The organism is Pantanalinema rosaneae CENA516, from assembly GCF_050753385.1.
Classification (GTDB): domain Bacteria; phylum Cyanobacteriota; class Cyanobacteriia; order Leptolyngbyales; family Leptolyngbyaceae; genus Pantanalinema; species Pantanalinema rosaneae.
In genome coordinates, this window is the sequence record NZ_JBLZFZ010000001.1 from 1 (window position 1) to 57671 (window position 57671).

Sequence of the window (57671 nt, forward strand, 5' to 3'; positions counted from 1 at the left end):
AGATGTGTATAAGAGACAGCCCCACCTCCCACCACCCGTTCAAACGCCGCCAGTAAAGTGGCGACCTCTTGCTCCCGTCCATACAGCTTCTCCGGAATCAGGAGGCGATCGCTAACATCCCGTTGCCCCAATTTAAACTCAGTAATTGTCCCGGTTTCCTGCCATTGGCTCAGACAGAGTTCTAAATCATGCTTGAGTCCTAGCGCACTTTGATAGCGATCTTCCGCGTTTTTTGCCATCAATTTGCTGACAATAGCGCTCACCCTGTTGGGTATTTCCGGCTTGAAAGCAGCCATAGAGGGAATGGGCTGAGCAATGTGACAGTGAATTAATTCCATCGGATCAGTAGATTGAAATGGTAACTGGCCGGTGAATAATTCAAACAGAGTGATTCCCAAAGAATAGAAATCGCTGCGGTAATCAATACCCCGATTCATCCGTCCGGTTTGTTCAGGCGAGAGATAGGCGAGTGTTCCCTCTAAACCTTCGGGTGGTTGTAATTCCTGCGTTTCCTGAAGTAACTGCGAAGCTACCCCAAAATCAGTTAACTTCACTTGCCCCGTTCTGGGGTGAATTAAGATGTTGCTGGGTTGAATATCCTTATGGATCACCCGTTGGCAATACAGCCCTTCAAGAATATCCGCAAGCTGAATCGCAATTGTCAGAATCGTTGGTAAAATTTGGGTTGAGTTACACTCAATTAAATTGGCATAATAATTGGATAGGGAGATTAATTCTTCATCTGGCATCACCAGGGCAAGTCCATTCCGATCGCGCTCCAGCGCCAAGGGACGCACAATCCCAGGCAAGTCGAGATAGGTGGCGATCGTATAATGATTGCGGAGACGGATTAAGTCTGACAGACTGGGATAGTCAGGCTTCAGCACTTTGAGAATGACTGGAATGTGGTCGGACTGCCGCTCTCCACGATAGATTAAACTTCTGGAACTCTCGTGGAGTTGTGCCCTGATCTGATAGCCTGGAAGTATGAACATAATGAGCGACGATGCAATCAATCCGGATAAACGTGACCGATCTGGACATTCCCCTTGATCCTAACTAGCCCTACAGGCTGGTACTGAGTAGACCAGCAGAACCAAGAAGATCGGTTAAGGGTCAGCCATTATTCTCTAACCCTAAAAAATAGGGCTTCTCTCAAGATAACGTAATGTGGTCAAACAGATTGATCCGCTGTTTACTATCGCCGCCGATCTATAGGGTGTGATCAAGCTCGCTGTTTGCCTCCCCTAATTCCAGTGTCACCGCTTCTACAATCTTCTCAATGTCAGGATGCCGCCGATTATGCCTGGAGCCAATCTGATGTTTGTCGTGGTGTTGCTCTAATTCAGCTTGCATCTGCTCAAACACGATCGCAACGGTTTTTTGATTCGCTGACAGCCCATTGGATCGCAACAGGGTTTGCAGAACGGGAAATGAAATGTACCACATATCATCAAAGGCTCTGCCCTCCTGGTCATTAAACCGCATAATTGCCTGGATTGCTGTGCGGATATGCTGCAAGGCTTCCTCTTCGGGCATCCGCTTGCGGCTAGGTTTAGGTTTAGCTGGGTCTGGTTGGGGTATTGCCAGTGGCATCGGGGACAACGTGACAATGGGCTGAGGGCTGAGTTGACTTTCTGGAATGACTGCGTCCTTCTCCTCTGGCATACCTGTTTCCATCAAGAGTTGTTTGAAGGTCTGTAACTTAGCCGTAGCCTGATCACGTTCGCGTTTAAGCTGTTGATTCTCCTGCCGCAGTTGCTCCAACTCACTAGAATCTACCTGTGAGTTCACCTGGGCGAGTGCTCGATCGCGCTCCTGGGTGAGAGTCTTGACCTGTTGCTCCAGGATTTCTAATTGTCCGGTAAACCATGCCAGAGTTTTTGCCTGGTCTTTCAAAGCAGCGATCGTGCCTGCATCTTCAGGTGGCATAGTGATCGGTTGAGCCGTCGGTACAGGCTGACCTTGAGCCAGTTGCCCCAAAATCTGGGTGAGTGCTGCCTCATAACTCAGACCCCCTGCCCCGCCTTTGCCCCGGATCGTGATGCCAAAAGTAGCCGCAACGGTTCTCAGGAGATCAGCATCAACCGACAGCGTTTTGCGGCGATGCCGTGACTTGGCTTGGGGGTTTGGCTGGGGAGCGATCGCATCTGCAAACTCCTCTGACATATCGGCATCCTCCACAACTGCGTTCAACAACTCCAACCGATCAATCTGACGTTGCCCTAACTTGATCCCGCGATCGGGATTCACTGTGGCGAATCCGGCTGGCTCTACGGCGGCGATGGTTTGCAAAAACACTGTTTCCTCCACGTCAGGGGGACAGAACCAGTGCAGCGCGATCGCGGCATACACCTCCCGCAATGCTTGGAGCGATCGCACTGGAGCCAAATCCTGAAAGGTTAGATCACAGATTTCCCGTACAGCAGTTTCAAGTTGGGATAGAGGCAATGGTGACAATTGCGCCAACCGCTTCCAGCCAGCAACGACCTGAGAAGCGGTGGTCAACGTCGGTACTTCCCGCCCATCAAGCAGAATGGAGAATGATGATTTTTCCTTAGGATCTGTCTTCAGCAGTGCTTTGACGGGTTGACCTGTCACCAATACCAGCCCAGTGATCACCTCTGCCCATTGCTTGGAAAACAGCAGGCGATCGACAGCTCGATATAGCAGTGCATTAATGGTTCCGGGCTCTAACGACTGGTGAGCAATGGTTGCATCAGCTTCAACGTCAGCCCCTACCTTTCTTTGAAACACTGCCAAAATCTCCACTCCTGGTGTCCCTAGTTTTATCCCTGGTTGTCCTGGCGAACGATCGCAAATCAGGTAATCATCATAGTTTTGCCGTGCCGAGTAATTCGGAATTTTTTGACCATCGTCGGTCAGCTTAAAGTGTCCCTGAATCTCCGCCTTAAAGCGATGATCGGGCACCCAATCCGGTTTGTAATAGTAGGTGGCAATTTCGGCATAAACCGCCCGAAACAGGTGAGTATAGAGCCGATTGCCGGTATCGGTCTCTGCCTCACGCCCCGGCACCAAGTCAAAGAAATGCTGCCGACAGGCATCGGGTACTCCAGAGTACCTGGCATTAATGCGCCGTTTCAGATGGTTATCTGCCAAATTCAGTGCCTTAAGATCCTGAATATTCCAGATCTGTTTGAGATCTTCGATCGCGACTAATACGCGATCAGCAGGAGCTAAGGTGGGAATTTCAAACTCCAGTCCTACCGATCCGCGCCGCTTCACAGCTTCTGAGAACAACAAACTATATGCCGTTTTAGGTCGAAACCGCGAGATCAAAATTTCGCCAATCCGCCGACCTACCAATACTGCCAATCCTGCCGCCATGTCATTGGGAACAGAACTGTCTAACAGGGCGATCGCCCGCCGCACTAATTCATTTGCCTGTTGACTGGAAAAGAACTTATTTTCCCGCGCATTCAGCCGATTTGCCTGTTGATTATTGAGCGCGGTATAGACCTCAGACGACAGCAAGATATAAGGAATTACCGGATGCTGTGGGTCAATGGTTCTGAGGGCATTGGCGATATCTGTCCGTCGATTTTTCTGCTGAGTCGGGGTAATGAGTTTCTTCTCCTCAAACAGGCGATCAATCTGGGCTGCCCACGCTGAGGCCGTTTCCTGCCATTGGGGCATAGCTGTCTGCAAATCCCAAATCTCCGGCAACAAAGTGATCAGTGCCTCTGCCAACCAACCCGTTTTTGCCTGAGCGGCGGCGTGATGAAGGAGAACCGCATCCATAAGCAACTGTAGAAACCATAGATTATTATATTATTGAAGCAATAAACGAACAATAAGAATAAGTTTAGGGTGATAGCGATCGGCGAACTGATCCCGATTTTACTGGTGGATACTGCCGATCAAATTCCTGTGAAGGTGAATGGTGGTTCGCCCCTACCCGATCTGTCGCAATGTACATTTACAGCGATTTTCATTTGGTTAAGCCCCACGATTCCCCACTCCCTACTCCCCACTCCCTACTCCCCATCTTCACTGTGGTCTACGCATTCAAAGGCTGCTGTAATTCAGTATAGGATTAGAACTTCACCCTGTTAGCCAGGGAACTTCTGTCTAGAGCGTGATTTAGCCACTTAGTTAAATGCAGTACAACATAGGATGTTAAATCTTACTGAGACTGTATTTTATGAAGCTAACTTATTGTATTGAACAACTCTCAGTTGTTGGACGTTGGTTGACGAAGGCGCTGCTGGGTTTGGTGGCGATCGCGCTGGTCTGGCAAAGCTCCTTTGGCGTGAATTCGGCAGCAATGGCAGCTCCTGCCCCCTTACTGGCAGCTAACGCCGCGAATCAAGCGCAAGATGCAGCCGACGAGGTGCGTAACCGTTCCAAGGATTTCATCCGCGATACCAAGCATCAGGTTGAAAAAACGGCAAACAGAAATGCCTCCAAGGTTGATCAAGCCGACGATGGCAGCTTCGTTGAGCGTAAAGCCCGCCGCGATCAGGCTCGCATTGAGCGACGGGCAGAGGAAGATGCCTCTCGGACTGAAAAGGCTGTGGATGACTCCATGAATGCAGTTCAGGGGTTCGTTGAAAACATTAAGGATGCTTTTGGCGGCTAAACCGAATTGAATTGGGTTTTCTAGTCAGTTCTTTGCTCCAGGATAGATCTGTTGGTCTGTCCTGGATTTCTATTAGCCGTAGTGACTGGTTTAACAGGACAGGATGCGACGATCGCCCGTATTTTGCGGATCTCTTGGCTCCTATAGGACGGTATCATTTTGGAAAGGTGGCTTAACTCCAGCTTCCTGGTAGATGGTAGGTGAGTCACTTTTGACAGTAGATGTTGTAGAGACGTTACCGAAACATTGAGTTACTTATCCCATACTGAATCCGCCGATCGCGCTATTCGCTTAAAGCAGCATAAACAGCTATTCTCCTTACTCTCGATCGCCGCAGGATTAATTTTTCTTCAGGGATACATGATTGCACCCCTGATCCCCCGTCTGGCAGAAGTATTTAATGTTCCCGTACAGGAAATTGGCTTTATTGTGCCAGCCTATATGCTGTCCTATGCTCTGATGGCATTATTCTACGGTGTCCTATCCGATCGATTTGGTCGCTGGTCAATTATTCGGATTTCGCTAGTGGTGTTTGTGATTTGTACCGCTTTAACAGCTACGGCACAAACGGCGGCACAGATGGCAATGTGGCGGCTGCTAACTGGATTGGGAGCGAGTGGAGTCATTCCCTTAACCTTTGCCTTAATTGGTGATTTATTTCCGTTCGATCAGCGAGGTGGCAAGTTGGGGCTAGTCTTTGCCGCTATGGAAGGAGGCATGGCAGCAGGATCGGCTGGTGGAGCTATGCTAGAGCCATTTGTGGGTTGGCGATCGCTATTTATTGGTACGGCTGGGCTGGCGGCGATCGTGCTTTGGCGGCTGCATCGGTATGGAGCCTTATTTGATACACCTAAAGTGAATAAATTACCCGGTCTGCGCCAGATCTTTAGGGGATACAGCCAAATTTTGGCGACGGTGCGGGGGCTGCGAACCTATGCCTATGTGTTGTGGAATGGCATTTACCATTCTGGAGTCTATACCTGGCTAGGGTTATATTTATCCCAACGCTATAACATGGATGCATTCAGCATTGGGTTGAATATTTTGGGATATGGTATTCCCGGACTGTTGCTCAGTTCCCTGATTGGTAAAGCAGTGGATCGGTGGGGACGGCGTTGGCTCATCCCCGCAGGCTTAGTCATGGCTGCACTAGCTGGAATCGGCATGATTTTCGAGATTCCGGCAATCGGTACGACGATCGCAGTGCTGATTTTGTCGTTGGGGTATGACCTGACTCAACCATTGTTTGTCGGCATTGTTACTGATCTGGGCGATGACAACAGCTTAGGGCAAACGATGGGTCTGAAGGTATTTACTCTGTTTACCGGGTTTGGGGTTGGTAGCCTGGTATTTGGCGAAATTCTCCACTTTGGGTTTGTACCAGCTTTAGCGATTTTTGGCGGCATTCAGCTCATCACAGGGTTACTTGCCGTTCCCCTATTCTGGCAGGAAGTGCCCGCCCAATTGCGTCGGGAGTAACGATTATTCTCTGAATCAGTCAATCAGGCAACGCCATCATCGATCGCTCCGTAGCCAAAGCCCAGTGTGCCTTCATGGTGATATTCCATACACCACCCTGCCTCAGGTTCTAAAATCCAGGTATCCCAATCATAGGTAAATAGGGCGAGGGCGTTCTGCTGCACCACGGATAGTGGCATCTGCAAAATGGGATTGCGGGCATTAAACCAAACCAGCGTAATCACTGGATCACCTAATTCAAACTGCTGACAAAGCTGCTCGAATAACATGACTAACTGAAGATTCTTAGGACACTGCACACAAATACTACCGGGAACGGCTGCCCAGTCAATTTGTGACCATTGCCAGGGAAAAGCGTGTTTTAACCACTCTACGCAGTCGATCGCCTGTGAATCGTCCGGCAGCAGCCAGGTACAGCGTTCGATCGCAATCCCTAATTGGGCGATCGTTTGTTTAGCCAGTTGGTGATCTTGCTGTTGTTTGAGCTGCCGAAGTTTTTGCCGCAGTTGTGCTTGTCGGGTTGTTCTATCCATTCATTGTTTGACCTGGAATGCACTCGCCTCCTCCTGATTACGGTAGCATTTCTTCTGTGCAGATACTATTCCCCATCGAACTACCCCCAATCCCTACTTCTGGTAATCCATTGGTGCAGGGGGACAGGGTTATCTCTCTGTCTTTCTTTATACAAAAAAACAGTAATTCAAAATTTTCTACAAAAAATAATGAGTTATCCCTTGACTCTCCAGCCGTCTGGAGCCTTCAAGATGACATTAAGCCATTGAGATAATTCAGGAGTTGAACAATGCTTCTCCGTACCACCTTGAAACTCAGAGGCATGAGTTGTGCATCCTGTGCTAATAATATCGAAGCCACAATTCGCTCTATTCCTGGTGTTTCAACCTGTAGCGTCAACTTTGGCACTGAACAGGCATCTGTCAGCTATGATCCTGGTAGAACAGACATTACCACGATTCAAGCTGCGGTTGATGCTGCTGGATATGCGGCTTATCCGCTGCCAGATGATGTCCTGGCTACCGAAGATGATGCCGAACGACGAGAACGTCAGGCGGAACATCAACGGTTAACCCAGCGAGTCTGGGTGAGTGGCATTCTGAGTGCTATTTTGGTGATCGGTTCGTTACCTGCCATGACGGGATTAGCGATTCCGGGTTTTCCCCTGTGGTTGCATGATCCCTGGCTGCAATTGGTGCTAACGGCTCCCATTCTCTTCTGGGCAGGTAGGGAATTCTTTATCAATGCCTGGAAAGCTTTGAAGCGGCACACCGCCACCATGGATACGCTAGTTGCAGTGGGCACAGGCACAGCCTATCTGTACTCTCTCTTTCCTACCCTATTGCCCCAATGGTTTGTAGCGCAGGGACTCCGACCCGATGTGTATTTTGAAGCGGCAGCCGTGATTATTGCCTTGCTGTTGTTAGGCAGACTGTTGGAACACCGAGCCAAAGGGCAGACCTCAGAAGCGATCCGGAAACTAATAGGTTTGCAAGCCAAGACAGCCCGAGTCATTCGTGATGGTCAAGCAGTAGATATTCCGATCGCAAACGTGGTTTTAGGCGATATCATTCTGGTTCGTCCGGGTGAGAAAATTCCCGTAGATGGCGAAATTGTTGAAGGTGGCTCAACGATCGACGAAGCGATGGTAACGGGGGAAAGTCTGCCCGTCAAAAAGCAACCGGGGGATGAGGTGATTGGTGCCACCATGAATAAAACAGGTAGCTTTCAATTTCGGGCGACCCGCGTTGGTCAGGATACGTTCCTCGCCCAAATCGTCAAACTGGTGCAGCAAGCCCAAGGTTCCAAAGCGCCGATTCAACGGCTTGCCGATCAGGTCACGGGATGGTTTGTGCCTGCTGTAATTGCGATCGCGATTCTCACCTTCATTCTGTGGTTTAACCTCATGGGTAACGTGACAATAGCATTGATTACGACTGTAGGAGTGCTGATTATTGCCTGTCCGTGTGCGCTCGGGTTAGCCACGCCAACCTCGATCATGGTCGGTACAGGGAAAGGAGCAGAGCATGGCATTTTAATCAAAGGCGCTGAAAGTCTGGAATTAGCTCACAAGTTGCACACGATCGTATTGGATAAAACGGGCACGATTACCCAAGGCAAACCGACTGTAACGGATTACCTCACGGTAAATGGCACAGCCCATCAAAATGAACTGAAACTATTGCGATTAGTCGCGTCCGTCGAACAGAATTCAGAACATCCGTTAGCCGAAGCCGTCGTGCAGTATGCTCAGTCTCAAGAGGTGGAGTTCACCAGCCCGCAGGAGTTTGCCGCGATCGCTGGCAGTGGGGTGCAAGGCTATGTCTCCGATCGCCTGGTGCAAATAGGTACCCATCGCTGGATACATGAGTTAAATATTGATACCAGCCGTTTGCAACCCCAATGGGATCACCTGGAATCCCTCGGTAAAACCGTGATTTGGATCGCTGTGGATGGCAAAGTTGAAGGCATTATGGGAATTGCCGATGCCGTCAAACCCTCGTCTGTACAGGTGATTCGCACTTTGCAAAAGTTGGGGTTAGAAGTGGTGATGTTGACCGGGGATAACCAGCGCACTGCCAATGTGATTGCCCAGGAAGTGGGGATTCAGCGCGTCTTAGCGGAAGTTCGTCCGGAGCAAAAGGCAACCACCATTGCGGCGATTCAGGCTGAAGGGAAGGTGGTTGCGATGGTCGGAGATGGCATTAACGATGCCCCTGCCCTGGCTCAAGCGGATGTCGGGATCGCGATCGGAACGGGCACCGATGTTGCGATCGCAGCCAGTGATATCACATTGATCTCTGGAGATCTTCAGGGCATTGTCACCGCCATTCAACTCAGTCGCGCCACCATTCGCAACATCAAACAAAATCTCTTTTTCGCCTTCATTTACAACATTGCCGGAATTCCGATCGCCGCTGGGATTCTCTACCCAGTGTTTGGTTGGTTACTCAACCCAATTATTGCTGGGGCAGCAATGGCATTTAGTTCAGTGTCAGTTGTGACGAATGCCCTAAGATTACAAAATTTCAAACCCGTTGGTAGTTAGTCATCGGTATGAGGTCATCACCATATCCAAACTAGTTGTAGATCTTGTGATTTCGGCTAGTATTGCCAAAACTATTGAGGAGAAATGCCAATGATCAAGTCATCAGCCGTATGCGGTAGCATTGCTACAGTGAGTGTATTGTTAGGAATCACCTCTAGCGGAGCGATCGCCCAAATGTCCCATGAAATGCCGTCCACTGAGCCAACCGGAGAATTTCACCGGATCGACCAGCCCCTGTGGGTCAAGGGAGCCGTGACGGTAGGTGGCTTAGGACTGATTGGGCTGGAGTTATGGTGGTTCGTCTTTAATCACCCTAGATCTGAATGAGGCGGCATGCTCCGCTTGAGTCAAACTGAAGTTGCAGGTCAGCAATATGTCTAAGCCAACCATGCTGAATATATTGTCATTGGGAACTCTGATGGCGTTCATCAGCACGATGCCTATGATGGCAAATTCCGTCTCCGATCGCCCCCCTCCTGCCCTGGTGCGGGCCCAAACATTGAACCAACAGGGAGTGCATGAATGGGAACGGGGACAGGCTGAGGCCGCACTGGCAACCTGGCAACAATCAGAAGCCGCCTATGTAGCTGCCAGAGATGAGACGGGTCAATTAGGCAGTCAACTGAATCAAGCTCAGGCATGGCAAACCCTGGGACAATACCGCCGTGCCAGAACCCTATTAGAGCAAATCAATACGCGATGGCAAACTCTACCCGATTCCGCTCTAAAAGCCCAGAGTCTCGAAAGTTTGGGAGTCACCCTATTGCGGATTGGTGATTTGTCTGCCAGCTACAAAACGCTACAGTCCAGTTTAGCGATCTCCCAGGCATTGAACTTAGATGTAAGTCGGACATTACTGGCATTAGGTAATGTTGCGAGAGGCAAAAAAGACCATCAAATTGCTGATCCAGCAACCACTGAATCGGCGATCGTATTTTATCAACAAGCCGCCGCCGCTGCATCGAATCCGTTAATTCGGTTACAAGCACGATTGAATCTATTTAGCCTTTTCGTTGACGGTGGTCAATTTCTGCAAGCCACTCCTTTATTGCCCGAAATTCAATCGTTGCTCACAGAGTTACCACCGAGCCGAGCCACGGTCTACGCCCAGGTCAATCTGGCGGATAGCTTGATCAAGATGGGTTGGCGTGAACCAACATTATCAACTATGTCAACTCCGGCAGCGATCGCTCCACTATTGGCGAATGCAGTGCAACAAGCGAGAAGTTTGCATGACTCTAGAGCCGAAGCTTACGCCCTGGGGCAACTCGGACATCTTTATGAACTGTCCCAGCAATGGTTAGAGGCTGAGCGTGTCACCAAGCAGGCACTCCAGATTGCCGACGCGATGCAGGCACAGGATATTGCAGTCTCCTGGCAATGGCAATTAGGGCGAATTCTCAAACAGCAAGGACGCACTCCGGCGGCGATCGCCGCTTATCAACAGGCTGTTGCTACTCTGGCAAAATTACGCGGGGATTTAATTGCCATTAATCCAGAAGCACAATTTTCCTTTCGGGAACAGGTAGAACCGATCTATCGCCAATTAGTGCAACTTTTATTAGAGGACAGCCCAACTCAGGCGGATCTGCAACAGGCACGATCGGTGATTGAAGCCTTGCAACTGGCGGAACTGAATAACTTTTTCCGTGAAGCCTGTTTAGATGCGAAACCGCAACAAATTGATCAGGTAGATACCAATGCCGCCATCATCTATTCGATTATTTTGCCCGATCGTTTAGCAGTCATTCTCTCACTCCCGCAGCAACCGCTACGCTATCACTTTACTGATCTGGCTACACTATCCCAGCATCACTCTAGCACCACCAGTGTTGTGAATCAGGTCTTTGACGATCTGTTTGCAACTTTAAATCCATTTGTCACGCCTCAAGAGCCGCTACGTGCCAACCAACAATTGTATGATTGGCTGATTCGCCCGATCGCCGCCGATTTAACCAACAGTCAAGTGAAGACATTGGTGTTTGTGTTAGATGGTGTCCTCCAGGGTGTCCCACTGGCTGCCCTGCATGACGGACAGCAGTATGTCATTGAAAATTACAGTATTGCTCTAACTCCAGGCTTACAATTGTTGCCACCGCGATCGCTGCCCCCAGACCAACTAGGAGCGTTGGCAGGAGGGTTATCGGAAGCTCGTCAAGGCTTTTCGGCATTGCCCGGTGTAGCCGCAGAGATGCAACAGATTGCTAAAATTGTACCAACGAATATTTTATTAAATCAGTCCTTTACACAGACTGAATTGGCAAACCAGTTGAATTCTGTCACCTCACCGATCGTGCATCTGGCAACACATGGTCAGTTTTCTTCCCAGGCTGAAAATACCTTCTTGCTCACCTGGGATGGACGCATTCAAGTGAAGGATTTGGATCAATTATTGGAAAACCGCGATCGCCAACAACGCCAACCGATTGAACTATTGATTTTAAGTGCTTGCCAAACGGCTGTAGGAGATCGACGCGCTGCCTTGGGATTAGCTGGAGTTGCGGTGCGTTCGGGTGCCCGCAGTACGATCGCCACCCTCTGGTCAGTGCAAGATCACTCCACCGCAGACTTGATCACTCAATTTTATACGGCGCTGAAACAACCTGGGATCAGCCGCGCCGAAGCCCTGCGACAAGCCCAACTCTCATTACTGCGATCGCCTGAATATCACCATCCCTATTACTGGTCACCCTTCGTCTTAGTTGGAAATTGGCAATAGAAAATTGTCAAGTGTTAGTGGAGGGGCATTGTGGCAATCTCCCCTAATCCCACTTCCGACTGGGCTAAGAACTCTGCCCAAATTTGGGTTAAGGTCGAATCATGGGGCTGCGCTCGGTATGCTTCTGCTAACGTGGTCAGGGCATCATACCAAATGCCTTGCTCACCGTATAACGCTGCCCGATCTAACGGCGCTTCTGGAGGCTCGATCGAGGGTGATGGCAACACTCGACGCATCCAAGCCGTCACCACCGGATCATTTGGACTGGGACGATCGCCACACACCAGCACCACTGCCCATTGATACGATTTACCAACCTCTAAAGCAGGGGCAGTCGCCGCCACCTGAATTCCCATTACCCCAGCCTCCCCAGTAATGGGTAGAAAGCTTTGCGAATGTGGCAGATTACCCGCCTCTCTAATACTCAAAACAAGCTGCCGTGCGGATGTTTTTGGCAAATACACCCACAGAGTAGGACGTTCTGCCCAGGTTAACCCAAATTGCTGACTGGGAACAAGCGCTGTCAACGCTAGCGGCTGAGTGATGGTGTCCTGAGCACAGGTGCGATCGTTGCGCGATCCCGCCCCCCGAGTCGTTGGTGGTTGCCCACTCCCGGCTGGTTTGAATAACACCTGAGGACTTAGCTTTTGGCTCTGCTCAAGATCATGAGTTGAAACCTGAACAATCCTTTCTGTAGCTTGTGAAAATGTGGTTCCAGCCAGCGCTAGGAGAATAGACACCAACACAAACAATAGTTGAAGAGGCATAATCAACATTCCTTGGCAACCCTTCACAGCATCATACAGTGGTACCAGTAGATGTTGATTATGCTTAGCAGGAGAATTTTGAAATGATTGCCAGTTAAACAATTTCAGAACAATACAGTTTAGGAATCAAAAGATTGTTCAAAATTCAACTTGCAATTAACTCTTGGGGATTTGGATGCCCTAATAGTAGAACCCAGTAATGAGAGTCATTTGTGTGAGGCGACTGCAAAACATACCCTATACCAGCCTCTTTGTATTTTTCATTGAGCATGTTTTCTCGGTGTCCAGAGCTATTTAGCCATTGCTCAAATACTGCCTCTATATGCTCATTGCCAGATGCAATATTCTCACCAACAAATGAAGACGGATAACCGGCTTTTTCTGCACGATTAATAGCTGAAGACCCATTCAGACATGTATGACTAAAATAATTATTACGAGCCATGTCCTCAGCATGCGTCTGAGCAGCTACACACAAAGATGTAGACAATTCAAGCAGATGTAGATTTGCCTGCTGTCTAAATCCATTAATAAGATTTAGCAAGCTTAAGCGATAATCATCAGAAGCCTCGGAAGAGACGTGAAGGACATCTGTCATGATGTATTCTCCTAACTAATGCAATGTGCTTTAACTTTGTCTAGTCAACCATAAACAAACTGAATCAAGAAGGATTTGTTAATTAGCTACTATAAAACTTGCCATAGAATTTAAGCAAGCCAATTAAAGCTGCCACTATCAAAAATCCCCCAGTTGTAGATTCTAAATTCACCTTTAAGCCCATAAACTCAATTCCACTCTTCTCAGAACGGCTTCCCATTCTTAGGAGCTTATAACCAAATAAGCCAAAAACAAGTGGAATGATAACTGCACCCAAAGTTGTTATTAGCCCAGCAGCTTTATCAGCCGGAGTATCGTATTGTTGTGCCAAAAGCACACTGATTAGTTGCATATAGCCTCTCTAGTTTTAGTAGTTTGTAGGTTGGGCTAATGTAGTAAAACAGTGTTAACACCTTTTTAGATTTCCTGCATTTTACCCAACCTACAAAGTTTGGCTACCTAATAGGTTAGATTACCATCGCTATTATTGATTCCTAGCAATGTGACAGAGGATTGTTGGTTTTCGCCATTACCTGTACGGCAAGAAGCAGATAGTTGATCCCCACTAATACTGATACCTGTACATGTGCGGTTGAATGTGCTTGCTTCCCTAATTGTGCTTTGCACAAGTTGCCCGTTGCGATTATGAATGCCTCTAATAGTAATAGATGTGCGCTGATTACTCCCATTCTTTTTAATACAAGTTGCTGATAATTGAGCACCACTGATTGAAATATCTGTACAACTTGTAGCAAAGGTACTTGGTCTCTGTGCATTTGTTGGCTGATGGAAGACGCTTACCGAAAGTGCCAACATAGCAGTTGAGGCAGAAAATTTAATCCAGTTCATTACCTTATTCATGGAATGTCACTCCTTAAAATTGTGGTTTTGGTTGTACTTACCTAAATGAGGTTATGGTTTTCCAGAAACAGCTATAGTGGAGGGGTAGAATGTAGCAACAGCCTGCGGTAGTGCTATGGAATAGGTGGCTCTACGATACATTAATTCATGTTTCGCTAAAGTAGCCTTTTCTAAGCCGTCTTGAACCTGAATCGAGGATTGGTTATCAGAAAGATGTGGCATTAACAAATACTGACTACCACGATAGGTAAGTACGACAATAGAGAAACTTCTCGATTTAGATTGAGAACCTTGAATCAGAGAGTGAGTAGGGTTATAGCGAACGCCACGATAGCAAAGCTGCATACAAGTGCCTCCTTAGATGAATAACTGGACATCATCGATCGCCGTGATTTCTGTTACGCAACACTCATCGCTTTGATGCTGCCTATCTTGTCAGTTCATTTCAGTTCTGCAAATCCATAAACCTCATGGAAACCCCATTGAAAATCCCATACAGAACCTCATAGGGACTGAGCAATGAAGCTTGTTTTTAAATTTACGTGAATATTTCACCCTTTGGTAGGATGCGGATTTAGAAAAAGTTCACTATTTTGCCCTCAGTCTACTGGGGTTTGGGAAGCCGATACTAAGGGATTAAAAGTATGGTTCAGCCGTGGAGTGCCGGGGTTAGGTATTGGGTAGGTATGACAGTGTTCACTGGCATCAATCTATATCCTATGTTGCCAGGTCATGCTCAGATGATCAGAGATAACAGCCTGGGAGCAGAAAATTCGGAGGTTATCCTAAATGCCAATCTGGGTGGGCAACCAGTTGATTTGATTAACGGAGGGTCACGTCGCGGTGCTAACCTATTTCATAGTTTTCAAGAGTTTAATGTTGGCAATTTACAGCGAGTTTACTTTGCCAATCCTGTTGGTGTGGAGAACATCCTGACACGGGTAACGGGTAATAATCCCTCAAATATTCTGGGGACACTGGGTGTCTTAGGTGCAGCTAATCTGTTTTTGATTAATCCTAGAGGAATTTTATTTGGTGCGAATGCTACTCTAGACCTGCGTGGTTCTTTTGTAGCTAGTACAGCGAGTAGTATTAAGTTGGCGGATGGTACAGAATTTAGCGCTACTGAACCTGCTGGAGTACCGTTGCTAACAATCAGTGTGCCGATCGGGCTGCAATTTAACGGAGGCGAAGGAGATATCGTCGTGCAGGCAGGTCAACCTCCTACTCCTAATCACCCGTTTATTGAAGTTGATGATGCAGGGCAACTTCCAGGGACTGCTCAAGTTGTTAACAGTTCAACTTCTGAAGTACCTTTTGATGCGATCGCTGGCACTCTCAACACGGTTAGCGATGTGGACTTGTATCAACTGTTTTTGCCTGAAGGGCAACCTTTTACAGCCAGTACAGTGGGTCGCACTCATATCAATACACAGTTATTTTTGTTCGATCGCAATGGCTTAGGTTTATTGGCTAACAATGACAGCGTTGGATTTCAATCCACTCTTCCGTTATACCAACCCTTTATTCCTGCTACTTCAGGAACTTATTATCTTGGTATTTCTAGCTATGCGATTAATCCGTACAGTTCACAAGGTGCAATTTTTAATTCTGCGGATAACTTAGTCAATCCAGGCGCAACGCTACCGTTAAGCCAGTGGAATGGGATTGCTGGGCCAACTATCCGTCCGAATAGCGGAGCTTACACCATTACACTCAACTCCCGACAGGAGGGGCTACAGGTTCCGTCTGGTAGAACCTTGGCACTCGTAGGCGGTCATATCAGTCTCGAAGGTGGAAGATTACAAGCTCCGGGTGGTCGGGTAGAATTAGCGGGGGTGACTGGAGCAGGTGTTGTGGGATTAACCCAGCTTGGGCAAGTGTTGCAACTGCATGTTCCAGATCAACTGGCAAGAGCTAATGTGACGTTAACGGATAATGCTCAGGCAAATGTTAGCGCAGGGAACGGTGGTAGTATAGCTATTCATGCCAGCACTCTGGATATGACGACAAGTAGTTTGCTAGCAGGAATTGCTCCTAGATTGGTTGCAAATGGTTCAAGGGCAGGGAGTATTGACATCAACGCGACAACGGCGATTCATCTTGAGTCCAGTAGTATTACTACTGATGTATTCCCTCAAGCGATCGGTGACGCAGGAAATATCAATATCACTACAGGGTCACTGTCCGTAGTTAATGGCTCTGGTTTGTATGCCAGAACTTTTGGAGCAGGGAATGCCGGTGATATTGGGATTCAGGCTCGTGATGCTGTGACTTTTGACTACGCACTTGCTGTGAACGTAGTAATGCCAATGGCTCAGGGGCAAGGTGGAAATATCCGCATTACCGCTACCGATCTGTCACTGAAAAATATTGCTCAACTAGCTGCTCTGACCCAGGGTAAAGGGGATGCAGGCAATATCGAAATTAATACCTCTAACACCATTCACTTTGATGGTAGTGACGGTTTGTTTAGCAGCGCTGTCTTTAGTTCGGTTGGAGATAGCTCACCCGTGGGAAGTATGGCTCAAGGGCAGGGCGGAGATCTGCACATTATATCTAGATCTGTGGCAGTCACTAATGGAGCTAGATTGGTTGCTAACACGTATGGTCAAGGAGATGCGGGTAATATAGTAATTCAGGCTCATGATTTTGTCCGCTTCGATAGAAATAGTGGTGCATTTAGCGGTGTAGCGCCAACTGGAATTGGTGATGGCGGTAACATTAGTATTTATAGTGGATCGCTGTTGTTAGCAAATCAGGCACAACTGGGAGTTAGTAGCGCAGGTTTCGGCAATGCAGGCTCATTAACGATTGTAGCCGATACAATTAAGCTAGATTACCAAGGGAAAATTAGTGCTGACACCATAAGGGGTGGTGGAAATATTACCCTACGATCGTCTCTACTTACCCTGCGTCGCCACAGCAATATCACAACGAATGCCACAGGTGCAGCAACAGGTGGAAACATTAACATTAATGCTAATTTTATTGTTTCAGCCCCCAATGAAAACAACGACATTATTGCCAATGCGTTTCTGGGGTCTGGGGGAAAGATTACGATTTCAGCGCAGGGACTTTTCTGGTTTAATTTACGGACTCGTCAGGAATTACAACGCTTACTGAACACCAGCAATCCGGCTGAACTCGATCCGCGTCGCTGGCTAACCAATGATATTACGGCGTTCTCTCAGGCAAACCCCACGATCGATACAGGTAGCGTGACTATCCGCACTCCAGATCTTGACCCAACTCAGGCAATTAATGCTTTGCCAACGGAGTTTTCTGATCCGAGCCAATTGATCGCAGCGACCTGTCCGGCAGATCAGGGTAGTTCCTTTGCCATTACGGGACGGGGTGGTTTACCGGAAGACCCTCGGCAACCGTTGATAGGGCAGATAGTCTGGCAGGACGATCGACCAGGGGAGGGAGATCGGGAGGTGGGGAGATGGGGGGATCGGGAGGAGGAGCCATCCAATGGGGGGAGAGCATCGATCGTGGAGGCGCAAGATTGGATGGTAGATCGTACAGGCACAGTGATTTTGGTGGCTCGGCAGCCTCACACTCAACGGCTAATGGGGTTTGAGCCTCTATCCTGTGCCATGTCTAAACCTTAATCACCAGCTTTTCATCTCTGTAGGGCATATTGGCAATAACGAGTGAACTAATTTTGTCGTTACTGTTGTCTACTCAGTTGGCGATCGATCACGACCTGATGTTCTTTCGTTTCCGATTGCTTTAAATACTCGATCGCGATCCGTCCGGTCGTGGGATAGTCTCGCTGGGCATCTAACAGCAATGCCAACGTGCGTTGAAACCGCAGGCGATCCCGTTGCTTGTCGGTAGCGATGATGATGGCGATCGTGGTGAGCCACAGCCCTAGCAGGGTTGGTACTATAGGAATCCACCACCCGGCTAAAAATAGTCCATAACTGCCGCCGATCAGTCCACCACTAATCAATAAAATGCCGATGCCTAACTGCCACGGCGATCGCAATGCCCAGCCTATGACTGCGCCAACACCAGACCATAGCAACACCCAGAGCCACTCGATTGGATCAGACCAGACTTGAAGCAGTGGTCGTCCCTCCAGTGCCGCACTGATCAGTTGACTGACAATATTGGCATGGAGGGTTACGCCATTAATTAGGGGTACCGAATTGAACCAGCCGCCGTTATAGGGAGTCCGGAAGCGATCGTCGATGCTTTCGGCAGTGTAGCCAATCAGCACAATGCGATCGTGGAATAATTCAGCCGGAATCTGGCGATTCAGAACTTGCCGCAATGAAACCGTGAGAAAATTTGCCTCAGTTCCGCGAAAGTTCAGCAAAATCTGGTAACTCTGTCCGACTTGAGCATTGATATAGCCACCATCCTGCGGCTCAAATCGCTCGAAAATGGCTTTCCCTAGCTCAAATCGTCGCCCCTCTGGATCTAATTGCTTCAGGCTGAATCCCTCAAACTCTAGATAAGGTAGGGCTAGCTTAACCGCCAAACTATAGTTGGGCGTAGCTTCGTTGCCAACAGACAACAATGCCCGCCGTACCTTACCATCAGCATCTTCAATTTGATCGGCAAATCCCACTTGTTGTTTTTGATGCAAAATCGGAGGGGGTGCCACCCGACTACCTACCACTTTCTCAATCCCAAATAAGTTTGGTGTGACTTCAAACACCTTTGCTAAATCTGTATATCCCGGTTGAACGGGTAAATCGCGATAAATATCCAGCCCAATCACTCGTGGTTTCTGCGCCTGAATGGCTTTAAGTGCCTGCGCCAACACTTGATCGGGCATTGGATGTCCAACTTGGGTAATATCCTGTTCGTCGATCGCAACAATAACGATGCGTTGATCCGTGGGTTCTAGCGATCGCCAGCATACAAACTGATCAAAACCATGTAATTCCAGTCCTTGCAGCAGTCCTAAGCCGCGCAGCAGCAAAAGCGTCACCGTCATACTCAATGTCATACCAGGTAGCCAACGCCAACTAATGCGCCGTTTTTTCACATCCTGACTGGCACGTTTCCGGGCAACCGCTAACATCTGGCTTGCCTGTTCCACAGCTTCCAGAGCGGTTTGCGCTTCTCGTTTCGCCAAGTCCTGACTCGCTCCTAAAAATTGATAATCCTCATGGCTTAAGCGTTTTCCCAATGCCCAGGTCAAGGCATCTTGTAACCTCTGCCCCCGCAACAAATAGGATTCATCACGGTTGCCAGCCGTGATCCAGGCATTGAGGGATGTGGCGTAGGGACGCAACTGCGCCAGTTGTTGACGCACCCAATTCAGATTAAATACAGCTTGATAAATCGGATTCTTGACCACCAGATTCCCTTGCTGCTTGATCACTAGACCAGCCAGCAAGAGTTCAAGTTGTTCACGACTACCATCAAACTCTACATTGCCATCCTGAAGAATCTGCTGATAAATGCCGAACAGCCTCCCGATGAACTGGGGATTGTTCAGCAGGCGATCGCGGATCGTGCGCAAATGTTCTGGCTCATCTTGAAATTCCCAGGCTTGAATCACATACTCCTGAATCAGTTGGGCAATATGATCCTGATCAGCGATCGGGGCGGTTAAATTGGGATGTTCCACCATTAACTGACAGATTTTTTGCATCAAGAACGGTTGTCCCCCTGTCCAGTACAGCACCTCTTGTAAGGCAACCTGGGGATCATGCACAGAGCCGACTAACCCCAGCGCTAGGGATTGGGCATCAGCCGCCTGGAAGCCAGACAAATCGATCGCCCGACCCACGTTGAAGGGGGTTCGCTGAGGATCGGTCATCAAATCGGATGGGGTTGCCACTCCAAGTAAGGCAAACGTCAGGCGTTGATAGGCTGGCTTTAGACTGCGGCGGTTATAGCAGGCACGAATCAGGGCAAAGAAATCATTCAAAGAAAAATCTAAGCCGCGAATACTATCCACTTCATCTAGAAACAGCACTAATTGAGGCTGAGGTTGTTGTTGGCTACCCACTTCGACCAACAATACTTCTTCAATCAACTGCCCTAATCGTTGGACTGGTGAGGTATCCTGCCGTTCATGCCACCATTGTTTCAGATTAATTGTGCGGCAGAGTTCAAAGGCTTGCCACAACTCAAAGGCAAATCCTTTATACCACTGTGCTGGAGTCAGAGTTTCGCTGCCAATGCGGGACAGATCGATCGCGGCACAGGCAACCCCATCCTGTTGCAGTTGATGGAACACTCGCACCATCAAGCTAGACTTACCCATTTGGCGGGCATTAAAGACATAACAAAACTGACCACGACTTAACACGCGGTACAGATCTGCATCGGCTTGCCGCCTCACATAATAGGGATGATCGGGGCTGAGGCTACCACCAACCTGATAATGGCTCATAGCGAGAAATTAGATGACTTTGTGGCATCAGATTCAGCCACGCTTCAATTACATAACGCTGTGCTTTTAGATCGGGCAATCCCCTAAATCTCATGAGATACCTCATAGAAAACCCTATTCTATGCTCTAGAATGCCTTCAGCATCGATTTGATCGCAGATTAATCTCTCATGAATGTGGATACCCTCGTCGAGAGGCTGAACCAGACATTAATCGCCCATCAGCAACGTCCCCTCAATTCAGTGGAGACGCTATTATTGCAGGGAATCTGGCAGTATCAAACCTATAACCAAATTGCGGCAGCCGTTGGCTATAGCCCAGGGTATTTAACCAATGTTGTCGCGCCAGAACTACTGCATCGACTCTCGGCACTACTGGGGCAACGGTTGACGAAGAAAAACTGTCGCCTCTTGTTGGAAGATTACATTACCTCTCAAGCTAGCAGCAATTTCCAACTATCCCCTCGATCGCCTACCCTGATGACCAATTCCGAGCAAGCGATCGCGCCTGCATTTCCCAGTGGTCCGATCGCGATCGAGTCACCATTTTACATTGCCCGTCCTCCAATTGAAACTCAAGTCTGCGAGGAAATTAGCAAACCAGGTGCTTTAGTCCGGATCAAAGCGCCTAAGGAAATGGGTAAAACGTCTTTATTACTCCAGGTGTTGCATCATGCCGAGCAACTCGGATATCGAACGGTTTATCTCAATTTAGAGCAGATCGATCAGGCTATTTGTGCGGATCTACAACGCTTTCTGCGAAGCCTCTGTGCTAGTGTGACTCGGCAATTGCAACTTGACCCTCAATTAGATGACTACTGGGATGATGACATTGGTAGCAAAGTGAGTTGTACGCTTTATTTTCGACAACATTTATTAGAGCAAATTTCGACTCCGATCGTGCTCGCCTTAGATGAATTAAATCAATTATTTGAGCATCGTCATGTTGCCAAAGATGTGTTACCGTTACTGCGTTCCTGGTATGAAGAAGCCAAACGGATACCGATCTGGCAAAACCTGCGATTGATCATGGCTCACTCTACCGAGGTCTATGTCCCCCTACAATTGCATCAGTCCCCGTTTAATGTTGGTTTAGCCACACAGCTTGGAGGATTTACGATCGAGCAAGTGCAACAACTGGCTGAATGTTATGGATTACACTGGAGCGACGACTCTGCCCAACAATTAATGGCGATCGTCGGTGGTCATCCAGCACTGATTCATACCGCTCTGTATCATCTGAATCGTAACAAACAAACCCTCAGCCAATTATTAGCAACCGCCTCGACTCCTACAGGGATTTATCATCATCATTTACACCGTCACTGGATCGTACTCCAACAACAGCCGGCATTATGCCATGCTTTTCATATACTCGTGAATACACATGCGCCTATCTATTTAGAATCTAACCTGGTACATCAGCTGCACAGTATGGGGTTAATCCATCAGGTGGGATGCGAAGTGACTGTAAGCTGTGAATTATATCGCCAGTATTTTCAGATGAAACCGTTAACGATCAGGTAGGGCAATAAGATTCTATGAAGGTAACCTTTGGTGCTTCTAATGCCTACCGGGATTTCCCACTAACGTAAATCCTGCCCAATAGTAGGATGGGAAAATCTAAATTCAGCATGAGTAGCTAAACGGACATTGATTCAGCATAGATAAAGTGCCCAGCGAATAAACAAAGCCTGTACAACCCATATAGCCCTTCTCCTACTCCGGCGCAAACATAAAGTGGTAGTGATCAGTTAGGTACGTTCTTCAAACAAATCAATGAGTTTAGCAGAACCAGTTGATCCTTCAAAAGTGTATTATTTTTCAAGTTTGACCATTAGTAGTCTGCGTCATTCTGCGTTGATTCTGTCGCGCTGCCTAGTCAACTCTTTTTCGTGTTCAAGCAATGTTCAACGAGCAGTCAGCCACTCATCTGTTTCGACAATCTTTGGATGGACAATTGCATTCTGAATCATTTTAAATCTCCATGAATAATAAAAGGCTCAAACAACCTGATCACAGTTCACCATCCACGGTGTCCCAAACTGATCAACCAACAGGTAACTTCACAGATGCTGTATTACCTCTAAATGGGAGGGTTCCCGTAGATTTACAGACAAGTGAAGGTGTAAATACCCCTAAACTTTATGGATTCTTGGTATTGAGAGCCTGATAACTACGTGAATTTTCAAATTTATTCAGGTACAGTTAGATACAGCAAAGCAATTTTAGTCATGTGATCGGAGTCGATTTAGCGATCGGGCTTGTGAACCAGGTTGATCGCTCAATTGACTAATGTTCTTCGTGCAATTGAGTCTTGCCACCTTGGCTGTGTGTTTTAGCACTGCCCTGAATGCTGCATGGCGGCGATCGGGCTGTCTTGAGCCAGTTCTTACCACGTCTCTGAAGGGATTCAACACTTATGGATCTGTTGTCTTCGTCCATCACTGTTAATCGTGCGCTCTCGACCGCGATCGCTACCTCACCAACCCCTTATTCAACCTCTGATGTCCTACAGCTAACTCCGCAGCACCCTGCATCTTCGCTGGTATTTATTGACTCGGCGGTAGCAGACGCGCAGTTTTTAGCGGCGAATCTGACAGCGGGCAGTGAAGTGCATTTTCTGGATCCGATGCAGAATGCGATCGCCCAAATTACCCACACGTTACTAGGGCGGGAGAATATTACTAGTGTGCATGTGTTGTCACACGGGACGGCGGGTGGACTGCAATTAGGGCAGGACTGGCTGAATCTCACGAATTTGCAGGATTACGCGGCTCAGATGCAGTCGTGGAAAAGTGCTTTGACTGAAGATGCTGACATCTTGCTGTATGGCTGTGATGTAGCACAGGGCGAACTGGGTCAGGCGTTTGTGCAGATTCTGAGTCAGTTGACGGGTGCCGATGTAGCGGCATCGGATGACCTGACAGGCAATGCCGCTAAAGGTGGCAATTGGGTACTGGAGTACCAGACGGGTAGAATTGAATCATCGCTGGCATTTCAAACTGAGGCGCTGGCAACTTATCAAGGTATTTTGCCGCAGATTGGGGTTGCTGCCTTTACGGCTGGGGCAATTATAGAGGGATTTGAAGGACTCTCACCCGGCACCAATGTCTCAGCCTCAGCGGTTGGCGCTCAATATCTCATCCCCGGTACCAGTAATGCTTATACCTTTGTGTCTGGAGTAACGCTGACCAATCCGATTCCTAACCCGATAAATGCTAGTGGGGTAATAGTTGGAGATTTTGCGAGAGGATCTGCTGGATGGGGACTTTTAGGAAATGGATTCGTTACAGCAGCAACAGTCCCTCAGGGCACTGCCTATCTCGGATTGAATCAAGCCGGGGCATCCTATGAGTTGAGCTTCAATCAGAATGTTCTGCGAGTTGGCGGATTGATAACTGCCAGTTCCGGTAGTATTGAGCTACAAGCGTTTGACGCATCTAATAATTTGCTAGAAACGGTTTCCATTGCCTCTGTCAATGTGAATTCCTGGTCATCTAACTTCCTCGGTATCCAAAATACAGGGGGAATTCGTAGGATTCGATTCACGGGTGACTATATGGTGCTAGACGGGCTGCGGTTTGAGTACAGTGAACCTCCCGTTGTCACCCTTTCTGGTACTGCCCTCAGCTATACCGAAAATGATGCACCTATTCTGCTCGATACTGGAGCCACGATCGCTGATAGTGATTCCGCTGATTTTGCAGGTGGGACGCTGACCGTTCGATTTGCCAGTGGCGGCACCGCCAGCGATCGCCTGACGATTGAATCGGGTGGTAGTGTAACGCTGGACGGCAGAAGAGTATTGATTAGTGGCACTCAAATTGGTACCTATACCGGCGGCTTTGGCACAGAGAATTTGGTCATCTCACTCAACAGCGCCGCAAACGCGACGAACGTACAGACCTTGCTGAGGGCGATCGCTTACAGCAGCACCGATGAGCGTTTATCAACCACCCCGACCAATCGAACCGTAGAAGTTACCCTGACAGATGGCGATGGCGGTATCAGTACAGCAGTAACAACGGACGTGACAGTCATAGGCGTGAATGATGCCCCGATCGTTGGCGATCGCCGCGTTCTCTACGATGGGTCACTCAACACAACGCCTGCGGCTCAAGGTTGGTTGGCTGTGACCCCTGGCTCCGTTGAGACTGTCGGCGGCGGCGCGACCACCCTCAACTCTACAGCCCTGCTCAATCTCTACGCTGGCTACACGCGGCTGAGTCCTGTTACCCTCGATGCCACCCAGGGCTATGTGCTCAGCTTCCAAGCCCAGGTGAATGCAGAAAACCGCAACGCCGTCCTTGGTAGCGGTGCCGATAAAAATGGGAATGGCAAATTTGATCGGGCTGGTTTCAGCATGTTGGTTGTGAGTAGCGACAACACACGGGCACTTGAGCTTGGCTTCAACCTGATCGGCACAAACCTACAAATCTGGGCACAGGAGGATGGCACTAGCCAAAGCAATCCCTCTGCCCAAGCGGGAAGTGTTGGTGATACAAATCTGTTGTTTACTCAAGCCGAAGGTGTGACGATCGCCAATCCAGGCATGGGGAGTTATGATGTGGCGATCAAGGGCAATACCTATACTCTGTTTCTTAATGGTAATGCCATTCTCAGCGGCAAATTACGGAACTATACGGCAGCAACAGGTCCGATCGACCCGTATGAAACCCCGAATCTAATTTTCTTTGGCGATAACACTACCTCTGCCAGCGGCAGCTTTAGTTTAGCCTCGGTGGGTGTGACGGTAGCGGGCAATATTCCCGACCGAACCACACTCGAAGATGCGCCAGCAACCGTCATTCCATTTGGAGCATTAGATCTCGAAAGCTACACATTGCCATCATTCACTGCGACCTCTCCCAATGCTCTCGTAGCCAGTGCAACGGTTGGCGGCAGTGGGATCGCTCGCACTCTGAGCCTGACACCTGCGGCTAATGCATTTGGCATTGCTGCCGTTCAATTGGACGGTAGCGATGGGGCTCTGACCGCAACCGCTAACTTCAACTTCACGATTCTTTCGGTCAACGATCAACCTGACACCACACCCGGAGCCAATCAAACGGCGATTTCTGGTGCAGGTGCTCAAACGGTGGCAAACTGGGCAACTTTTACCCCCGGCCCCGCCAATGAATCAGGACAGACAGCAATCTATACGATCGTCAGTAACGATAATCCTGGTTTATTTAGTGTTGGTCCAGCGATCGATGCCAGTGGCAACTTAACTTATACGCCTGCGGTTGGCATCACTACACCGCAAACAGCAACGCTCACCTATCGCGTCCAAGACAGTGGTGGTACGGCAAACGCTGGCGTAGATCTTTCAGATGTGCGATCGTTCACTATCACAATCAATCCTCCCACTATTGCTTTAACTGCACCTAATAGCATTGCTGCCGAGGGTTCTACCGACACCGGGATCTTCCGCATTTCGCGGGGAAGCGTGATCGGCGGTGATTTGATGGTGAATCTGACGATCGACGGTAGCAGCACAGCATCGGCTGCTGATTATACCTTCAGCAACAACGTCAGTGGGTCTGGCTCGACTCTGACTGTCACTATTCCCGACGGTCAGAGGTTTGTTGATGTTGTCTTGACCCCCATCCTTGATGCGATCGTCGAAGGCACCGAAACCCTAACGCTGAGCCTCGCTACGGGCAGCTATGGCATTGACTCCGAGCAAGCGACAGCAAGCGTAGACATCACTGATGCACCAGTTTTATCCATTACAGCCCTGGATGTCACCGCCACCGAGTTACCTGGCAATCCTGGCACCTTCCGGATTACTCGTACTGGGGATACCAGCCAGGATATGGTGGTGAACTATACGATCGACGGCACTGCCACCAATAGTATTGATTACGCAACGCTGACTGGCACTGCAACGATCGCCGCCGGACAATCCTTTGTCGATGTCACGTTGGCTCCAGTGAATGACAATATCGTTGAAGGTAGCGAAACAGTGGTACTGACGTTAGCCGCAGGAGATTACGTCATTAGCGCTACTAACACTGCAACCGTTGACATTATCGATGCACCCATCGTTACCGTTTCTGTTCCTGATGCGAGTGCTAGCGAAAGTGCCCCTAACTCTGGCAGATTCCGGCTCACCCGCAGCGGGGACACCAGCCAGACGCTGACGGTTAACTACACGATCGCTGGCACCGCCACCAACGGCAGCGATTATACAACGCTCACCGGAATAGCCACGATCGCCGCTGGACAATCCTTTGTGGATGTGCTGGTCAATCCGATCAATGACACGATCGCCGAAGGGGATGAAACGATCCAACTGAGTTTAGCAACGGGCAATTACAACTTGGGCGGCACCACCAGCGGTACCGTCACAATTTTAGCCAACGATCCTACAATTCGAATCACGCCCGTTACGGTCAGCCAGTTTGAAGGCAACATTGGCAGCAGCAACTACACCTTCACCGTGGAGCTAAGCAACCCCAGTGATGAAGTCATCACCGTGAACTATGCTACCGCCGATGGTACAGCGACGACGGCTGACAACGATTACATCGCAAACTCTGGAACATTGATATTCAACCCAGGTGTGACCAGCCAGACAATCACAATTGCGGTCAATGGCGACACTAAGGTTGAAGCGGATGAAACCTTCCAAGTGAATTTGAGTGCGGCAACCAACGGTACACTGTCAACCACTGAGCACACAGCAACTGGGCTGATTGTCAACGATGATGCCATGCCCATCTACAACTTCAGCACTGCCAACTACCGCACGTTAGAAGGTGATGGGCTGAACACCATACTGCTTGCCATTACTCGGTCTGACAATCTCTCTCAAGCCGCCTCGGTGCAAGTGCAGTTGAGTAACGGTAGTGCGATCGCGGGGCGAGATTTTGTCGGAGGCGTGATCACGGTCAGCTTTGCGGCTGGACAGGCAGTAGCCTATCTACCCGTTCAAATTCTGGGCAACCGTCAGTCTGAACCAGACAAAACGCTGCATCTATCGTTGGTTGGTTTGAGTGAGGTAGGTCACTACGGTGGTCAGGCTCAGGCAAGTCTGACGATCGTCAATGACGATCCGAGTTCCCGCCCTATCTTCCGTAAAGGCAAGGGTCGGAGTGGCATAAAGGTCAAAAAGCCTAAGCACCGCAAAGTAAAAAGGAGAAAGTAGGACACCAAGGCCACTCGGATGTGCCGGAGCGCGAGTTCTTGCGCAAAAGAGCAGGTAAGACCGTCACCCGCCGATTGGGTGAAGTTGTAAACTGCTCAAAGTGCGTCCGATTTACCTGGTTTGGGTATTTCACTGTTTTCAAGGGTTCTTTCAAGCGATCGCTCCAAACAGCGTTGTAGCCCTAAAACAGCCGATAGACAGCCAGTGAAACTATTTTGCGGCTTCAAATTCAGGCAGTGTACCTAGTTTACGAATGGTCACATTAACATCCATTCCTAGGTAATCGCCAGCATTACCAAACCAGGAGCCAGATAAGGGAATAACCTGTCCAGGATGACGAGCGATCGCGACTCGAATTAAATCAAACCCGGCGGTCAGCTTATTGGTTGGGTCATAGGCTCGCCAGCCCGCCCCCGGTAAATAAACCTGTAACCAGGCATGGGTTGCCCCCGAACCCGTCATGCCAATTTCGCCCCCATCCAGCGCCGCATCATAGAGATAACCACTGACAAAGCGACAGGCAAATCCCAACCGACGTAGGGCTTCAATCATTAACCAGGCGTAATCTCGGCAAGTGCCTGACTGCGATCGCAACGTTTCACCCGGAGCCTGAGTCCCCTCAGCATCCCGAGCTTGATAGGTCAGGGTATGGCGAATTGTGTCCATCATCCGGTGCAACACATCCAAAGTATCATCCTGATCCCCAATCACAAAGCTTTTTGCCCAGGCGGCGACACTGCCATCCGGATCGTCCGCATGGGGACGCATAAACACCGATAAATCCAGCCATTCGTCGGGAGTATATTGCACTGGAACTTCTTTGGCGCGGGAATCCAGCGGAAACTCAGCGATCGCGGGAATGCCAAAATGCTCACCTTGCAAACGATAGGTCACCATCAGTTCTGAGGCGGGTTGGCTGAATTCAATTAACGCCACATTATTGGAGAGGGTATCCATCATCCAACGCACCTTGGATGGAATATTCGTTTCCAACGAGTAGGTTAAAAGCCGACCGACAAAGCCAACACTGGGCAGAAAAATTGCCCGATGTTCACCAAACGTCACTGGATTACGATAGCGGTAGGTCGTGGTATGTTCAAGTTCGTAAATAACACTCATGGCGACTGTTCCTAGCCAATTCACTGGCAACCTGAATGCGTACCGATGTGGCAGCAGCAACCCACTGATCGTAGTCTTGTTTGGCTGGTAAAGATATACGCACCGCCAACTATGTCAAGATTTCATTTCAGAAACCAGGGCTAAATCATCGAGTTAGAGCGGCATTAGGCGTACAGGTAACAACTTGCGTAGTTTTCGTATCAAGTGAAATGCCTGATGATCGTAGAGTGATAATGCCATCACACTGGGGACACTGAGCCGACTTGGGAGATGATCCATGAACGCTCTAGCCTCACTGAGACGACACCCAGCGATATTTTCAAGGATGTTGCCCGCGTAATAGGTGGCTCCAGGATCTAACGGTTTTAACGCTTGTAACTGCCAGCGTCGAGGGGCAGCAAGAATCCCCCATTCAATGCGTCGCAACCCGTTGATCGTAGCTAAAACAATCAAGCGATCGCCAATTTGTAACCGAATATCATCCGACGGCATCAGTCTTAGATTCCCATCTACCTGTGATCGATAGGCGATCGGGACAACACCAAAGCCATACGCGACCTGAGCTAACAACTTACCATTCAGGGTATCCCCTGCCTCAATATAGTATTCAGTCACCAGTACCGTTTGGTTGGAGAGACGAAATAGCCCTAAAATATTTTCTCCAAAGGCTGCACCTGCAAACGCCTCTGCTGACAACGCATAGATGCAAAGGGCTTTAGCATCTGGTAACAGTCCATGAATATGTTGGCTAAAGCGTTGTTCCTGGGCTCGGATGACTAAATTCAGGGTGCGATCGAGTTTGAAAGCGGCATCCCGCGCCATCAGAGCAATTTCTAAATTAAGCATCTGATCATCGGTTGCGACCACCAAGCTTTTTGCCTGTGCCAGATTGACCTTTGCCAATCCCTGCAACATGGGGCTGTAGACTAAGGCGACCTGCGGCATGAACTCCTGGTGCTCCGGGATATGAGTCAAACAAACAAAGGGTTGTCGAAATGCATACAGGTAAGTCCCAATCTGTTGTCCCACCCGTCCTAGCCCAACTAACACAACATGGTCAGATTTTGGCACAGGGGGTCGTCGTCTGAGAAATTCAAAGCGCGAACTTAAGAGACGATCGGCTAAAACTCCTAAGGCACTCAGAATAAATAGAATACTCATCGCCGTAATCAGGAAACAGATCAACTGCACCCACCAGGGAATTGAGATCGTCAGTTCTAAGCCACCAAATACATCACCATAGCCGCCTAATAACAAGATAACGGCACTGGAAATGGCTGACTGCCAAGACATCCCCGGAATATTGAGTTTCAATAGAACTGTGCCGATCGTCCCTAGACTTAAGGCGATCAGCAAGCCCATAATACTGATAGTGCGGGTGCGATCCTGGCTAATCCAGCTTCGCCACTGGAAGAACTGCTGCCGCCAATCTCCCTGCTTAATCTGCCGTAGCCGTTGCCAGAATTGTTGCCAGGGACTGAGCGGGGCTGAAGTCTGCCGTACCCCGATCGGGGATTCGACCGCCTCAATGTAAATCAGAGTATCGTTGAGTTGAACACGTCCTTCTGGAGACCATTGGTAAAATAACTGTTCGATCGCATCGGTCGAGGATGGCTTGGGTTGTGAGGGTTCCGTGGGTGGATCAGAGGAGGGGGCTGGAACATAACACAGTAAACGGCTCGATTCTTTATGCAATTTATGAATGGGTAGATTGGAGAAGCGATCGTCGGCTGACTGCACCTGATGTTTGATAATGCGGAGTTGCTGTTCACCGAGCTTGAACTGTCCTAAAATTTCCTCACCAAGTGCGGCTAACGCAAAGGCTGATGCTGATAGTTCCGTCGGCTCGAAGGCAGCAAAGTTACCTAATTTCTGTTTTAACAATTCAGTTAAATTGTGCTTACTAGAACGCACTAAAAGACGAATATGGGGATTCAATCGTCGGGCTGCGATCGCGGTTTCAATGTTGACGTTTTCATCACTGGTAACAATCAAAATGGCGCGACATTGTTCAATGCCTGCCTGTCGTAAAATGTGGTCTTGCCGACAATCCCCCCGCGTAAAATTTCCAGTCAATCGTTCAGGGAGTTGAGCAATTTCCCAATCATCCGGTTGCTGGCGATCGATCGCGGTGACTTGAATTTCACAATTTTGTGCCCAGTTTTGCAGAGCAAACTCCTGTAATGCCATGACACAATGCTGACCCAATTTCCCCAAACCACAGACTAGAAAATGTTCAACCCGGGCGGTTAATGGTGGTTGAGGAATAGAAGCATCGTTGGCAACCAGGTCACTTGAATCACTGTAGGGGTCGCCGCTAGAGTACAACCAGGATTCAGAACCCTGGGTTGTAGAACTGGGAGATGGTAGGAAGTGATTAAGTAAGTTTGATAATTCAGTCGGTTCAGTTAAGTTACGTCTAATTTCGTAAATCCAGTCTGCAAATGGATTTTCCAACTGCCGCCCATAAATTCTGACGGTATGAATTAAGGGATTATTCAGCTTAGCAAGACTCCGGTTTACGGCGGTCAGGATTGGTTGCTGTGGGGGCACTGTTAGCGATTCGGATAAAACAATCAGGTCATTATTCTCATCTTCAACTTTGATAATAATTTTCTGGCAGGAGAATATTTGATTTAACCATATTTCCAGTTCCGTTGCCTCTTGCCAATCCGATAATTCTGAAAAGCCGGACTGTGCCATAACCAACACCCTTTCACTCAATCAGCATGTGTCAAAAACGTATCACTTTACACAATCTTAACAATGGATGTATTTCAGCTTACATGCCTCCGTATAAACCTCAGTGATACATTGCTATCGGGAAGTAACCCCACAGAAAGAGTTCAGCGTCTGTCAACCTTGGAGATTGATGGGATGGTTTGATTACTGGTAACAAAATCCAAATCAGATGACAGCTAGTTCTGTACCATTCAGCTGATCTTTCAAGCATTCAAGTTGTGTGCCTTTAAGGCATGTTGATGTGTTCAATGTTCCATCTCCGGCAAGCAATTGTTGGAGGAATTTTTCGTGCTGAAAAACTACACAATAACACGTTATTTGTATTGAATAGGAGACTTTGGTATGGCGATCGGCGATAACGATACGAGCACCGGATTTCTGACCAAAATTGGTGGCTATACCAGTAGCAATGGCGCTGAGATTCCGGCTTTTGATCCAACCAGCCAGCGTTTGTTTGTAGTTGCGGGTTCTACCATAGAGATTCTCGACCTCAGCAATCCCAGCAGTCCAACGAAATTAGGGGATTTGAATCCCGGCTTTGCGATCCCGACCGGAACAGCCGCTATTCCCAATAGTGTGGCAGTCAAAAATGGCATTGTCGCGGTGGCTTATGCGATTCAAAATACCACCACGAATGCTCAGTTACCTGGACGTGTCAGCTTCTTTAATGCGGTAGATGGTTCCTGGCTCCACTCTGTAGAAGTGGGCTATTTGCCAGATATGCTCACCTTTACCCCAGATGGCACAAAGGTTCTAACGGCGAACGAAGGAGAACCCAACAGTTATGGGCAGCCAGATTCCTTCGATCCGGAAGGGTCAGTGAGTATCATCGATTTGACCAATGGCGTGACCAATGCCACGGTTCAAACGGCAGGCTTCACAGCATTCAACGATCAAATTGATAGTTTACGCGCCGCAGGAGTCCGCATTTTCGGGCCGGGTGCTACTGTCGCTCAAGATCTGGAACCGGAATATATTGCCTTTTCGAGCGATGGAACCAAGGCATACGTTACTTTGCAGGAGAACAATGCCTTCGCGATCGTCGATATTGCGACTGCCACGGTTACCGAGATCAAACCGTTAGGGTTCAAGAACTACAATCAGCCAACAGTGACTGGGCTGGAAACTTACGAGTTCACCAACCTGCCAGTTTTAGGAACAACTGCCGCCGGACAGGAGATTCCGTTAGGGGGCTTTTCAGGGTTGACCTTTGAGGGCTACACGGCAACTGGCGACCTCAAGTTCATTACCCATACCGATCGCGGTCCGAATGGCGAACCAACGGGCATTAATCGTCCTTTCCTGCTCTCTGACTTCGCCCCAGAAATTATTCGGTTTGAACTCAGTCGCACCACGGGGCAAATTACCATTACTGAGCGGATTCAGCTCAAGGATGCCCAGGGCAATCTCCTGTCCGGTCTGCCCAATACCGCCATCAGCAACAACGCTAACCAACCTTACAACGATGAAGTTCCGGTAGATCTGCAAGGTAACGTTTTACCACTAGATCCCCTGGGGGCTGACCTGGAAGGTATTGTGGTGGCACCGGATGGCACATTCTGGATGGTAGATGAATACCGACCCGCCATCTATCACTTCAATAGCAATGGCGTGTTGATCGATCGCTTCGTGCCGATCGGAACGGCTGCCGCCGCCGGACAACCTGCCGGAACCTTTGGGACAGAGGTGCTACCAGAAGTCTTGGCACAGCGCCGTCAGAACCGGGGGTTTGAAGCCGTGGCGTTGCAGGATGGCAAGGTGTATGCCTTTGTTCAGAGTCCGCTCCGCAATCCAGATACCCTCAGTAATGCCACACTCAATGGGTTGCAGAATATTCGGATTGTTGAGTTTGATCCCGCGACGAATACAACCCGCCAGTTCCTCTATATTATGGACAACCCACCGGCGGTCAGTTCTACGGATACGCGTGCCGATAAAATTGGTGATGCGGTGGCGATCGGGAATGGCGAATTTCTCGTCCTGGAACGGGATGATGATGCGATCGACAGCGACCCTCTGGAGCAAATTCAGAAGAAGATATATCGCTTTAGTCTGGCAGATGCCACAGATATTTCTAGCCTACCCAATCTGATCAATGGCAAAACCCTGGAGCAGATGACTCTGGCAGAACTGCAAGCGGCAGGTGTGACCCCGATTCAGAAAACGCTGCATGTTGATCTGGCAACGGCAGGTTACAACAGGGTGGAGAAGGTAGAGGGCTTGACGATTATCGATCGCAATACTCTCGCGGTCATCAACGATAACGACTTTACGGTAGCTGGCATCACCATCGATCCCACTACGGGAACCTTTACACCTGATCCCAATGCCGAGAAGCCAATTCTAGGACTGATCACGCTCCAGCCCAATGGCATTGACCCCAGCGATCGGGATAACGGAATTAACATTCGATCGGTGCCCGTCTTTGGCATGTATCAACCCGATGCGATCGCTAGCTTTACGGCGAACGGTCAAACCTACTTCATCACAGCCAATGAAGGGGATGCTCGCGATTACCTGGGCTTTAGTGAAGAAATCCGGGTAGGGGCAAATGGTTATCGCATGGATGCAGCGACCTTTCCGAATGCCACAACCCTGAAACAAACGGCCAACCTGGGACGGTTAAATGTCACCTCTGCAACTGGCGATACCGATGGCGATGGTGATTTCGATCGCATTGTCGCCTTTGGGGCGCGATCGTTCTCGATTTGGGACAGCAACGGCAACTTAGTGTTTGACAGTGGCGATCAACTCGAACAAGTTACGGCGGCTCAAACCCCCACCTTATTTAACTCGGATGGTACTGCCGCCAGCTTTGATACTCGCAGCGACAATAAAGGCCCTGAGCCGGAAGGGGTAGTGGTTGGAGTGATCAACAACCGAACCTATGCCTTTATTGGCTTGGAGCGTACCGGGGATGTGATTGTCTATGAAGTCACGAACCCGCACCAGCCCGTCTTTGTGCAATACCTGAATTTGCCTGAAGATGTAGCTCCCGAAGGCTTAACCTTTGTGTCAGCAGCCGATAGCCCGACTGGGAAGCCATTGCTGATTACCGCGAGTGAAGTGAGTAACACGGTGGCTGTGTTTGAAGTAACACCACCAATTCGGATTAGCGACATTCAAGGAAGCGGACATACCTCTCCTCTAGCCAATCAAACTGTGACGCAGGTTCCCGGTATTGTCACAGCGCTAGAATCCAATGGCTTCTACTTGCAAGATCCCCATCCTGACAACAACGAAGCCACTTCAGAAGGCATCTTTGTCTTCACAAGCTCTCGTCCCACTGTAAGAGTAGGGGATGCCGTAGAAGTTACGGGTCGGGTGAGCGAGTTTATTCCCGGTGGTGCTGCCACAGGCAACCTGTCGATCACCCAGATTACGGCAACGGGTAATACAGCCCGAATTACGGTGCTATCCAGTGGTAATCCTCTACCGGCGGCGATCGTGCTGGGAGTCGATCGCATTCCCCCCAACCAAATCATCGACAACGACAACTTCACCCTGTTTGACCCCATCCAGGATGGCATTGACTTTTACGAAAGCCTGGAAGGTATGCGGGTAACTGTAAAAGATGCGTTAGCCGTTAGCCCGACCAATAATTTTGGTGAGATCTTTACTCTGGCAAACAACGGTATCGGTGCAACGGGTCTCAGCGATCGCGGCACTATCAACATTAGCCCCAGCGATTTCAATCCAGAGCGCATCCAGATTCAGCTTGATCCAGATACCCTACCGGGATTTCCCATCCCGCAGGTCAATGTCGGTGATCGTCTGGGAGATGTCACTGGAGTCATAGATTACAACTTTGGCAACTTTGAAGTCAAAGTTACCCAACCCTTCACCCCTGTAGCAGGGGGACTGCAACCCGAGGTGACGCTACTCACGGGTACATCCAGTCAACTGACGATCGCGAGTTATAACACCCTCAACCTGGATCCTCGACTGGAGGACATTACCAAAGTCAGTGGCACTACTCCGGCACAACGTCAAAGTAATGTGGATGACGATACAGCCCGGTTCGCAGCGATCGCACAGCAAATTGTCAACCACCTCAAGAGTCCCGATATCCTGGGCTTGCAAGAAATTCAGGACAATGATGGAGCAGAACTGAGTGAGATTGTGGCAGCGAATGAAACCCTGCAAACGCTGATTGAGGCGATCGTGGCAGCAGGAGGGCCCCGTTATGCCTTTGTCGATCACCCCTTCATTGGGAATGGCACGAATGGCGGTCAACCGGGGGGCAATATTCGGAATACGTTCCTGTATAACCCCGATCGGGTTTCTCTGGTGACTAATTCCGTTCGCACCATTACTGACCCAACCCAGCAACAGGCTGACAGCCTCGCCTTTGATCAGTATGCGCCTGATCGCAATCCTTTTCTAGATAGCCGATTACCTCTGGTGGCAACGTTCTCATTCCAGGGGCAGGAGGTGACTGTGGTCAATAATCACTTTGCTTCTAAGGGCGGTAGCAGTCCTCTATTTGGTGCGAACCAGCCCTCAGTATCTGACCAACCTAATCAGGGACAGGAAAATCCAGCTATCAACGGTGGGGTAGAGCAGCGGCGGGCGCAGGCAGAAGCGGTCAAGGGCTTTGTCGATAGTCTGCTGGCAACTGACCCCTATGCCCATGTAGTTGTTTTAGGAGACTTGAATGAGTTTGAATTTATCTCACCGCTGACTATTCTGGAACAAAGCCTGGTTAACCTGACCAACACGCTGCCAGATACCGAACGCTACTCTTACATCTTTGATGGTAATTCCCAGTCCCTGGATCATATCCTGGTCAGTCAGGGGTTGGTGAATAAAGGCGTAGAGTTTGACATCGTTCATGTCAATAGCGAATTTGTCAACGCTGCGAGTGACCATGATCCATTACTGGCTCGATTAAATCTCAGTAATCTGGCTCCTATCAACACCGTTCCCACGGCTCAAACCACCACGCAGGATAGTATCCTGATCTTCTCCGCCGCCACAGGCAACGCCATTGCCATTAGCGATGTTGATGCTAACAATGGGATCGAACAGGTGCAATTATCGGTTAGCCATGGCTTCTTAAGTCTCGGCAGCACTAATGGTTTAACTGTAAATGGCAATCATTCCGCTAGCATCACTATTCAAGGAACATTGACTAATCTCAACAATGCTCTAAATGGCTTGAAATATACGCCCGATGCCCCTGCCGTTCTTCATGGCTCTGTCACCTTTACTATCCTCACGGATGATTTGGGTAATACGGGAATTGGTGGAGCCCAAACCGATACAGACAGTTTCACGATCGCGGTCAATCCTGCCCATCTAATTCTTGGCACTTCTGGTAACAATACCCTCCGGGGGACTGCCGGAGCCGATACAATTTATGGTCGGGCTGGAAATGACAAAATCTATGGCAATGGCGGCAATGACATTCTCCTCGGTGAGGATGGCAACGATGAATTGTATGGTGGTTCCGGTGATGATTACATCGATGGTGGCAATGGTAACGACAAAATCTATGCCTATGGTGGCAACAATACGATCTACGGTCGCGCCGGAAATGACACCATCAGCGTTGGTCATGGAATCAATTTCATTGATGCTGGATCGGGTAACGACACTATCTACCTCGGTGGTGGGCAAGATACGATCGTGTTGGCACGCGGGAATGGCATCGACACCATTTATAACTATGCGGCTGGCTCAACCCGCTTTAATCTGACGGCAGGATTAACCTATGAGGGGCTAACGATCGCTCAATCTGGCAATAACGCCTTGATTAGTGCAGGTACGGAGCGACTTGCTACGTTGGTTGGGGTGCAAGCTAACAGCCTGACACGCCACCACTTTATTTAAGCTGATCAAGCCCTGATCTGGAACTAGCCCCCTTTAGTCACTGATGCCAACAACCAAGTGACTGTGGGGGCTAACCAGCTTTAAACATGATGGGAGATTAATCAAGACACTTATCAGGCTAAATGCGCTCAATCATCTCTCGCCACTAGAAAGCTACTGCCTGGGAGGCGCTTCTAAGAAACCACTATCAATGAAGTAGGAGAAACAGGTTTCAATCAACTTGGCGTTAACAGGTGGACAGGTAATATCGGTATCTGCCAATCCAGAGATGGCATTCCTGTCATCATAATCAGGCGTATTTTGATACAGTTCCATCACCGTCACCTGCTCCTGAGAAACTTTATCCGTGATGAATGGCAGCAATGGATAGAGAGCGTTTTCCTGGGAATGGCGGGTGTGATGCAGGAGTTCCTCCTTCCATTCAGTGTACGAGAGTTTTTTGAGCGGATAGCCATAGTCCTGAATCAGACCAAATAAGGTGACCAGATCAACGTTTTGTCCGGGCTGGGGGACGAGATGAAACACTTGACCGATCGACTCTGGCTGGCGAGTCAGGTGCGCGATCGCTCGACTGGCATAATCCACGGGAATCAGTTCTTCCTTTTGATCGACTAAATCTGGAAAACTGCCCAACTGAATACAGCCTTTGATCAAACGAGAAGGATAGTCATCGGTTTTAGTCATCCCTGTTTGGCTGTGACCCAGCACCAACCCAGGACGCAAAATTGTCACCGGCAGACCCCGCGATCGTGCCATCCACATTAATTTCTCAGCCACCCATTTACTGCGGGTATAGCCCATGTGGACATAATCAACTCCCCGATCGAGATCGGTGGTTTCGTGCAGCATCTTCAGCCCAGTAAAATAACCGATCGTGCCAAAGACTGCCACCGTAGAGATAAAGTGGACAGGCTTCACCCGACTCAGGCAAGCCAACCGCAGAATCTCTTGAGTCCCGGATACCGTCTCCGCCTTCATGGCTGAATAGGGTTTGACGAAGTTCACCGGAGCGCCATTGTGATAGATCACTTCGATCACCTCAGTCAGTCGCTCAAACTCGCGCCGAGTCAGCCCCAGCAGGGGTTGTCCCAAATCACCCGGAACCGCCTGAATCCGAGTGCTAAATTCCGGTTGCCACAACTGATAACGCTCTAAATTCTGCTGAATCCGCTGCCACCCATCTCTGACATTCGCCGCCCGTACCAAACAATGTAAAGTGGCTTGAGTTTGTTGCAGCAGTTCGGACAGCACAAATGCGCCTAAGAACCCCGTGGCTCCCGTGAGGAAGATATGATTGGGCTGAGCAACGATCGCCAGATCGACCGGAGTTCCAGTTGGGTAAATCGTCTCATCCAATACCGCTTCTGCCGCTAAATCGATGTGATTCGTGAAGACTGGCAGACCTCGGCGCAGGGCATCAACCGTTCGGGCTAGTCCGGCAATGGTGGGATGCTCAAATAGATGTCTGACCGGCAGTTCGATCTGAAAGGTTTCCTGCAAACAGACCATTAACTGTGCCGCTAGCAAGGAGTTGCCCCCCAGTTCAAAAAAGTTATCCTGGACACCCACCGTCTCTAGCTGGAGAATCCTTGCCCAGGTCTCCGCCAGTTGGCTTTCCAGATCGGTACGGGGAGCCACATAGGTCGAATCCAAATCGGGGCGATCGCCGTCCGGAGCCGGAAGCGCTTTGCGATCGACTTTGCCATTGGGATTAAGTGGCATCTGCTCCAGCAGGACAAATGCTGCCGGGAGCATATATTCCGGTAATTGAGTTTGGAGGAAACGCCGCAATTCACTAATCGATGGAACAGGGGACGACTGGCTAACTAAATAGGCAACTAATTGTTTCTGGGCTGGGATATCCTCTCGCACTATTACAACCACTTCCCGAACTGATGGATACTGTCTCAAAGTAGCTTCAATTTCTCCCAATTCAATCCGGAAGCCGCGAATTTTCACTTGATGATCAATCCGACCCAAAAATTCCAGATTGCCATCGGGGGTATAACGCACCAGATCCCCAGTTTTATACAGGTAGTCAGCTGCGAGAGAGGAATCAGCCGGTTGAAACGGATTGGGAATAAACCGTTCTGCGGTCAGTTCCGGTCGATGCAAGTAGCCACGGGCTAAACCTGCCCCCCCCAGGTACAATTCTCCTGGGACACCGATCGGAAGCCGTTGTTTCTCGCCATCCAGCACATACGCTTGAGTATTGCTAATCGGCTGACCAATCGGCGGTGCTTTCTGACTATCTTTGGGAATGAGCGCTACGGTGGAATAGGTGGTGTCCTCCGAAGGTCCATACAGGTTATACACCTGTTGCACTTGAGTTTGTTGATAAATTTGCTGCACCAGGGAGTTGAGCAGTGGTTCTCCCGCTAAATTGACGGTGCGAACTGAATCAGGAATGCCATGAATCCGCAGCAGTTCCGCGATCGCCGATGGTACGGTATTAATCAAGGTGACTTCCTGGGCGTGGGCTAGATTTGGTAAGCACAGGGCACTCTGCGCTAATACGACCTTGCCTCCAGAACTGAGGGTGACAAATAACTCAAATACCGACAGATCAAAACAGATCGAGGTCGCCGCTAGCACAACAGCCAGATCTTCCGCCGTAAACACCGACTGTGCCCAATGAATCAAGGCAACGGGACTACGATGTTCGATCGCGACTCCTTTCGGTTTTCCGGTAGAACCAGAGGTATAAATTACATACGCCAGATCATGGGGCTGCACATCGCTTGTGAAATTATCTGGACTCTGGTTTGCAAATTGTTTAGCATCATCAACGCACACTATTTGGACTGACTGATGCGGTAGTGCTGCCATCAAGTGAGTTTGAGTCAACAATACTTTTGCCTGGGAATCCTCAAGCATAAACGCGAGTCGATCGCTGGGATATTTGGGATCGAGCGGCACATACGCCCCTCCAGCTTTGAGAATTGCCAACATCCCGACCACCATTTCGATCAAGCGATCAACACAAATGCCGACTAAAACTTCCGGTGCAACTCCCAATTGCTGTAAGGTACGTGCCAGTTGGTTCGATCGCTGGTTCAGTTCCTGGTATGTCAGTTGATCGTTACCAAACACGATCGCGATCGCATCCGGAGTTCGTTCCACCTGGGCGGCAAATAATTGATGAATACACAGATGATCCGGGTATACCACCTGAGTTTGATTCCAGACGGCAAACTGCTGTACCTCTGTTGGAGTCAGGATTGGTAGGGTCGCCAGTCGTTGTTCGGGCTGGGCGGCAATACTCGTCAGTAAGGTTTGCAGATGTCCCACCAAACGGGCGATCGTCTCCGGTGCGAATAAATCGGTACTGTATTCTAAAAAGCCAGTGATCCCGTCGGCGGTTTCCGTCAAGTCTAGCGATAGATCAAATTTTGCCGTTTGATGATCGATCGCTTGGCGAGATAGGGTGACCCCTGCCATTGACTGGGTTGTCATCGGCACATTTTGCAGATTAAACATCACCTGAAACAGCGGATTGTAACTGGTATCTCGCTGATGCGGTTGTACTGCCTGCACCACGGTGTCAAACGGCACATCCTGATGGGCATAGGCTGCCAGAGCCACCTCCCGAACCCGATGCAATAGCTCCCGGAAACTGGGATTATTAGATAAATCGGTGCGGAATACTAACGTGTTAACAAAGAAACCAATTAGTTTTTCAGTTTCTAAGCCATGACGGTTGGCGATCGGAGAGCCAATACAAATATCCGTTTGTCCAGTGTAGCGACAGAGTAAGGACTGAAATGCCGCTAACAGGGTCATATACAGAGTGACTCCCTCTTGCCGACTCAATTGCTTGAGTTGTGCTGTCAGGGAAGGTGGTAGGGTAATTCCATGACGGGATCCCTGGTGGCTGGGGCGGGGCGATCGGGGATAGTCTGTCGGTAACTGTAAAATCGCTGGCGCACCATTTAATTGCTGGCTCCAATACGCCAGTTGGGACTCTAACTCCGCTTGGGACTGTCCTCTCTGCCAGATGGCAACATCAGCATATTGCAATGGTAACGGAGCTAATCCGGCAGATCGTTGCTGCAAATAAGCTGGATAAACAGCCGTTAACTCCTCCAACAGCACCTTAAACGACCATTCATCACAAATAATGTGGTGTAGATTCAGGAAGAGAATATGCTCGGTGGAACTGAGGCGGAATAGGATTACCCGAATTAACTGATCGCGACTCAGATCAAAGGGACGTTGAGCCTCTATCACCATGCGTTTGCCAGCTTCTGACTCTGGTTCCTGAGCCGTTGAGACATCCACAATCGACAAACTTATATCCGCGATCGACTGAATCACCTGAACGGGCTGACCTTCCCGGAGCGTAAAGTTGGTGCGAAGAATTTCATGGCGTTGGACGATCGCTTGTAAACTTTGCTCCAATGCCATCACATCTAATTCACCCCTCAAACGAATCGCTTCAGGCACGTTATAGAACGGATGATTAGGCACCAACTGATCCAAGAACCAGAGTTGCTGCTGCGAATAGGATAGTGGGATAGGTTGCTGTCGGGACTGGGGCTGAATGCGGTTGTTAGGAGTTGATAACTGGACTGGCAGCATTGATTCCAGATGTTGCGCCAGTTCAGCGATCGTGGGTCGCTCAAACAGACAACGTAAGGATAGTTCGATCTGAAATGCCTCGACGATGCGAGCAACAATTTGGGTGGCTAACAGCGAGTGACCACCTAATTCCAGAAAGTTGTCATGAATGCCAATCTCACGCCACCCTAAAACCTCCTGCCAAATTCTGGTCAGGGTTTGCTCGGTGGCTGTGCGGGGGGCAACCATCTGGTCAGATAAGGATTGGCTAACATCAAAGGCAGGGAGCGATCGGCGATCGATCTTGCCATTGGGCGTAAGTGGTAACTCCGGCAAGACAACGAAACCCGAGGGAAGCATGTAATCCGGTAGCGTTTGTTTTAAGCGATCGCGGACAGTTCGGATAAATTCTATTTGAGAGACAACTAGATTGGATTTAGGGACGACATAAGCAATTAATTGATTATTGTCAAATTGATCCGCTTGCACCGTGACAACTGCTTCCTGCACATCCGGATGGTTCCACAGTACCGTCTCGATTTCGCCTAACTCAATCCGAAACCCGCGAACTTTTACTTGATGATCAATCCGACCCAAAAATTCCAGGTTGCCATCTGCCCGCCAGCGCACCAGATCACCCGTTTTGTACAGTCGAGAACAGGCTGCTAAATTTGGGGCATTTGCTAGATCACTATCGACTTCCTGATATTTACCCCCGATCGCCTGGTGACCAATCAGATGCGACACAAATCGTTCGGCAGTAAGCTCGGGTCGATTTAAATAGCCACGGGCTAAGCCTGCACCCCCAATGTAAAGTTCCCCAACTTCGCCCCAGGCAACGGGCTGACGATCGCCATCCAAAATGTAAACCTGAGTGCCGTCAATTGGGACTCCGATCGACGGAGATTCCTGGCTACCCGGCTCCATTAACGCCACCGTGGAATAGGTAGTATCTTCAGACGGCCCATACAGGTTATATACCTGCTGAATCGTCGGCATCTTATACAGATCCTGAACCAGTCGGTTTTGGAGCGGTTCGCCTGCCAGGTTGACGGTTTTCACCGAAGCGGGAATTCCCTGCGTTCTCAGCAATGCCGCGATCGCCGAGGGAACGGTATTGACCAGCGTCACCGGATTCGCCGTTTGAAGCCGAGGCAGTTGCAGGGCGTTTTCTGCCAGGATCACCGTACCGCCCAAACAAAGGGTGACAAACAGTTCAAACACCGATAGATCAAAACAAATCGAGGTTGCTGCCAACACACCAGCAAGTTCTGCCGAGGTATACACCTTGCTTGCCCACCGAATTAAGGCAACAGGACTGTGATGCTCGATCGCCACACCTTTGGGTTTACCCGTCGAACCGGAGGTGTAGATCACATAGGCCAAATTCGTCGGAGTTGTGTGCCCTGGTAGATTCTCAGTGCTGTAGCGAGCCAACTGATCCCGCATGGCTTCTGGGCAAACCATCTGGGCAGTATGTTCCGGCAGTGATGCCGTCAGGTGAGATTGCGTCAACAGGACCGAGATGTGAGCATCCTCCAGAATGAAGCCTAATCGCTCCGGTGGATAGTTCGGATCAAGGGGCACATACGCCCCACCTGCTTTCAACACCGCCAGTAATCCCACGACCAGGTCGAGCGATCGCTCCAGGCAAATACCTACTAAAACTTCTGCTTCAACCCCAATGGTTCGCAAATAGTGAGCCAGTTGATTGGCGCGATCGTTTAACTCACCATAGGTCAGGCATACGCCCTCAAACTCTACCGCCACTTGATCGGGTGTTTGTGCGACTTGAGACTCAAACACCCGATGAATTAATTCATAGTTACAATAGTCAACGGCGTACCCCTGGGCAACGGAGGTAGTTGAGTGCTTATCAAAAAATGATCTAGCCACGATCGGTTCAGCAATCTCTCGGTTGTTTAAGTTCTTCATGTATTCACGTATTTTTTAGGGGAACTTCATAGAAGTTAGTCTTAATATTCTTTAAATGTTCACCGTAGACCTACCTGTTTTAGTCAGATTGAACTTCTCAGTAAATCTAGCGAGGAAATATTTATATACGTGATATCAAATAAATTAAAATAAATATTTTTATTGTTGAACTATAAATCAACAACATCAGAGATTTCGGAATATTTATGATGAAAAAATCAGTTAATCAAGCTTGACCAAGGATTTAGCTGAACTACTAAAAATTACTGAGAGCCTCAAAATAAAAATTAAGTACAAGCGTAATTTTAAGTAAATAATAAACCAGCAAAAGATCAGTAGCGATCGTAATCCTACTTAGGTATGTATCCAATCAGGCTGAATCAGTGTTCATAAAAAATTGGCTGCAAGAATTACACAAAAAACTCTTGCAGAATAAAAATATAAATTTTGCCCATTCTCAACAGCCGCGTTCGGAAACTAGCTTGCCGGTGCTGATTGTCTGACCGGAATTTCAATGATGAATTCTGTCCCTTTACCTATAGTAGAGCGACACTTGAACTGTCCTCCATGCTTATCAACTACAATTTGATAGCTGATGGATAATCCCAGTCCCGTTCCAGAACCTACAGGCTTAGTGGTAAAAAAGGGATCAAACAAACGATGTCTGACGGTTTCTGGAATTCCCGGACCATTATCGACAAAGCGGATTCTGATCCAATCCGGATTCATGACCTCTGTATAAATCCAAATAGTGCTGGGGTTAGCTTGCATCTCAGCAAACGATCGTTCGCGATCGCGGTCGGTTAGGGCATCGATCGCATTATTGATCACATTCATAAAGGTTTGATTCAGTTGTCCGGCATAGCATTCCACCTCTGGCAGGTTGCCATACTCCTTGACAATTTGGATGCCCACAGTCTCAGTCTTCTCGCGTAATCGGTTCTGCAAAATGAGCAGGGTATTATCAATGCCTTCATGAATATCAACGGGCTTCATGTCTGCCTGATCCAGCCGCGAGAAATTACGTAACGACAATACAATTTGGCGAATGCGATCGGCACCAATCTTCATGGAACCTAATAGTTTTGGCAAGTCTTCCTGCATATACTCCAGGTCAATCTCAACCATTTCTGCTTGAATCGCTGGTACAGGATTGGGGTAATGGTGTTGATAAAGTTGAACCAGCCGGAGTAAGTCCTGGCTATAGGCCTGAGCATGAACCAGGTTGCCGTGAATAAAATTAACTGGATTATTAATTTCGTGAGCTACTCCAGCCACCAGTTGTCCCAAACCAGACATTTTCTCAGTTTGAATGAGCTGCAATTGGGTCTGTTTTAATTCGTGTAAGGTCTGTTCCAATTGGGCAGCTTGTTCCTTCAAACAGGTATTCTTTTCCTTTAATTCCAGTGTCCGTTCTTCCACCTTATGTTCCAGATTACGGCTGTATTCTGCAAGTTGACCATTGGCAAGGCGCAGGTCTTGAGTGGCCGCTTCTAAGTTGGTATAAAGACGGGCATTCTCCAAAGAAATGGCAACCTGGGAGGTCAGAATGCCTAATATCTCAAGGCATTGAGACGTAAAGGCTCCGACAGTGAGATTATTTTCCAGGTACAGCACCCCAATCAGTTTGCCTTGATTAATAATCGGCGTACATAGAATTGATTTGGGTTGAGTCCGAATAATGTAAGGATCGCGGGTAAATTTGCCCTGACGGATGGCATCGCTTAACACAATGGATTCCTGGGTTCTGGCGACATAATTGACGATCGACAGAGGGAGTTGCTGATGCATCATAATGGGCACAGATTGCCATAAAGTCACCTCTTCCTGCTCTGCCATTGCCGTTGCTTCTACCATCAGTTGCCCATTTTTTTCTAACATTAAGCAACTGGTTTGAGCACCTGCATTTTCCATCAAGATTTTCAACAGGTTTTCCAATAGACGATCAAGAATAATTTCACCCGCGATCGCCTGGGAAGCTTTGACAATCGTGCCGAAATCAAAATCTCGTACCCGCTGACTCACCGAGGAACCCGTTGTACTTACAGAATGCCCTGTTGTAGTAGACTCAATGATTGATTGGCTCAGCAATTGAGGATAGCGAGCTTCCATCTCTTTCACCTTACCCAGCGCCCCCCAGCGTAAATAGCTGTAATAAGCATCGGTCAGATAAACCTGGGCAATGCGATCGCGCCCTCGGGAAAAGTAGAATTCCGCCGCGAGTTGATTGGCTAAGGCTTCTTCCTGAAGGTAGCCATTGACTTTCGCCCCTCGAATCGCTTTGTCATAGTAGGTCATTGCCTCTAATTCCTGCCCCAAGACTCGCGCTTGTTCGGCAGCCACCAGATCATACTTATGTTGATAGTTTTCCGGCGCATGTACCGCCCACTGACTCATCAATTGCTGATTTTCGACAACTTTCTCCAAACTCGATCGCGGCTCGGCTGCATTTTCTTCGGTGCAAACCGCTAACAGCGCCAGAGAGTAGTAGAAATTATGCTGCGCGAACTGTAAGAAGCCAACCATGTTGCCTTGATACTTCTCGGCTTCCTGGGCATGGAGCGCTGCCTGCGGATAGTCCTTAAAAATACAGAGCAGAATCGTTTTAGCCAAATGGAAGAGAAACAGCAGCGTCCCGTTCTGGGTAGCCATCAACATGGGTAACATGCTGCGTTCATCGAAGCTTTCCCCAGCTAATACTAAGGGATCTTCGGCGGCTCCGATCAAATTCAGTACCAGTTGATGACAAATCTGCCCGAAGTAGATTTGATATTCCTGTTTAAACTTCAACAACAAATCAATATACTGTTGCTGTTGCTGATTTACCTCTTCCAGGGGTTCCCCGACAAAGAACAGGTAGTTGCTATAGGACGTGGCATTGTAGCAGGCATATTCCACATCCCCCGTTTCCAAACCAATTTGAATCGCTTCCCGTAACGGTGCGATCGTTTTGCGGGCGGGTTCTTTCCAATGGCGGACAAACACATCAAAAATGTTAATGACTTTGGCGTGCAGTTTGCGGGCATGAAAGTGTTCCAGGAGCTTTAAGCCCAACTTGCCAAAGCGATACCCTCGCTCGATCCCCGCCGGACTGCTACATAACACCAACCCATAAAAGGTGTAACCAAACGCGCCAAAGGCAGAGTTACCCGATTGCATCGAGAGATTGACCAGCGTATAGGCAATCAGCGGTAATAACTCCGGTTTCGCATTCAGGCTTGGTGTCACCAGCGTAATCACAATCCGCATCGCCGCTAACTTGTAGGGATCGACCATCTCTGGCAAGTGAATTAATGCTTCAATTTCCAGGTCAGGAGGAGGCGTTTGAGATAGTGGCTCACCTAAGAGTTCCAGCACTTGCAGCGATGTCTCGATCGCCGCTAGCATCTGGTTTTGGGCAATATAAAAATAGATCTTAGTTTCATATACCTTGACCTTTTGCAGCAGATCCTGAGCATGATGCAGGACAATCTCCGATAACCGCTCGGCTTGCTCAAAGTGAGCCGTTAAATACTCGGTTTCAGCCGCTTCCGCATAAAGTGCTAAGCTCAGGTCATAATGGTCTGACCAACTCGTTGCTGGTAGCCCTTCTAATCCGGCGGTGAAGTATTGACTGGCAGGTTCATAGGCGGCGGCAGCTTTGGCTTTGCGCCCAGCAATCAGATTTAAAGCGGCTAATTCGATCCGTTCGGCAGGATCACAAATCAGCGCGGCTCCCAGATTCAGTTGATTGACAATGTCAAAAATCGCTTCTTCCCGGTTCGCTGGAGGGGTATGTTGTAGCAGCAATCGTCCGACATGGAGATGCGTTTCCTGGCGACGATCGTCGGGAATCAACAGATAAGCCGCTTGCTGCACCCGATCGTGCAAAAAGCGATAGGCAATATTCACCTCGTCACCCTCCTGGCTCAGAGAGGACTCCAGTTCAGTCACATGGGCAAGCTTGTACGCCTGACTCAAGGGTAAAATTAGCCCCTCTTGCAATGCCTCCCACAGATCATTTGCCGTTGCCGACAGCGATTTTTCGTGCGCGATCGCCAACAGGTTTAAGGTAAACGTATTGCCAATGCAAGCGACCAGCTTTAAAGCGTTCTGAGTTGGTTCAGACAAGCGTTGCAGCTTATCGACCATCAGATCCACGACATTGTCAGTAATTCCTACCTGGCGAATCTGCTCTAAGTCCCATTGCCAGCACCGGGTTGCCAAATCAAAGGACAACAGGTGTTGCTCGTAGAGCGCCATTAAGATTTGATTGAGAAAGAACGGATTTCCATCGGTTTTCGCCAGAATCAGTTCGGCAAGCGGACGACATTGGGCTGGGCAGCAGTGGAGCGTATCCGCCATTAATTGATTGACAGTCTCTAACCCTAAGGGGGGCAAGGTAATTTCGTTGACAACCACTCCAGCGCGGCGAATTTCCTCCAGGGTTACCATCAGCGCATGGGTTGGAGTGACTTCATTATCCCGGTAGGCACCAATCAGGCACAGGCATAGTCCATCGGGAGAGGTGGTCAAAAGCTGGAGTAACTTCAGGGAAGCGGAGTCTGCCCACTGCAAGTCATCTAAAAACAACACTAAAGGATGCTCGGGTTGAGCAAAGACCCCAAGAAATTGCTGGAAGACAAGATTGAACCGATTTTGAGCTTCGGAGGCTCCTAGTTGCGGCACAGGCGGTTGTTCACCAATGATCAGTTCCACCTCTGGAATCACATCAATCATGATTCGACCATTTGTGCCAACCGCATCCAGAATCCGGTCTTTCCAGATCTGAATTTGCCCCACATTCTCGGTCAATAATTGCCGGATCAGCTCCTGCAATGCCTGGATCAGTGAAGCGTAGGGAATATTGCGTTTAAACTGGTCAAACTTACCCGTAACAAAGTAGCTGGACTGACGCACAACTGACTTTTGTAGCTCATGTACCAGTGCTGATTTACCCACCCCAGAGTACCCAGCAATCAGCATGAACTCAGTAAACCCACAGCTAACCCGATCGAAGACAGCCGTTAAAATATCAATTTCAGGTTCCCGCCCATACAACTTTTGCGGAATTTGAAACTTAGTGGAAATGTCCTGCTCCCCCAGGGTGAAGGGTTGGATCGCTCCGGTGGTCTGAAGTTGCTGAAAACACTGTTGCAAATCAGTCTGAATGCCATAAGCACTTTGATAGCGATCTTCGGCAGTTTTCGCCATCAGTTTCATCACTAAGTTGGAAAGTGCCTCGGGAATATTCGGACAAAGCTGATGGGGCGGAATCGGTTGTTTGGCAATGTGGCAGTGGACTAACTCCAGGGGATCCGTGGTGGTAAACGGCAATTGTCCGGTCAAAATCTCATAGAATGTTACGCCTAAGGAGTAGAAATCAGTCCGGTAGTCGATCGCCCGATTCATCCGTCCCGTTTGCTCGGGCGACATATAGGCTAATGTGCCTTCAATCAAACTGGGGTTATAGGCAGATTGGCTTTCTCTGGAAAGCAGGGAGGCGATCGAGAAATCCGTTAGTTTAATTTGATTTGTAGCTGCATTAAAAATAATATTGAGTGGTTTAATATCTTTGTGAATGATATTTAGTTCATGCAGAGATGCCAGGGTGCCGGTCAGCTGAATACCGATGTGCAAAAATGTCTCAAGGTTAAGCTGATTATTGCAGGTGAGATCTTTAATGGAGTGTCCCCCAAAGTCTTCCAGCACCAGCGCCAATCCCTTGTATTCCACCACCTCATAGATTTTGACTACCCCCTCTAAATTCAAGTCTTTGGTAATTTCAAACTCATGCCGAATTCGGGCAATTTCATGGGGGGTAGGATGCTCGGCTCGCAGTGCTTTCAATACAATCGGTTGTCCGTTTTGTTCTCTGACCCCTCGGTAAACGATCGTTTTCGCATCCTCATAGATTTTTTCGATCAGTCTACATCCTGCAACTGTAAAACCTGCCACCACAACCATTTCTGCTTAAGTCCTTAATTGGGGTTGATGCTGCCTAACCATGAGACGACGACGATCGCCGCCAGCCGATATGAGATTAGGATGCCCAGGTTGTCGCAGAACTGAACTTTTCTACATTGAAAGTCTAAAGTATTCAATCAGGCAGCCCGTTGTCTCAAGCGATCACGCTGCACTCAGTAGTTTCCGCAACAACAATGGCATTGTCTGGCAATACTGTTAAATTGATCGCGCTGCACTCAGTAGTTTTCGCAGCAACAATGGTATTGTATCGGTCTATATAACCATTGCATGGGGGTGTATTCAGTAAGTTCCATAGCCCCATTCGTATTGATCGGGCTGAATTCAGTAAGTTCCGTAGCCCCATTCGCCTGCGATCGCCGTCCATTCGGATCGATCGCCCTGCATTCAGAATTGTCTGAAGCCGCGATCATAATCGACCTGGAACTAACGCGATGCCAGGGAGACTAATATCGTTGGTAGGAGTCACTACTGAGATCGCCAGGTTCAGTGACTACCGTTAATTGCACTTTGAAGCAGGTTTGCTGATGTGTGCTTTCAACGGCGATCGCGCCACCCATTTGCTCGACGAGTTTTTTCACCAGCGATAGTCCCAACCCAGTCCCGCCATATTTCCAGGGGTCATTGTTCGGGATCCGATAAAACTTATCGAAAATTCGCGGGAGTTCTTCAGCAGGAATTTCAACGCCTGTATTGGCAACGGTTAGTTCAAGGCAGTTGATGAACTGATTGACTTGAGGAGCTTGAGCGAGGCGAGCTGAAATCGAGATGGTTTCTCCTGCCGGTGTATATTTACAGGCATTACTGAGCAGTTCTGTGACAATGCGATTGAACCCGAGTGAGTCCAGATGCAGGATCGGTAAATTGGCAGACAGGTTGACCTGAAGGGTTTGTTGTTGGTTTCGCGCTCGCATTTCAAACGGTTCAATCAAATGTAGCATCAGGGCAGACAGGCTGATGGGGGCAGGCTGACTTACATAGGTTCCGGCTTCAATATGTTGGAGACTCAACAGATCCTCCACTAGGGCAAGTTCGCGATCGCACTCTTCCTGCAACACCCGCAAATATTCACCCACTTTGCCCCTCTGGATCGCAGGCTGCGCCAACTCAGCAATCAGGTCATGACCTTGATCGGCGACCGTCGTCAGTAATTTAATAATCATTTTCATACTGGCGATCGGCGTTCGCAGTTCATGGGAGATGGTGCTGAGAAAGTCATCTTTGAGTTGGTTCAAGCGTTCCAACTCCTTCACCTGTACCTGAGCCGCCTCATACAGTCGGGCTTGCCGCAGGGCGATCGCACACTGATTTGCCACCTGTTGAACGAGATGTCCTTCCAATTCACTAAAACTGGAATAGGTATCCCTAAATAGCCACAGATCCCCCAGAATTCCAGTTTGATTCACCTGATCGTCAAAAATAGGACAGGCAAGGATCGCGGAATGGTTGCGCAGGGGACTGGGCTGAACCTGGCAAAATGCGAAACACAAGCGTGCCTGTAATTGCTCATAGAGTTCTGGATAGTCTGCCATATACAGCATTTGTCCCTGGGTAGCATCAGAACCCGGTTGTGTCCATTGATAGCGAATGGTTGAGGTTGAGTGATCTGTACTATAGAGAGCCGTATCACAACAGCGTAGTTCTAGTGCCACGGCTAAGGTTTCAACAGCCGCTTGGAGGATTTGATGTTGATCTAAAGAATCCCGCACCTGATCAGAGATGTGTTTGAGAGCCACCTCAAAATTCAAGGCTTGTTGCAGTTCCAGGGTACGAGCTTGAACTTGACGCTCCAAGTCAGCATTCAGCCGCCGCACTTCTGCTTCTGCCTGTTGCCGATTGTAGATCTCTTGTTGCAATTGGTGTTTTTGCTGTTGAATCAGGAGTTGATTTTTAACGCGTGCCAGTACCTCTAGTTCCTGAAATGGCTTAGTAATGTAATCCTGCCCCCCCAGTTCAAAAGCTCGCACTTTATCACTGGCTTGATCCAGCGCACTGATAAAAATGACTGGAATATGCATTGTCACGTCAGAGGTTTTCAATTTCTGGCAGACTTCGTAGCCGTTCATCTCCGGCATATTAATGTCTAACAGAATTAGATCAGGGGGGTTATGGTGGGCGGCTTGTAGTGCCATTCTGCCATTCAGCGATTTGAACACCATGTAGTGCTGAGACTCCAGAATTTTGGCTAATAAGCGCAGATTGTCTGGAGTATCATCCACCACCAGAATACTAATTTCAGAAATCGGTCTACTCAGAGCTACCATGATCGTCTCCCCCAGTCTCATGTTGAAGCCAACTGAGAATTTGCTCAAACTGAAACTCTTCTGCTAAGTGAACGAGATAGTCGCCCAGGGGGGCTAGCTCTGGTGCAAGTTGCGTGACTAGAACTGCCACGGCTCGATCGTCTCCCCGCACCGCCGCATCCTCTAAGGTAGTGAGCCAGTCCGGTGACAGGTTAGCCAGCATGGTTGGCTCCAGCCGGGTCGAGAGATCGGGTTCCGGTGGACGAGATGCCTTCGACAGGGATGCTGTCGGCAGATCAGGTTGAGCATAAAGATACTCTAAACCTAAATATTCTGCCATCTTCAGAAATATCGTCTCTTCTCGAAACGGTTTGCTGATGTAATCGTTGCACCCGGCAGCCAGCGCCAGCGTGCGATCGCTTTGAGACGCTTGAGCGGTGAGAGCAATAATGATGCTGGCTTGTGCTTGATCCATTGCTCGAATTTGTTTGGTCGCTTCATAACCATCCAACCCAGGCATCCGAATATCCATCCAGATCAGATTAGGTCGCCAATCTTGCCAAATTTGTACGGCTTCCTGACCATTGCTGGCTTCTCGTACCTGTAGACCTAATTGCGACAACAGCCGCACCATCAACAGCCGATTTTCCCGTTGGTCATCCACGACTAACACCCGACGATGGGGTTGCCCCGGAACTAACCCAATCACGGTGCGATCGTGGTGTTCGGGCTGCACATCCACGCTACTGATGGCACGGGCGGGAACCGTAATAGTAAATGTACTGCCGACATGAGGGGCACTCTGAACCGAGATCTGACCGTTCATTAATTCCAGTAGCTTACGGCTAATCGTTAATCCTAACCCCGTTCCACTAATTGATTTCTTCCCCGCATCTGCCTGGACGAACGCATCAAAAATCGTCTCCTGTTCTGGTGCAGTAATACCGACCCCGGTATCGATCACCGCAAATTGCAGCATGATCGGGATAGAGGATAACCGGGGAGATGAGCCTGCCCTGCCTTCAATCGTGCGATCGCAGCAGTCTCCCAGCGTCACGTGTAGGGTAACGCTCCCCTCTTTTGTAAACTTAATGGCGTTACTGAGGAGATTGAGCAGGACTTGACGTAGTTTCTGTTCATCGGCAATCACGAACTGGGGCACGACCGGGGCGATATCGAAGATCAGTTGCAGCCGTTTCGCATTTGCCCGTTCGGTCATCATGGTACGCAGACCATGCAGCAGGGAGATCAGGTCAAATCCGGTTTCTTCCAACGTGCTATGACCAGCTTCAATTTTGGAGAGATCTAACACATCGTTAATCAGACTTAATAGATGATCGCCACTGCGCCGAATGGTTTGCAGATCATCTCTCTGACTGGAGGTGAGCGATGGGTCATGCGCCATTACCTGGGCAAATCCCAAAATAACATTGAGCGGAGTCCGAAGTTCATGACTCATATTGGCAAGAAACATACTTTTTGCCACATTGGCGGTTTCTGCCGCTTCCATTGCCTGTCGGAGAACAACTTCTTTGCGTTTGCGATCGCTAATGTCCTGCCCAATTCCTAAGAACCGTCCACCAGAAAGCCGCACATTTGCCCAAGTCGTTTCTAAGCGTTGCCCCTGGGCATTGTAGGTTGTGAGATCTTTCCAGTGACCCGTTGCCGCCAGCATGTGCTCTAAGACGCTGTGGCGATAGGTGGGATCGGGATAACATTCAACCAGAATATCGCGTTGCTGCCACTCCACGATCGACCAACCGAGCACTCGCTCTAACTCTGGGTTAATGAATTCAATTTGTCCGTCAGCATTAAACAAAGTAATCATGATCGGAATATGATCCACGATCGCCTGGAACATTTCCTTCTGATGTCTCAGCGCCGCTTCTACCTGTTGACGTTCCGTAATATCCCGCGAAATACACAGGATCGACTCAACGCTTCCCTGCTCCGACAACTCTGGAGCGATCGCCATCTCAAAGGAACACACTCCTGCCAGGGTTGGGACAGTAAATTCAATTACCTGCTTCTGTCCTGTACGGATCAGGCGAGCGGCAGCGGCTTCCCAGGTCTGTACCATCTGCTCATCCATCCCCAGTTCACAGCAGGTTTTACCCAAAAATGCATTGGCATCAATGCCTGTAATTCTAGTTAGGGCAGGACTGACATAGAGATGCCGCAGGTGTAAATCAAACCGTTCGATGATGTCAGGGGAATTGTCCACCAAATTCTGATAGCGTTGCTGGGATTCAGCCAGGGCAAGTTCAGTCCGTTTGCGATCGGCAATATCCTTAAACGTCCCAATCATCCGGATGGGATGATGATCCGCATCACGGGTTACGACTTTGCCATAGTCCAAAATCCATTGCCATTCCCCCGATTTAGTTCGTACCCGGTATTCACAGGCGTAGGGCACTGCACCATCTTGCAGATGAGCGTTCAGCCGCTCCATCATGCCCGCAACGTCATCTGGATGAATGGAATTTTTCCAGCTATCCACAACATCCGGGAATTCACCCACCTCATACCCTAACAGCTTGAGATACTGAGGACTACGCTCAACCTCACCGGTGGCAATTGTCCAATCCCACCAGCCTTCCGCCGAGGCTTCCAAGGCAAGTTGCAGGCGCTCCTGACTTTCTCGTAATTGAGTTTCAACCTGTTGCCGATGCCTAATCTCTGCATGGAGCTGTTGATTGATCATCCGGCTCTGCTGTGCCTGACGGGCAAAGCGTTGTCCCAGGTACACCACAAACGCCAATGTCCAGGCAGCGACTAATCCACCCCATAGAACTACCGTAGGTAGGGGCGATCGTCCTTCGGCAATTAAGATTGGGGTTGGTGTCACCTGCACTTGCCAATCTGCCCCATAGACTTGCACCAGAGTTGTCTGAGGTTCTGCGTCTGGAGCGGGCTGAGTTGCCTGACTGTAAATCAAGCCAGTGCGACCAAAGATTTGAACCTGATAACGGGGCGAGTGATTCAGGATCGTGTTAAAAAAAGTCTCAAATTGAAAAACTCCGACAATAAATCCATCAAAGCGATCGGCGGTGGCGGTTGGTGGGTTGTGACGATGCCCAAATAACGGGACACAGGCAAGAAATCCTTGCCCACCCTGAACTAAGGCAACAGTACGGGTCAGGAGGGTTTGACGTAGCTCTTTGGCAAGGGTTAGGGTAATCTGGCGGCGGTGTTCCTGACTCATATCAAAATCTTGAGCCGCTTCATTGCCCTGACGGGGCACAATCCAGCGCACCCGAAATGATGGGTCTACCCATTCGATCGCCTGATAGCCGTAGGACTGGTCAATATACTTCCTGGCATCGGCTTCCCACAAGGGTTGCGGTGTTCCCCCACTGACCCGCCACCGATGCGCCATTTGTTCCAGGGAAAGAATTCGGCGGGATAGCTCGCGGCTGAGGTCTGAGCCAACGGTATCCGCCTCTTGCTGCACTAATTGCTGAATATGGAGTCGCTCTTGGACTCGCAACTGTTGCCATACGCCCAACACCGCGATCGTCGTACTGAGCCCTAATAGGAATGAGAGCCAACGGGCTTGACCAATCTGCCTGAAAGATTGCCACCTTTGCGAGTTACGCCGTTGTCCCATATACATCCACTTCCTAAACAGGTAGCAATCCTCACTGACTAAGGCTGGTGCTGTTTTGGGGCAATCTCAGTCCACGAAGGACTAGTCGCTTTGCCATAGCGCCAGACAAGGATCGCCCGGCGACAAGGGGCACAGACCGACTAGCAGTTGCCTGGACAATTACGTTCAATCCAGGGGGGCTGGGCAAAATTCAGATCCAACTCCTCACACTCCAGTCTAACCACCTTTCCAGGCAATCAGAGATAATCATCCTACCCCAAACCCTGGATCATACCCAATGCGATTATGAATGGGGCAAATTTTGCGGTGGCAAAGTAAACCATGCAATCAGCCGCTAGGGCGATCGCAACTCTGCGGCAGTTCTGCCATATTCAGATCGAAGATTAGCGATGATTAGCGATCGACAGCCCCCATGATGATGTCAATGCTGCCGAGAATCGCCACAATATCCGCAACTTTTTGGTCTTGGACTAAATAAGGTAGGATTTGCAAATTCACAAAGTCAGGCATCCGAATTTTCCAGCGCCAAGGGAAAACATTATCATTTCCAATGACGAAAATTCCCATTTCCCCCTTGCCACTTTCTAGCCGAAAGTAGTGTTCACCGACCGGAATTTTAGGATTCTCAGCGATCTTTTCCATGCCGCGATGCAAATAGCCAATCACAGGTTCGCAATCAATCACATTCTCTCCGTCCGATGTCACGATCAGGTGTAACACACGATGCATCGAAGGATGATGGGGTTCCATGTTGAGAACCATCGGGGCGGTTTTAGTTTCAATAATTGGCATCGGGAAAACACTCTGAGAATCAACAATAAAAGAAATTAACTCAATACTGAAAAACTACACAGATCGCACAGCAGCTAATGTAAACATCCTCGGGAACCTAAGACTTGATCAAGTCATTCAGGTTTTCTAAGGATTGGACGTATAATAAACAGGGATGTAGTTTATATCACATCCCTGTTTTGAAGAGGTGCAAATATGCAAATGCATCAAGGAAATGTGGGGCTAAGAGCGCGAGTCGCAGAATTAGCCGCCGGTCAGAATGCTAAGGTGATCGCCGTGGGTGTGGCGACCGTAGCCCTGGCTCCAGTGATTCTGCCATTAATCAGACCTGTCCTCAAAGCCACAATTAAAACGGGCGTAACGCTGTTTGAACGAACCAAAAGTACGATCGCGGAAACCGGAGAACTGTTAGCAGACATTGCCGCCGAAGCTAAAGCTGAAGCTCAACTGGAAGCCCAAAAACGAGCCAGTATTCAGGCTACCCTATCCCCGCAAAACACCACAGTGACAGAATGAGATCGTGGGGCAATCAAGACTGAACTGCTTTGCCCCATGCTTCTCGTCCTAATTGCTCAAAATGGCATCTGAAGTTGGCTGTACTGTTTCAGATAACAAAGTATTCTGGTGTTCGATCGCAGTATAGAGTTGGGCAGTGAGTTCTTGCTGTTTCGCTTCAGCAATCCACTGGGATAGGGAGATGGGCACATTTCTCGACAATACTCGCTGCGATCGAGAGGCTGTTTTAGGGGCGGGTTGAGCCGATTTAGATGCACCCAGTAGCCGGGGGCCAAGCATCAGTAATCCTAAACTCAGCCAGGTCAGGGGGTGGTTGCCATGTCCATCTTCCAGAATTTCTTTCAGGTGGAATGTCAGAACTGATTTTTCCAAGTGAATCAGAGACATAAATGCTAGGAGTTGAGAAGAGTTTATTCTAGGATACCAATCTTCCCTAGCTTAGTAAGAAGTATTTGCAACAGGAATGAAAAATTGGATTGATGCTTGGTTTACTTGCGATCGGAAGCTTGCTGCATCTGGTGTTGCACAAGGGGGCGTAAACTATTCATCCCCGCTGCGATCGCGGAGCCGTTGTGAATGGCTGTGGCTGCCAGGGGATTGAGTCCTACCGTGGTTGCCAGTCCCAAAGCCAGCAAGTTAGGGGCTACCACCAGCGTTGTATTCTGCTCAATCAGCGATCGAGTTTGACGGGCAATCGCGATCGCCTCTAATAAGTCCAGAAGATAATTGTTCATCAGCACCACATC

The 57671-nt window shown here is 49.1% G+C and carries 27 protein-coding genes and 1 pseudogene (1 of these 28 running past the window's edge); 10 read left to right on the forward strand and 18 right to left on the reverse strand.

Annotated features, from left to right (window positions below; genetic code table 11):
- Together ACN4EK_RS00005 and ACN4EK_RS00010 are read right to left on the reverse strand one after the other, a co-directional pair.
- Positions 1 to 995, reverse strand: a 995-nt coding sequence (locus ACN4EK_RS00005; RefSeq protein WP_431655258.1) for a serine/threonine protein kinase, incomplete at its 3' end; no start/stop codon positions are given.
- 217 nt (positions 996 to 1212) lie between these two features.
- Positions 1213 to 3762: a protelomerase family protein gene (locus ACN4EK_RS00010; protein WP_431655260.1), complete on the reverse strand. Its 2550-nt coding sequence runs from the start codon at positions 3760 to 3762 to the stop codon at positions 1213 to 1215.
- A gap of 403 nt (positions 3763 to 4165) precedes the next feature.
- Here ACN4EK_RS00010 and ACN4EK_RS00015 point away from each other — a divergent pair, with 403 nt between their 5' ends.
- Both ACN4EK_RS00015 and ACN4EK_RS00020 read left to right on the forward strand, forming a co-directional pair.
- On the forward strand, positions 4166 to 4603 hold the full coding sequence (locus ACN4EK_RS00015; RefSeq protein WP_431655261.1) for a hypothetical protein: 438 nt from the start codon (positions 4166 to 4168) through the stop codon (positions 4601 to 4603).
- Positions 4604 to 4849: 246 nt separating this feature from the next.
- Complete coding sequence (locus ACN4EK_RS00020; protein ID WP_431655263.1) at positions 4850 to 6082, forward strand: MFS transporter; 1233 nt, start codon at positions 4850 to 4852, stop codon at positions 6080 to 6082.
- A 23-nt stretch (positions 6083 to 6105) separates the two neighbouring features.
- Here ACN4EK_RS00020 and ACN4EK_RS00025 read toward each other — a convergent pair whose 3' ends face one another.
- Positions 6106 to 6615 (reverse strand): hypothetical protein, encoded by a 510-nt coding sequence (locus ACN4EK_RS00025; protein WP_431655264.1) that lies wholly within the window; start codon positions 6613 to 6615, stop codon positions 6106 to 6108.
- A gap of 269 nt (positions 6616 to 6884) precedes the next feature.
- Here ACN4EK_RS00025 and ACN4EK_RS00030 point away from each other — a divergent pair, with 269 nt between their 5' ends.
- From ACN4EK_RS00030 to ACN4EK_RS00040, 3 genes are all read left to right on the forward strand, one after another.
- Entirely contained in the window at positions 6885 to 9143 is a 2259-nt protein-coding gene (locus ACN4EK_RS00030; protein WP_431655265.1) for a heavy metal translocating P-type ATPase, read from the forward strand.
- A gap of 90 nt (positions 9144 to 9233) precedes the next feature.
- Positions 9234 to 9470 carry a hypothetical protein gene (locus ACN4EK_RS00035; RefSeq protein WP_431655266.1) on the forward strand — a complete coding sequence of 79 codons (237 nt, stop codon included), beginning with the start codon at positions 9234 to 9236 and terminating at the stop codon, positions 9468 to 9470.
- 46 nt (positions 9471 to 9516) lie between these two features.
- Positions 9517 to 11862, forward strand: coding sequence for a CHAT domain-containing protein (locus ACN4EK_RS00040; protein WP_431655267.1), 2346 nt, complete (start codon positions 9517 to 9519; stop codon positions 11860 to 11862).
- Positions 11863 to 11876: 14 nt separating this feature from the next.
- Here ACN4EK_RS00040 and ACN4EK_RS00045 read toward each other — a convergent pair whose 3' ends face one another.
- The 5 genes from ACN4EK_RS00045 to ACN4EK_RS00065 form a co-directional block, all read right to left on the reverse strand.
- Complete coding sequence (locus ACN4EK_RS00045; RefSeq protein WP_431655268.1) at positions 11877 to 12629, reverse strand: DUF928 domain-containing protein; 753 nt, start codon at positions 12627 to 12629, stop codon at positions 11877 to 11879.
- 145 nt (positions 12630 to 12774) lie between these two features.
- Positions 12775 to 13227 carry a CAP domain-containing protein gene (locus ACN4EK_RS00050; protein WP_431655269.1) on the reverse strand — a complete coding sequence of 151 codons (453 nt, stop codon included), beginning with the start codon at positions 13225 to 13227 and terminating at the stop codon, positions 12775 to 12777.
- An 82-nt stretch (positions 13228 to 13309) separates the two neighbouring features.
- Positions 13310 to 13579 carry a hypothetical protein gene (locus ACN4EK_RS00055; protein ID WP_431655270.1) on the reverse strand — a complete coding sequence of 90 codons (270 nt, stop codon included), beginning with the start codon at positions 13577 to 13579 and terminating at the stop codon, positions 13310 to 13312.
- A gap of 107 nt (positions 13580 to 13686) precedes the next feature.
- Complete coding sequence (locus ACN4EK_RS00060) at positions 13687 to 14088, reverse strand: CVNH domain-containing protein (protein ID WP_431655271.1); 402 nt, start codon at positions 14086 to 14088, stop codon at positions 13687 to 13689.
- Between the two features lie 51 nt (positions 14089 to 14139).
- Positions 14140 to 14433: a DUF4278 domain-containing protein gene (locus tag ACN4EK_RS00065; RefSeq protein WP_431655272.1), complete on the reverse strand. Its 294-nt coding sequence runs from the start codon at positions 14431 to 14433 to the stop codon at positions 14140 to 14142.
- Positions 14434 to 14774: 341 nt separating this feature from the next.
- Between ACN4EK_RS00065 and ACN4EK_RS00070 the strand changes: the two genes are divergently transcribed.
- A complete protein-coding gene (locus ACN4EK_RS00070; protein ID WP_431655273.1) occupies positions 14775 to 17705 on the forward strand; it encodes a two-partner secretion domain-containing protein in 2931 nt (976 codons plus the stop codon).
- A gap of 59 nt (positions 17706 to 17764) precedes the next feature.
- Here the strand turns inward: ACN4EK_RS00070 and ACN4EK_RS00075 are convergent, their stop codons facing one another.
- A complete protein-coding gene (locus tag ACN4EK_RS00075) occupies positions 17765 to 20455 on the reverse strand; it encodes a CHASE2 domain-containing protein (protein ID WP_431655274.1) in 2691 nt (896 codons plus the stop codon).
- 169 nt (positions 20456 to 20624) lie between these two features.
- Between ACN4EK_RS00075 and ACN4EK_RS00080 the strand changes: the two genes are divergently transcribed.
- Both ACN4EK_RS00080 and ACN4EK_RS00085 read left to right on the forward strand, forming a co-directional pair.
- Positions 20625 to 21980: an AAA-like domain-containing protein gene (locus ACN4EK_RS00080; protein WP_431655275.1), complete on the forward strand. Its 1356-nt coding sequence runs from the start codon at positions 20625 to 20627 to the stop codon at positions 21978 to 21980.
- Positions 21981 to 22875: 895 nt separating this feature from the next.
- Positions 22876 to 27609, forward strand: a complete 4734-nt coding sequence (locus ACN4EK_RS00085; RefSeq protein WP_431655276.1) for a DUF4347 domain-containing protein — start codon at positions 22876 to 22878, stop codon at positions 27607 to 27609.
- A 210-nt stretch (positions 27610 to 27819) separates the two neighbouring features.
- Here ACN4EK_RS00085 and ACN4EK_RS00090 read toward each other — a convergent pair whose 3' ends face one another.
- Positions 27820 to 28728 (reverse strand): transglutaminase family protein, encoded by a 909-nt coding sequence (locus ACN4EK_RS00090; RefSeq protein ID WP_431655277.1) that lies wholly within the window; start codon positions 28726 to 28728, stop codon positions 27820 to 27822.
- A gap of 153 nt (positions 28729 to 28881) precedes the next feature.
- On the reverse strand, positions 28882 to 31431 hold the full coding sequence (locus ACN4EK_RS00095) for an NAD-binding protein (RefSeq protein ID WP_431655278.1): 2550 nt from the start codon (positions 31429 to 31431) through the stop codon (positions 28882 to 28884).
- 381 nt (positions 31432 to 31812) lie between these two features.
- On the opposite strand from ACN4EK_RS00095, the gene ACN4EK_RS00100 reads away from it, so the two are divergent.
- Complete coding sequence (locus ACN4EK_RS00100) at positions 31813 to 37305, forward strand: choice-of-anchor I family protein (protein WP_431655279.1); 5493 nt, start codon at positions 31813 to 31815, stop codon at positions 37303 to 37305.
- A gap of 153 nt (positions 37306 to 37458) precedes the next feature.
- Here the strand turns inward: ACN4EK_RS00100 and ACN4EK_RS00105 are convergent, their stop codons facing one another.
- From ACN4EK_RS00105 to ACN4EK_RS00125, 5 genes and pseudogenes are all read right to left on the reverse strand, one after another.
- On the reverse strand, positions 37459 to 43800 hold the full coding sequence (locus ACN4EK_RS00105) for a non-ribosomal peptide synthetase (RefSeq protein ID WP_431655280.1): 6342 nt from the start codon (positions 43798 to 43800) through the stop codon (positions 37459 to 37461).
- 477 nt (positions 43801 to 44277) lie between these two features.
- Positions 44278 to 49737, reverse strand: a complete 5460-nt coding sequence (locus ACN4EK_RS00110) for a trifunctional serine/threonine-protein kinase/ATP-binding protein/sensor histidine kinase (protein ID WP_431655281.1) — start codon at positions 49735 to 49737, stop codon at positions 44278 to 44280.
- 473 nt (positions 49738 to 50210) lie between these two features.
- Positions 50211 to 52028 (reverse strand): response regulator, encoded by a 1818-nt coding sequence (locus ACN4EK_RS00115; protein ID WP_431655282.1) that lies wholly within the window; start codon positions 52026 to 52028, stop codon positions 50211 to 50213.
- The gene (locus ACN4EK_RS00120) at positions 52012 to 55623 is read right to left on the reverse strand and encodes a PAS domain S-box protein (protein WP_431655283.1); all 3612 of its coding nucleotides are present in this window, start codon (positions 55621 to 55623) and stop codon (positions 52012 to 52014) included. Before ACN4EK_RS00120 ends, ACN4EK_RS00115 begins: the two co-directional genes overlap by 17 nt.
- A gap of 387 nt (positions 55624 to 56010) precedes the next feature.
- Positions 56011 to 56247, reverse strand: a pseudogene (locus ACN4EK_RS00125) (NADH-quinone oxidoreductase subunit D-related protein); the annotation flags it as partial.
- A 357-nt stretch (positions 56248 to 56604) separates the two neighbouring features.
- On the opposite strand from ACN4EK_RS00125, the gene ACN4EK_RS00130 reads away from it, so the two are divergent.
- The gene (locus ACN4EK_RS00130; protein ID WP_431655284.1) at positions 56605 to 56925 is read left to right on the forward strand and encodes a DUF5132 domain-containing protein; all 321 of its coding nucleotides are present in this window, start codon (positions 56605 to 56607) and stop codon (positions 56923 to 56925) included.
- 48 nt (positions 56926 to 56973) lie between these two features.
- Here the strand turns inward: ACN4EK_RS00130 and ACN4EK_RS00135 are convergent, their stop codons facing one another.
- Complete coding sequence (locus ACN4EK_RS00135; RefSeq protein WP_431655285.1) at positions 56974 to 57312, reverse strand: hypothetical protein; 339 nt, start codon at positions 57310 to 57312, stop codon at positions 56974 to 56976.
- Between the two features lie 101 nt (positions 57313 to 57413).
- A protein-coding gene (locus tag ACN4EK_RS00140; protein WP_431655286.1) for a heavy metal translocating P-type ATPase crosses the window boundary here: on the reverse strand, positions 57414 to 57671 show its 3' end. 2010 nt of this gene lie beyond the right edge of the window; only the last 258 of its 2268 coding nucleotides appear in the window; its start codon lies off the right edge, out of view; its stop codon occupies positions 57414 to 57416.

Bases quoted from the DNA above. Each gene is read 5' to 3' on its own strand.
- ACN4EK_RS00100 (WP_431655279.1), top strand. From the start codon at position 31,813: ATGGCGATCGGCGATAACGATACGAGCACCGGATTTCTGACCAAAATT.
- ACN4EK_RS00015 (WP_431655261.1), top strand. From the start codon at position 4,166: ATGAAGCTAACTTATTGTATTGAACAACTCTCAGTTGTTGGACGTTGG.
- ACN4EK_RS00055 (WP_431655270.1), bottom strand. From the start codon at position 13,579: ATGCAACTAATCAGTGTGCTTTTGGCACAACAATACGATACTCCGGCT.
- ACN4EK_RS00050 (WP_431655269.1), bottom strand. From the start codon at position 13,227: ATGACAGATGTCCTTCACGTCTCTTCCGAGGCTTCTGATGATTATCGC.
- ACN4EK_RS00105 (WP_431655280.1), bottom strand. From the start codon at position 43,800: ATGAAGAACTTAAACAACCGAGAGATTGCTGAACCGATCGTGGCTAGA.
- ACN4EK_RS00080 (WP_431655275.1), top strand. From the start codon at position 20,625: ATGAATGTGGATACCCTCGTCGAGAGGCTGAACCAGACATTAATCGCC.
- ACN4EK_RS00025 (WP_431655264.1), bottom strand. From the start codon at position 6,615: ATGGATAGAACAACCCGACAAGCACAACTGCGGCAAAAACTTCGGCAG.
- ACN4EK_RS00010 (WP_431655260.1), bottom strand. From the start codon at position 3,762: ATGGATGCGGTTCTCCTTCATCACGCCGCCGCTCAGGCAAAAACGGGT.
- ACN4EK_RS00045 (WP_431655268.1), bottom strand. From the start codon at position 12,629: ATGCCTCTTCAACTATTGTTTGTGTTGGTGTCTATTCTCCTAGCGCTG.
- ACN4EK_RS00095 (WP_431655278.1), bottom strand. From the start codon at position 31,431: ATGGCACAGTCCGGCTTTTCAGAATTATCGGATTGGCAAGAGGCAACG.
- ACN4EK_RS00075 (WP_431655274.1), bottom strand. From the start codon at position 20,455: ATGAGCCATTATCAGGTTGGTGGTAGCCTCAGCCCCGATCATCCCTAT.
- ACN4EK_RS00130 (WP_431655284.1), top strand. From the start codon at position 56,605: ATGCAAATGCATCAAGGAAATGTGGGGCTAAGAGCGCGAGTCGCAGAA.
- ACN4EK_RS00070 (WP_431655273.1), top strand. From the start codon at position 14,775: ATGACAGTGTTCACTGGCATCAATCTATATCCTATGTTGCCAGGTCAT.
- ACN4EK_RS00135 (WP_431655285.1), bottom strand. From the start codon at position 57,312: ATGTCTCTGATTCACTTGGAAAAATCAGTTCTGACATTCCACCTGAAA.
- ACN4EK_RS00035 (WP_431655266.1), top strand. From the start codon at position 9,234: ATGATCAAGTCATCAGCCGTATGCGGTAGCATTGCTACAGTGAGTGTA.
- ACN4EK_RS00030 (WP_431655265.1), top strand. From the start codon at position 6,885: ATGCTTCTCCGTACCACCTTGAAACTCAGAGGCATGAGTTGTGCATCC.
- ACN4EK_RS00085 (WP_431655276.1), top strand. From the start codon at position 22,876: ATGGATCTGTTGTCTTCGTCCATCACTGTTAATCGTGCGCTCTCGACC.
- ACN4EK_RS00115 (WP_431655282.1), bottom strand. From the start codon at position 52,028: ATGGTAGCTCTGAGTAGACCGATTTCTGAAATTAGTATTCTGGTGGTG.
- ACN4EK_RS00065 (WP_431655272.1), bottom strand. From the start codon at position 14,433: ATGCAGCTTTGCTATCGTGGCGTTCGCTATAACCCTACTCACTCTCTG.
- ACN4EK_RS00090 (WP_431655277.1), bottom strand. From the start codon at position 28,728: ATGAGTGTTATTTACGAACTTGAACATACCACGACCTACCGCTATCGT.
- ACN4EK_RS00060 (WP_431655271.1), bottom strand. From the start codon at position 14,088: ATGAATAAGGTAATGAACTGGATTAAATTTTCTGCCTCAACTGCTATG.
- ACN4EK_RS00120 (WP_431655283.1), bottom strand. From the start codon at position 55,623: ATGTATATGGGACAACGGCGTAACTCGCAAAGGTGGCAATCTTTCAGG.
- ACN4EK_RS00040 (WP_431655267.1), top strand. From the start codon at position 9,517: ATGTCTAAGCCAACCATGCTGAATATATTGTCATTGGGAACTCTGATG.